This is a genomic window from Muriicola sp. E247 (assembly GCF_041358175.1).
Classification (GTDB): Bacteria; Bacteroidota; Bacteroidia; order Flavobacteriales; family Flavobacteriaceae; genus Muriicola.
In genome coordinates, this window is sequence record NZ_JBGKBE010000008.1 from 1 (window position 1) to 56,668 (window position 56,668).

Annotated in this window: 60 protein-coding genes (1 of these 60 cut by a window edge); 29 read left to right on the forward strand and 31 right to left on the reverse strand. The window is 42.2% G+C overall.

Translation table 11 applies throughout. From position 1 onward, the window contains the following. Nucleotides 1-84 precede the first annotated feature (84 nt). Entirely contained in the window at nt 85-225 is a 141-nt protein-coding gene (locus ACA086_RS11355) for a hypothetical protein (protein WP_371003429.1), read from the reverse strand. A 156-nt stretch (nt 226-381) separates the two neighbouring features. Between ACA086_RS11355 and ACA086_RS11360 the strand changes: the two genes are divergently transcribed. The 3 genes from ACA086_RS11360 to ACA086_RS11370 are packed head-to-tail and all read left to right on the forward strand — an operon-like array spanning nt 382 to nt 2,924. Next, nucleotides 382-1,164, forward strand: a complete 783-nt coding sequence (locus tag ACA086_RS11360) for an MlaE family ABC transporter permease (protein ID WP_371003430.1) — start codon at nt 382-384, stop codon at nt 1,162-1,164. Further along, nucleotides 1,164-1,946, forward strand: a complete 783-nt coding sequence (locus ACA086_RS11365) for an ABC transporter ATP-binding protein (RefSeq protein ID WP_371003431.1) — start codon at nt 1,164-1,166, stop codon at nt 1,944-1,946. Before ACA086_RS11360 ends, ACA086_RS11365 begins: the two co-directional genes overlap by 1 nt. Nucleotides 1,947-1,949: 3 nt before the next feature. Continuing rightward, on the forward strand, nt 1,950-2,924 hold the full coding sequence (locus ACA086_RS11370; RefSeq protein ID WP_371003432.1) for an MlaD family protein: 975 nt from the start codon (nt 1,950-1,952) through the stop codon (nt 2,922-2,924). A 63-nt stretch (nt 2,925-2,987) separates the two neighbouring features. Here the strand turns inward: ACA086_RS11370 and ACA086_RS11375 are convergent, their stop codons facing one another. The 4 genes from ACA086_RS11375 to ACA086_RS11390 all read right to left on the reverse strand — a co-directional run bounded on the left by ACA086_RS11375 (nt 2,988) and on the right by ACA086_RS11390 (nt 7,682). Then, nucleotides 2,988-3,242 (reverse strand): hypothetical protein, encoded by a 255-nt coding sequence (locus ACA086_RS11375; protein ID WP_369748637.1) that lies wholly within the window; start codon nt 3,240-3,242, stop codon nt 2,988-2,990. Between the two features lie 220 nt (nt 3,243-3,462). Beyond that, a complete protein-coding gene (locus ACA086_RS11380; RefSeq protein ID WP_371003433.1) occupies nt 3,463-3,837 on the reverse strand; it encodes a hypothetical protein in 375 nt (124 codons plus the stop codon). A 158-nt stretch (nt 3,838-3,995) separates the two neighbouring features. Continuing rightward, nucleotides 3,996-5,066 carry a response regulator gene (locus ACA086_RS11385; protein WP_371003434.1) on the reverse strand — a complete coding sequence of 357 codons (1,071 nt, stop codon included), beginning with the start codon at nt 5,064-5,066 and terminating at the stop codon, nt 3,996-3,998. 51 nt (nt 5,067-5,117) lie between these two features. Next, on the reverse strand, nt 5,118-7,682 hold the full coding sequence (locus ACA086_RS11390; protein WP_371003435.1) for a PAS domain S-box protein: 2,565 nt from the start codon (nt 7,680-7,682) through the stop codon (nt 5,118-5,120). Nucleotides 7,683-8,259: 577 nt separating this feature from the next. On the opposite strand from ACA086_RS11390, the gene ACA086_RS11395 reads away from it, so the two are divergent. The 8 genes from ACA086_RS11395 (at nt 8,260) to ACA086_RS11430 (ending at nt 20,254) form a co-directional block, all read left to right on the forward strand. Beyond that, nucleotides 8,260-8,673: a hypothetical protein gene (locus tag ACA086_RS11395; RefSeq protein ID WP_371003436.1), complete on the forward strand. Its 414-nt coding sequence runs from the start codon at nt 8,260-8,262 to the stop codon at nt 8,671-8,673. A gap of 107 nt (nt 8,674-8,780) precedes the next feature. Beyond that, complete coding sequence (locus tag ACA086_RS11400; RefSeq protein ID WP_371003437.1) at nt 8,781-12,608, forward strand: efflux RND transporter permease subunit; 3,828 nt, start codon at nt 8,781-8,783, stop codon at nt 12,606-12,608. Nucleotide 12,609: 1 nt separating this feature from the next. Beyond that, nucleotides 12,610-13,851, forward strand: a complete 1,242-nt coding sequence (locus ACA086_RS11405; protein ID WP_371003438.1) for a TolC family protein — start codon at nt 12,610-12,612, stop codon at nt 13,849-13,851. Between the two features lies 1 nt (nt 13,852). Next, nucleotides 13,853-15,637: an efflux RND transporter periplasmic adaptor subunit gene (locus ACA086_RS11410; RefSeq protein WP_371003439.1), complete on the forward strand. Its 1,785-nt coding sequence runs from the start codon at nt 13,853-13,855 to the stop codon at nt 15,635-15,637. A gap of 65 nt (nt 15,638-15,702) precedes the next feature. Beyond that, a complete protein-coding gene (locus tag ACA086_RS11415) occupies nt 15,703-16,242 on the forward strand; it encodes a hypothetical protein (RefSeq protein WP_371003440.1) in 540 nt (179 codons plus the stop codon). 3 nt (nt 16,243-16,245) lie between these two features. Continuing rightward, nucleotides 16,246-18,744 (forward strand): heavy metal translocating P-type ATPase, encoded by a 2,499-nt coding sequence (locus ACA086_RS11420; RefSeq protein ID WP_371003441.1) that lies wholly within the window; start codon nt 16,246-16,248, stop codon nt 18,742-18,744. Nucleotides 18,745-18,748: 4 nt separating this feature from the next. Continuing rightward, complete coding sequence (locus ACA086_RS11425) at nt 18,749-19,456, forward strand: PepSY domain-containing protein (protein ID WP_371003443.1); 708 nt, start codon at nt 18,749-18,751, stop codon at nt 19,454-19,456. 33 nt (nt 19,457-19,489) lie between these two features. Continuing rightward, on the forward strand, nt 19,490-20,254 hold the full coding sequence (locus ACA086_RS11430; RefSeq protein ID WP_371003445.1) for an exodeoxyribonuclease III: 765 nt from the start codon (nt 19,490-19,492) through the stop codon (nt 20,252-20,254). A 3-nt stretch (nt 20,255-20,257) separates the two neighbouring features. Here ACA086_RS11430 and ACA086_RS11435 read toward each other — a convergent pair whose 3' ends face one another. Then, a complete protein-coding gene (locus ACA086_RS11435) occupies nt 20,258-20,956 on the reverse strand; it encodes a hypothetical protein (protein WP_371003446.1) in 699 nt (232 codons plus the stop codon). A 284-nt stretch (nt 20,957-21,240) separates the two neighbouring features. Between ACA086_RS11435 and ACA086_RS11440 the strand changes: the two genes are divergently transcribed. Both ACA086_RS11440 and ACA086_RS11445 read left to right on the forward strand, forming a co-directional pair. After that, a complete protein-coding gene (locus ACA086_RS11440; RefSeq protein WP_371003447.1) occupies nt 21,241-22,563 on the forward strand; it encodes a Gfo/Idh/MocA family protein in 1,323 nt (440 codons plus the stop codon). Nucleotides 22,564-22,584: 21 nt separating this feature from the next. Further along, nucleotides 22,585-22,983, forward strand: a complete 399-nt coding sequence (locus ACA086_RS11445) for a TonB-dependent receptor plug domain-containing protein (protein ID WP_371003448.1) — start codon at nt 22,585-22,587, stop codon at nt 22,981-22,983. Nucleotides 22,984-23,023: 40 nt separating this feature from the next. Here ACA086_RS11445 and ACA086_RS11450 read toward each other — a convergent pair whose 3' ends face one another. From ACA086_RS11450 to ACA086_RS11465, 4 genes are all read right to left on the reverse strand, one after another. Beyond that, nucleotides 23,024-23,281, reverse strand: a complete 258-nt coding sequence (locus ACA086_RS11450) for a DUF6327 family protein (protein WP_371003449.1) — start codon at nt 23,279-23,281, stop codon at nt 23,024-23,026. Next, nucleotides 23,262-23,621, reverse strand: a complete 360-nt coding sequence (locus ACA086_RS11455; protein WP_371003450.1) for a hypothetical protein — start codon at nt 23,619-23,621, stop codon at nt 23,262-23,264. The genes ACA086_RS11450 and ACA086_RS11455 overlap by 20 nt, the downstream gene beginning before the upstream one ends. Before the next feature lie 6 nt (nt 23,622-23,627). After that, on the reverse strand, nt 23,628-23,957 hold the full coding sequence (locus ACA086_RS11460) for a YtxH domain-containing protein (RefSeq protein ID WP_371003452.1): 330 nt from the start codon (nt 23,955-23,957) through the stop codon (nt 23,628-23,630). Nucleotides 23,958-24,149: 192 nt separating this feature from the next. Beyond that, a complete protein-coding gene (locus ACA086_RS11465; protein ID WP_371003453.1) occupies nt 24,150-25,022 on the reverse strand; it encodes a universal stress protein in 873 nt (290 codons plus the stop codon). A gap of 173 nt (nt 25,023-25,195) precedes the next feature. Between ACA086_RS11465 and ACA086_RS11470 the strand changes: the two genes are divergently transcribed. Together ACA086_RS11470 and ACA086_RS11475 are read left to right on the forward strand one after the other, a co-directional pair. Beyond that, nucleotides 25,196-25,648, forward strand: coding sequence for a DUF2267 domain-containing protein (locus ACA086_RS11470; protein WP_371003455.1), 453 nt, complete (start codon nt 25,196-25,198; stop codon nt 25,646-25,648). A 184-nt stretch (nt 25,649-25,832) separates the two neighbouring features. Further along, nucleotides 25,833-26,303 carry an Hsp20/alpha crystallin family protein gene (locus ACA086_RS11475; protein ID WP_371003456.1) on the forward strand — a complete coding sequence of 157 codons (471 nt, stop codon included), beginning with the start codon at nt 25,833-25,835 and terminating at the stop codon, nt 26,301-26,303. A 119-nt stretch (nt 26,304-26,422) separates the two neighbouring features. On the opposite strand, the gene ACA086_RS11480 is transcribed toward ACA086_RS11475, so the two are convergent. The 6 genes from ACA086_RS11480 to ACA086_RS11505 all read right to left on the reverse strand — a co-directional run bounded on the left by ACA086_RS11480 (nt 26,423) and on the right by ACA086_RS11505 (nt 31,895). Beyond that, nucleotides 26,423-27,160 carry a slipin family protein gene (locus ACA086_RS11480; RefSeq protein WP_371003457.1) on the reverse strand — a complete coding sequence of 246 codons (738 nt, stop codon included), beginning with the start codon at nt 27,158-27,160 and terminating at the stop codon, nt 26,423-26,425. A 158-nt stretch (nt 27,161-27,318) separates the two neighbouring features. Next, nucleotides 27,319-28,020, reverse strand: coding sequence for a hypothetical protein (locus ACA086_RS11485; RefSeq protein ID WP_371003458.1), 702 nt, complete (start codon nt 28,018-28,020; stop codon nt 27,319-27,321). 55 nt (nt 28,021-28,075) lie between these two features. Then, nucleotides 28,076-29,095 (reverse strand): hypothetical protein, encoded by a 1,020-nt coding sequence (locus tag ACA086_RS11490; RefSeq protein ID WP_371003459.1) that lies wholly within the window; start codon nt 29,093-29,095, stop codon nt 28,076-28,078. 18 nt (nt 29,096-29,113) lie between these two features. Then, the gene (locus ACA086_RS11495; RefSeq protein WP_371003460.1) at nt 29,114-30,268 is read right to left on the reverse strand and encodes a M20 family metallopeptidase; all 1,155 of its coding nucleotides are present in this window, start codon (nt 30,266-30,268) and stop codon (nt 29,114-29,116) included. A gap of 4 nt (nt 30,269-30,272) precedes the next feature. After that, the gene (locus ACA086_RS11500) at nt 30,273-30,884 is read right to left on the reverse strand and encodes a flavin reductase (protein WP_371003461.1); all 612 of its coding nucleotides are present in this window, start codon (nt 30,882-30,884) and stop codon (nt 30,273-30,275) included. 159 nt (nt 30,885-31,043) lie between these two features. Next, the gene (locus ACA086_RS11505) at nt 31,044-31,895 is read right to left on the reverse strand and encodes a universal stress protein (RefSeq protein ID WP_371003462.1); all 852 of its coding nucleotides are present in this window, start codon (nt 31,893-31,895) and stop codon (nt 31,044-31,046) included. A 195-nt stretch (nt 31,896-32,090) separates the two neighbouring features. Between ACA086_RS11505 and ACA086_RS11510 the strand changes: the two genes are divergently transcribed. The 5 genes from ACA086_RS11510 (at nt 32,091) to ACA086_RS11530 (ending at nt 36,707) form a co-directional block, all read left to right on the forward strand. Next, a complete protein-coding gene (locus ACA086_RS11510) occupies nt 32,091-32,894 on the forward strand; it encodes a sulfite exporter TauE/SafE family protein (protein WP_371003463.1) in 804 nt (267 codons plus the stop codon). Nucleotides 32,895-33,032: 138 nt separating this feature from the next. Next, a complete protein-coding gene (locus ACA086_RS11515) occupies nt 33,033-34,448 on the forward strand; it encodes a rhodanese-like domain-containing protein (RefSeq protein WP_371003464.1) in 1,416 nt (471 codons plus the stop codon). Between the two features lie 85 nt (nt 34,449-34,533). Next, nucleotides 34,534-34,878: a rhodanese-like domain-containing protein gene (locus ACA086_RS11520; protein WP_371003465.1), complete on the forward strand. Its 345-nt coding sequence runs from the start codon at nt 34,534-34,536 to the stop codon at nt 34,876-34,878. Between the two features lie 55 nt (nt 34,879-34,933). Further along, nucleotides 34,934-35,959, forward strand: a complete 1,026-nt coding sequence (locus ACA086_RS11525) for a DUF3365 domain-containing protein (protein ID WP_371003466.1) — start codon at nt 34,934-34,936, stop codon at nt 35,957-35,959. A 61-nt stretch (nt 35,960-36,020) separates the two neighbouring features. Continuing rightward, entirely contained in the window at nt 36,021-36,707 is a 687-nt protein-coding gene (locus ACA086_RS11530; RefSeq protein WP_371003467.1) for an aspartate/glutamate racemase family protein, read from the forward strand. An 8-nt stretch (nt 36,708-36,715) separates the two neighbouring features. On the opposite strand, the gene ACA086_RS11535 is transcribed toward ACA086_RS11530, so the two are convergent. From ACA086_RS11535 to ACA086_RS11550, 4 genes are read right to left on the reverse strand one after another with little or no spacing between them, the layout of a single operon-like run. Continuing rightward, nucleotides 36,716-37,597 carry a sterol desaturase family protein gene (locus tag ACA086_RS11535; protein WP_371003468.1) on the reverse strand — a complete coding sequence of 294 codons (882 nt, stop codon included), beginning with the start codon at nt 37,595-37,597 and terminating at the stop codon, nt 36,716-36,718. Between the two features lie 3 nt (nt 37,598-37,600). Continuing rightward, entirely contained in the window at nt 37,601-38,548 is a 948-nt protein-coding gene (locus tag ACA086_RS11540) for a sulfurtransferase (protein WP_371003469.1), read from the reverse strand. After that, nucleotides 38,532-39,011 (reverse strand): monoheme cytochrome C, encoded by a 480-nt coding sequence (locus tag ACA086_RS11545; protein WP_371003470.1) that lies wholly within the window; start codon nt 39,009-39,011, stop codon nt 38,532-38,534. The genes ACA086_RS11540 and ACA086_RS11545 overlap by 17 nt, the downstream gene beginning before the upstream one ends. Further along, on the reverse strand, nt 39,012-40,232 hold the full coding sequence (locus ACA086_RS11550) for a sulfite oxidase (RefSeq protein ID WP_371003471.1): 1,221 nt from the start codon (nt 40,230-40,232) through the stop codon (nt 39,012-39,014). A gap of 249 nt (nt 40,233-40,481) precedes the next feature. Between ACA086_RS11550 and ACA086_RS11555 the strand changes: the two genes are divergently transcribed. The 3 genes from ACA086_RS11555 to trxB all read left to right on the forward strand — a co-directional run bounded on the left by ACA086_RS11555 (nt 40,482) and on the right by trxB (nt 43,618). Next, nucleotides 40,482-41,744: an FAD/NAD(P)-binding oxidoreductase gene (locus ACA086_RS11555; RefSeq protein WP_371003472.1), complete on the forward strand. Its 1,263-nt coding sequence runs from the start codon at nt 40,482-40,484 to the stop codon at nt 41,742-41,744. Nucleotides 41,745-41,855: 111 nt separating this feature from the next. Then, complete coding sequence (gene upp, locus ACA086_RS11560; protein ID WP_371003473.1) at nt 41,856-42,509, forward strand: uracil phosphoribosyltransferase; 654 nt, start codon at nt 41,856-41,858, stop codon at nt 42,507-42,509. Between the two features lie 140 nt (nt 42,510-42,649). Next, nucleotides 42,650-43,618 carry a thioredoxin-disulfide reductase gene (gene trxB, locus ACA086_RS11565; RefSeq protein ID WP_371003474.1) on the forward strand — a complete coding sequence of 323 codons (969 nt, stop codon included), beginning with the start codon at nt 42,650-42,652 and terminating at the stop codon, nt 43,616-43,618. 71 nt (nt 43,619-43,689) lie between these two features. On the opposite strand, the gene ACA086_RS11570 is transcribed toward trxB, so the two are convergent. The 8 genes from ACA086_RS11570 to ACA086_RS11605 form a co-directional block, all read right to left on the reverse strand. Further along, the gene (locus tag ACA086_RS11570; protein WP_371003475.1) at nt 43,690-44,133 is read right to left on the reverse strand and encodes a hypothetical protein; all 444 of its coding nucleotides are present in this window, start codon (nt 44,131-44,133) and stop codon (nt 43,690-43,692) included. A 106-nt stretch (nt 44,134-44,239) separates the two neighbouring features. Beyond that, nucleotides 44,240-45,295: an aminotransferase class I/II-fold pyridoxal phosphate-dependent enzyme gene (locus tag ACA086_RS11575; RefSeq protein ID WP_371003476.1), complete on the reverse strand. Its 1,056-nt coding sequence runs from the start codon at nt 45,293-45,295 to the stop codon at nt 44,240-44,242. Beyond that, nucleotides 45,292-46,305 carry a dipeptide epimerase gene (locus ACA086_RS11580; protein WP_371003477.1) on the reverse strand — a complete coding sequence of 338 codons (1,014 nt, stop codon included), beginning with the start codon at nt 46,303-46,305 and terminating at the stop codon, nt 45,292-45,294. Before ACA086_RS11580 ends, ACA086_RS11575 begins: the two co-directional genes overlap by 4 nt. A gap of 96 nt (nt 46,306-46,401) precedes the next feature. Further along, on the reverse strand, nt 46,402-47,124 hold the full coding sequence (locus ACA086_RS11585; RefSeq protein WP_371003478.1) for a head GIN domain-containing protein: 723 nt from the start codon (nt 47,122-47,124) through the stop codon (nt 46,402-46,404). Between the two features lie 133 nt (nt 47,125-47,257). After that, complete coding sequence (locus ACA086_RS11590; RefSeq protein WP_371003480.1) at nt 47,258-48,991, reverse strand: PspC domain-containing protein; 1,734 nt, start codon at nt 48,989-48,991, stop codon at nt 47,258-47,260. Then, nucleotides 48,988-49,329: a PadR family transcriptional regulator gene (locus tag ACA086_RS11595; protein WP_369748595.1), complete on the reverse strand. Its 342-nt coding sequence runs from the start codon at nt 49,327-49,329 to the stop codon at nt 48,988-48,990. Before ACA086_RS11595 ends, ACA086_RS11590 begins: the two co-directional genes overlap by 4 nt. A gap of 131 nt (nt 49,330-49,460) precedes the next feature. Further along, the gene (locus ACA086_RS11600) at nt 49,461-49,991 is read right to left on the reverse strand and encodes a nuclear transport factor 2 family protein (RefSeq protein WP_371003481.1); all 531 of its coding nucleotides are present in this window, start codon (nt 49,989-49,991) and stop codon (nt 49,461-49,463) included. Further along, a complete protein-coding gene (locus ACA086_RS11605; RefSeq protein ID WP_371003483.1) occupies nt 49,991-50,470 on the reverse strand; it encodes a DUF4870 domain-containing protein in 480 nt (159 codons plus the stop codon). The genes ACA086_RS11600 and ACA086_RS11605 overlap by 1 nt, the downstream gene beginning before the upstream one ends. 132 nt (nt 50,471-50,602) lie before the next feature. Here ACA086_RS11605 and ACA086_RS11610 point away from each other — a divergent pair, with 132 nt between their 5' ends. From ACA086_RS11610 to ACA086_RS11625, 4 genes are read left to right on the forward strand one after another with little or no spacing between them, the layout of a single operon-like run. Continuing rightward, the gene (locus tag ACA086_RS11610; protein ID WP_371003484.1) at nt 50,603-51,058 is read left to right on the forward strand and encodes a DUF4442 domain-containing protein; all 456 of its coding nucleotides are present in this window, start codon (nt 50,603-50,605) and stop codon (nt 51,056-51,058) included. Nucleotides 51,059-51,068: 10 nt separating this feature from the next. Continuing rightward, nucleotides 51,069-51,584, forward strand: a complete 516-nt coding sequence (locus ACA086_RS11615; RefSeq protein WP_371003485.1) for a hypothetical protein — start codon at nt 51,069-51,071, stop codon at nt 51,582-51,584. A gap of 47 nt (nt 51,585-51,631) precedes the next feature. Continuing rightward, nucleotides 51,632-52,432 carry a TIGR00266 family protein gene (locus ACA086_RS11620; RefSeq protein ID WP_371003486.1) on the forward strand — a complete coding sequence of 267 codons (801 nt, stop codon included), beginning with the start codon at nt 51,632-51,634 and terminating at the stop codon, nt 52,430-52,432. Nucleotides 52,433-52,474: 42 nt separating this feature from the next. Beyond that, nucleotides 52,475-53,128, forward strand: coding sequence for a DUF2461 domain-containing protein (locus ACA086_RS11625; protein WP_371003596.1), 654 nt, complete (start codon nt 52,475-52,477; stop codon nt 53,126-53,128). Nucleotides 53,129-53,207: 79 nt separating this feature from the next. On the opposite strand, the gene ACA086_RS11630 is transcribed toward ACA086_RS11625, so the two are convergent. Then, nucleotides 53,208-54,500 carry a D-alanyl-D-alanine carboxypeptidase/D-alanyl-D-alanine-endopeptidase gene (locus ACA086_RS11630; protein ID WP_371003487.1) on the reverse strand — a complete coding sequence of 431 codons (1,293 nt, stop codon included), beginning with the start codon at nt 54,498-54,500 and terminating at the stop codon, nt 53,208-53,210. A 126-nt stretch (nt 54,501-54,626) separates the two neighbouring features. Between ACA086_RS11630 and ACA086_RS11635 the strand changes: the two genes are divergently transcribed. Next, nucleotides 54,627-54,824, forward strand: a complete 198-nt coding sequence (locus ACA086_RS11635; RefSeq protein ID WP_371003488.1) for a hypothetical protein — start codon at nt 54,627-54,629, stop codon at nt 54,822-54,824. Nucleotides 54,825-54,874: 50 nt separating this feature from the next. On the opposite strand, the gene ACA086_RS11640 is transcribed toward ACA086_RS11635, so the two are convergent. Further along, a complete protein-coding gene (locus ACA086_RS11640) occupies nt 54,875-55,813 on the reverse strand; it encodes a LysR substrate-binding domain-containing protein (RefSeq protein WP_371003489.1) in 939 nt (312 codons plus the stop codon). Between the two features lie 97 nt (nt 55,814-55,910). Here ACA086_RS11640 and ACA086_RS11645 point away from each other — a divergent pair, with 97 nt between their 5' ends. Then, complete coding sequence (locus ACA086_RS11645; RefSeq protein WP_371003490.1) at nt 55,911-56,390, forward strand: Dps family protein; 480 nt, start codon at nt 55,911-55,913, stop codon at nt 56,388-56,390. 56 nt (nt 56,391-56,446) lie between these two features. On the opposite strand, the gene ACA086_RS11650 is transcribed toward ACA086_RS11645, so the two are convergent. Further along, nucleotides 56,447-56,668, reverse strand: partial view of a hypothetical protein gene (locus tag ACA086_RS11650; protein ID WP_371003491.1) — the end only. It continues 246 nt past the right edge of the window; only the last 222 of its 468 coding nucleotides appear in the window; the start codon falls outside the window, past its right edge; it ends in the stop codon at nt 56,447-56,449.

Sequence of the window (56,668 nt, forward strand, 5' to 3'; positions counted from 1 at the left end):
ATCCTGATACTTTTGAGAATGAAAGCGACTCAAACGCAGTTTGGGTAAGCGACTTTGGAATAAAAAAATAGAACGCGATAGCGTTTACTTTTTCACCTGCCTGCCGGCAGACAGGTTTACCAGGAGGGTTTTATAGGATTCTGAAAATCCTATGAATCCAACATGGATCACGCCCCAGGCGTAATCCAGGAATATACAAGCTTGCCTGCCTGAGGTAGGTACCAAATTTCAATTTCCATTAAGCTTACTTTTTAATACAGAACCTGAATACTCCCATTTAATATTATCTAATTTACTACAGCTGCTTTATGATACAGGTCATTCTGTACCCGGGCATTAAATTCTACTTTTGATAGTACCCTAATCTAACTAGCTGTAGTTATGACAAGTACATTTAAAGCAACAGCACAGTTACAGAACACTTTCAAGGAGATTGGAGAGCTATCGTATTTTGCCGCACGTTTTTTTAAAGTGTGTTTTCGGCCTCCGTTTGAGTTCAGGGAATTTCTCAGGCAGTGTTATAACATGGGAAACCGCTCCCTAGTGCTCGTTCTGGTCACTGGCTTTATAATTGGTTTGGTCCTTACCCTTCAATCAAGACCCACCCTGCTTGAATTTGGAGCGGTTTCATGGATGCCCAATATGGTAGGGATATCAATAGTGAGGGAATTGGGTCCTGTGATTACCGCCTTGGTTTGCGCCGGAAGGATCGCCTCCGGAATTGGGGCTGAACTGGGCTCTATGCGAGTGACTGAACAGATCGACGCAATGGAAGTATCGGGAACCAATCCCTTTAAATTCCTGGTAGTTACCCGAATTCTTGCCACCACGCTAATGCTACCTATTTTAGTAGTCCTGGGCGATGCAGTTGCCCTTTATGGCTCAGCCCTTGTTGAGAATTTTAAGGGCAATGTCTCCTTTCTGCTGTATTTTAATACCGTTTTTGATGCCCTGTCTTATGGCGATCTGATTCCTGCAACCATAAAATCCTTCTTCTTTGGTTTTGCCATTGGCCTTGTCGGCTGCTTTAAGGGTTATTACAGTAAAAAAGGAACTGCAGGAGTGGGCATGGCAGCGAATACCGCCGTGGTATTCACCTCAATGCTACTATTTGTCATCGATTTTGTTGCCGTATTTATATCAGACATATTTTATGAATTGTAATGATTAAAGAGAAAGAAATAAAGAAAGATTCAAGGTCTCATAGCGCCCAGAAAGTTATTATCGACATTCAGGGCCTTTATAAGAGCTTCGGAGACAATCACGTGCTCAATGGTTTTCATATGCGCCTCTATGAAGGAGAGAACCTGGTGGTCATGGGGAAATCCGGATCGGGCAAATCTGTAATGATCAAATGCCTGGTCGGGTTGATGACTCCCGATGCCGGTTCCATCCTGGTAATGGGGGAGGACATCAGCACATTAGATCAGGAATCCCTGGATGCCCTGCGCGCAAATATTGGATTCCTGTTTCAGGGAAGTGCCCTTTACGATTCTATGACAGTGCGGGAAAACCTGGAATTTCCCATGCGGAGGCATCGCAGGAAAATGGGAAAAATCACCGATACGACGCCTTATGTTTTAGAGGCCCTTGAAAGTGTGGGCCTGGAACACACCATGGACCTTATGCCGGCCGAACTATCAGGAGGAATGAAAAGGAGGGTGGCCCTTGCGCGTGCCATCATTCTAAGGCCTAAAATTATTTTTTACGATGAACCTACCAGCGGACTGGATCCTATCACCTCGAAAGAAATCATCGAACTCATGCGAAGTATTCAAAAAAAATACGGCACATCTTCACTGATTATTACCCATGATGTGGATTGTGCCAGGGTAATTTCTGAACGTATGATATTGCTCGTGGATGGTATTAATTACGCCGAGGGTTCGTATAATGAACTTACACAATTGGATGATCCAAATGTTCAGGCATTTTTTAAAAAATAGGAAATGGAAAAGTCAACAGTACAGAATATTAGATTAGGAGTCTTGGTGGTGCTTGGCACAGTGCTATTAGTAGTAGCCGCCTATCTAATCGGGAACAGACAAAATCTCTTTGGGAGTACCTTCCAGATAAACGCTGTTTTTAAGAACGTGAACGGACTGCAAAAAGGGAATAATGTGCGTTATTCAGGTATTGATATTGGTACCGTGAAGGACATAGAAATGACCAATGACACTACCATTGTTGTCTATATGATCATACAGGAGAAAATGCTCTCACATATCAGGAAGAACGCTATTGCCAGTATAGGTTCAGACGGACTCGTAGGAAGTATGATCGTCAATATCGTACCGGGTAGGGAAGCAGGGCCTCCCATCTCATCGGGGGATCAAATTGCCTCCTACAGTAAAATCGGAGCTGAAGATATGCTGAGCACCCTCAATGTAACCAATGAAAATGCGGCTATTTTAACGGCCGACCTGTTACAGGTAACGGAAGCCTTGAAAAATGGTAAAGGAACCTTTGGAAGATTGCTCAATGATACCATAATGTCTGATAACTTATTGCAGACCTCTGCCAATCTTAAAGAATTAAGCACTCAGGCGAACATAATGCTTAAACAGCTCAATGAAATTGTAGCGAATATTGAATATGAAAACAGTGTGGCAGATGTCCTGACCAACGATTCTGTTTCAGGCCAACAGATGAAAAATATTCTTACCAACTTAGAATTGTCAAGTGTACAAATGGTTTCTGTTTCCCGCACTTTAGACAGTCTTTCAACACGTATTTACGAAGGAAAAGGCACAATAAATTATCTGGCTACCGACACTGTTTTTGTCAATCAATTACAACATACCATGCAAAACATTGAAGAGGGGACATTACGTTTCAATGAAAACATGGAAGCGCTGAAACACAACTTCCTATTCAGACGTTATTTTAAAAAACTTGAAAAAGAGAAAGGGGGGAAGGAATAAGAGAATGGGTTTAACGGTTTTTCTTTGCGCTCCGTGCATAAGATAGAATAAGACATAATTCTGTTAAAGCATGGAAGATCCGTTCTTTAAATGACCTCCTAACATTTTGTCACTCTGGTGCCTTTCCAGCTGATGCTCTAATAATAATCTCAGACTATCGAGATAGTCTTGCATAGTTTCCCTATCTATACTTGCCTGTTCAGATATGGGGATGGTCATCGGATTCTCATCCAAGAATCTATATAATTCGGGGAATTCCGTTTCGATATAATTGGTGAGCAGAATGATTTCGCCCAACAATTCCTGCATTGTTTTCATTGTAAAAAGCTTTTCATGAACAGAGTTCACTTCAACCAGTTTCGACGAAATATAATTCTAAAAAAAATGTATGTAAGCGACTTTGTTTTATAATCAACTTTGCTAAAATAATCTACACGGTATGAATTCTAAATGATTAAAATCAATTGACCTTAGATTTTAGAAGGCCCAACTATATTCGAATTAACATGTTATTTATCAGGAGTTTAGTATTTGCCTTCTAATTTCTTCTTCTCCTGGAGTCCAAATTGCTTCGCCCTCTGTTTGCGTTGTTCTGTTCATCGTACCGTTTGATATCATCATCGTGGTAATTTCGAATTCTTTCATACCGCGATCTTCCTAAATCGTAGTTGCGATACCTTGGTGGTAAGGTATTTCGCCTGACCCAAATGCCCCCATCGAGATAAATATAAGTCCGTGCAGACAAGTCATAATAAATACGGATATCGGGGAAATATACATATCTCACCAGTTCCAGCCTGTTGGGATAAAACCATGGAGGGGGTGGATTTCCAATTCGATGAGACACGATAACCGGGCCACAACTGCTCAAGCCCAGAAATACAAGAAGGAGTATTGCATATAACTTTTTCATTACATCTGATTTTATACTTCAAATAAACGAAATGATAATGCAGATGTAAATGATCTGTATCATTCTGAGACCGTGCAAATAATAATTATAATCGCTTTTATAGAGTGATGATAATAGGAAAAGGTATGGCCCGTTAACGGAGAATTGAGCTGCGCATTTTATCCGAAATCGGCAATAAGTTTTAAGCCTTCTTTATTTAGTACAACCAGTTTTTTCTTTTCTCCTATTCCTATGAGGCCTTTACCTCTGAATTCAGATAGCGCCCGTATGGCTGTTTCAGTAGCAGTGCCAATTATTCCCGCAAAATCTTCCCTTGGAATATTGATGCCCCTATGTTCTTTATCTTCGATGATTCCCTTATCATTAAGTTCGAGTAGTGCTTTTGCCGCTCGTTGTTTTACGGAAGAAAAGGCCATGTCTACCAATTGTTCCTGCAATTGTTCCAGATCGTTTGATATAAGATTTATAAACTTCCTGGAAACCACTTTGTTGCTGTACACCAGTTTGGTAAAATCTTCTTTGGGGATACTCAGTAATTCTGCATTTTCAATAGCAGAAGCCGTTTCAATATAGGTGCCGTGGTTATTCAGAATGGAGAGTTGCCCGATAAAGTCTCCCTTTCCGTAGATGCCAGAAACCATCTCTTTGCCAGTTTCCGTTACTCGATATGTTTTTGCGTTTCCTTTTTGAATAAAATACAAATGATTTGCCGCCTCACCTTCCCTGTATATTTCCTCCTTGTCGCCAAACGTCTGCGTTTCCCGGTTTGCCGAGAGAAGTTCCATCCCCAGAAATTCCGAAACACCCTCAAAGAATGTATTAATACCTACCGCATTTTTCGTAAACTTCTTTTTTAAAAAATCATTCTTCCTTAGCCTTAAATCTATTGCCTCCAATAATTCCTTTTCCTTTACAGGTTTGACGAGATAGTCATCAGCCCCATAGGACATCCCCGTTCTCATATCCGTGATCTCACTTTTTGCCGTCAAAAAAATAAATGGGATACCTGCCGTTTTATCATCCTGGTTCAAAGTTTCAAGTACGGCATACCCATCTACTTCAGGCATCATGATATCACATATAATAATGTCGGGGCTATTTTCTTTGGCTTGGATAATACCGTCGGCCCCACCGTCAGCAGTAAAAACTTTATAGTCTGCAAACTCGAGTAAGGCGGCCGTATTCTCAAGAACATCCCTGTTGTCTTCGATTAACAGTACTTTTCTCATCAGATTAACTTTTTTCTGGTTTTACTATTCCTCCCCAAGGAGGTTTTGGACTTAATTTTTATTCGATATAGGGAAAGTAACCCGGAAAATGCTGCCTTCTCCTTCTTCACTTGACACCCTGATGTTACCCCCCATTAGTTCTGTATATTGTTTAACGATGTGCAACCCAAGGCCGGTACCGTGAATGTTCAAACTGTTTTTAGCTCTGAAAAACCTCTGAAATAGGTTTTGCTGTTCTTCCTTTGGAATCCCAATTCCCTGATCAATAATTTCAACGATTACACTTTCCCGATCTTTTTCTAGTCTGAGGGTTACATGCTGATTTTCATCAGAATATTTAACGGCATTACTCAACAAATTATTAAGGATATGTCGCATCAGTTTGGGATCGAGGCAGACTTGAATTTCCTGAGTAGAAGAAATAATTTCCAGGGTTTGTCCAACTTTTTTATTGACCTCCATCTCCGCAAGTATCGCTTCTGATAATATAAGTAGGTCAAACCACTGATAACCAGGCGTAATGGCTCCTTCTTCGAGTTTGCCAAGGGAGAGAAAATCATTGAGGATGACTACTAAATTCTGGACATTGGATTTTATACGGTTGGTGTGTTTTAATCGGGCTTCTTCTTTCCCGGCCTCATTCTGTCTCTCAATTAGCGTAGCCGAGGAGAGGATAACACTCAAAGGTGTTCTGAATTCGTGCGAAGCCGTTGAAATGAAGCGGGATTTTAAATCGTTGAGCTCCTGTTCCTTTTTCAGAGCTGTACGGATATTTTGCTCTGCCTTTTTATGCTCAGAAATATCATGGAAAACCATGAGGGCATGTGTAATTCCATTTCCCCGGTCTCTCAGGGGAGTTGAATTTACCATATAACTCCTCCTTCTGTAGATAATTTCAAAACTCAAATGCGTTCCCTCCAGGGTGGCTCTCACATGGTCTTTTATTATGGTTTTACGCTTTTTAGAAAATTTATCTAGGTCGTCAATACGAATCCTCTCAAATGGTTTTTTTTGCTTTCTAATATGCATTAAGGCGGTACCTTCGATATAGACAATTTCCATCTCCTTATTGATAAGAATAATTGCCCCTTTTGGAAAGTTTTGAGCAATAAGCGAAAAGATAGCCTCACTGGTTTTTGCCCTTTCTTCTGCTATTTTACGCTCTTGTATCTGGGTTTCCAGATCGGTGTTTAAAGCTTCAAGTCTTGTGACTGTCGAACTGAGATCCGCAGTGCGTTTTTCAACCGTTTTTTCCAATTCCTGCGCATAGAACTTCAATTGGTCCCGGCTATTATGTAATGCTGTCCTAACATTATTTTGTTCAATTGCCAGACTCGCCAGTTGGGCTGCCTCCTTAATCAGCATTTTTTCTTCCGAACTGGGTGTTTTTACTTTTTTGCAATAAACGGATAGGGCGCCCAGATTTTCATGGCTGTGGGTGAGCATAGGAAAAGACCAGCATGCCTTTAGATCAGCACGAAAAGGAAATGCCTTGTGTTCTCGCCAGGAATTTTCCTTTGCCATGTCGGCCACCAGTATTTCTTTTTTCACATATGCCGCAATACCACAGGAACAGGATTTTGGATCAATGACAATTCCATTCAGGGCGCTTACAAAATCTGAAGGGAGTTTGGGGGCGGCCAGGATCTTTAAGTTCCGCATTTCTTCCTCAGCCATTAAAATAGCAACATAGGAGTCATTTAGACTATTTTCTAATAATTCTACAATTTTTAATGCGATGTCTTCCAAAGGCTCATGTGCAACGATCATCTCCAGAATTGAATTCTTACTATCTTTAAACCACTCCTGTTTTTTACGCTCAGTAATGTCATTTTGAACGGCAATAAAATGAGTTAGTTCACCATTATCATTTCTTACGGGGGTTATGGACAGTTCGTTCCAGAAAAGGGTACCGTCTTTTTTATAATTGCGGACTACTACCTTACAAGCTTCGCCATTTCTCAATGCAGCACGAACGATTTTAATTCCCTGCTGCTTCTTATCACCATTCTGTAGAAAATCACAGTTTTTACCAAATACTTCCTGCCTACTATACCCGGTGATCCTTTCAAATGCTTCATTGACATAGACAATTGGAAATCGTTCCATCTTGGCATCAGATATTACGATGCCTTTTTCAGCAACATTAAGTGCCCTGTTCCTGCTCTTCAGTACCTCTTCAACCTCTTTTTGCCTTGTGACGTCTTCTATAAATCCTTCCATACGGGTGATGGGACCACTTTTATCTGTAATCCCCATTCCGTGTTCACTTACCCATCTGATATTGCCTTCTGCATCAACAATTCTGTAATTCAGATGAAATTGCTGTTTTTCAGACAACGCTAGTTGTAATTTAGCGTAAACCTTTTCTTTATCATCCTGATGAATAATATCTGCCCATTTGATGGGATCAGGTTCATAGAATTGATCCGATTTATACCCGCTAAGTTCAAAACATCCCTCACTGATAAATTCAATAGTCCGCTTAGAATCATTAAGGCAGCGGTACACCACCCCTGGAAGATTACTGACAAGTGTGCGGAGTTTCCGATTACTTTCAATAAGGGCCTTTTTTCCGTTTTGAGCTCCGGTATGTTGTAAATCGGAGTCTTTCATTGAAGGTATTAATTAGGGTTCGCAGGTATTCATTCAGAGATGAAACAGATGATTTTGACATGACAGCCATCACCTGATCATTCTATTAAACTAAAAGGTCTTTTCCTCAAAGGAGCCTGAGCAATTTCCTTCCAGTTAAGATAGAAAGAACTTACAGCATGCACTTCTATCAAAGATATGCCGTATTGTCCTACACAAAGCTGATATTTATCATATATGTCGATATGTGTGAATGCGTTATACAGCTGCGTAAACTACAGGAAATCAATACTGGAATGGGTGGGAAAAACTAAAAGCAAAAGGTATTGGGAATTTCCACAAAACAAAACACCCCCAAATCAAATCGACACTGAAAAACAGTACGTCAAACCTTGATAAGAGGGGCTGGCAATAGTGGGGATGATAAACTTACTCTAGTCTGTTTCAATGACTTTTTGTTTTTGTTATTTCGCTTCCGGAATTCATTACATTGAGTACCCTTTAACTAATTGAAAATAAGAGAGTTTACAGTAATTCGCCTGGTAAACTTTTGTTAATCAGGACAATAAAACCATTAATTTTGTAGTTTTGTAGGGAAATGGATTCACGTCGACATAAAATAGGAGCTCTAACATTGGCCTTTATGGTCTTGTTCTCTACCATGTCCTTTTCGATGGATATGCATTTTTGTGGAGATTCCCTCGTTGATTTTAAGCTCTTCCAACAGGCAGATGACTGTGGCATGGCAATGGACGGTGCAACTTCAGATGATATGATGGGTGCTGAAAACCACTGTTGTTCTGACGTGGAAGTTGTAGTTTCCGGGCAGGATGATCTGCATTCCATAGCCTCAGATATTTCTTTTGAACAGCAAAATCTGATCATTTCCTTTTTGTTGGTTTGCACTCATTTTTTCAATGAGGTTGATAAACAATCCATCCCTTTTAAGGAATATTCCCCCCCTCTTCTCATACGGGACGTCCAGCTAATGGACCAGACATTTCTCATTTAAAGACATAATTTAAGTATATACCATCCCAACTAGTTGGGCATGGTACGCGGCATTTTATGCCCGCGTTATTGAAGTTTCACTGGAGATTCAATACCCACACTTAAATTATGTTGAATAGAACTATAAAATACTTTTTAGAGAACAAACTGGTAACTGTTCTTTTGCTGATTACCCTTACCACATGGGGTATCATCACCTCACCCTTTAACTGGGATACGGGATTTTTACCTGAAGACCCTGTACCTGTTGATGCCATTCCCGATATTGGCGAGAATCAGCAAATTGTCCTTACACAGTGGCCCGGAAGATCACCTCAGGATATTGAGGATCAGATTTCCTACCCAATGACCACTTATTTACTTGGAATCCCCGGGGTAAAGACCATCCGAAGTTCTTCCATGTTCGGGTTTTCAAGTATATACATCATTTTTGACGAAGACACCGAGTTTTACTGGTCGCGCTCACGAATCCTTGAAAAATTAAATGCGCTGCCGGCAGGTATCCTTCCCGAGGGTGTCACTCCTGTATTAGGTCCGGATGCCACCGCTCTGGGTCAGGTTTACTGGTATACCCTGGAAGGACGTGACAAGGATAACAATCCCACAGGCGGATGGGATCTCCAGGAAATCAGAAGCGTACAGGATTTCTATGTAAAATATGGCCTTAGTGCTGTAGAAGGAGTATCAGAAGTAGCTTCAATAGGTGGTTTTGTACAGGAATATCAGATCGATGTAAATCCCGATGCACTTAAGGCGTATAATATTCCCCTGTACCGTGTGATGCAGGCGGTAAAAAACTCCAACAAAGATGTAGGTGCAAAGACTATCGAGATCAATCAGGCCGAATATCTGGTAAGGGGACTGGGGTATATCAAAAACACATCCGATATAGAAAAGGCGGTCGTAGCCGTACAGAATAACGTCCCTGTGCGTATCAGGGACATCGGAGTGGTTAGCCTGGGACCTTCTACCCGCAGAGGGGTGCTCGATAAAGGAGGGGCCGAAGTTGCAGGTGGTGTAGTAGTTGCCCGTTATGGTTCTAACCCTTTGGCCGTTATCAATAATGTCAAGGAAAAAATTAAGGAAATCGCTCCCGGCCTGCCTAAAAAAACACTGGCAAACGGTGTTGAAAGTCAATTGACCATTGTTCCCTTTTATGATCGGACACAACTCATCCAGGAAACGATTGGTACACTGGAGAATGCACTGTCTCATGAAATTTTGATCAGTATCATCGTTGTGCTTGTCCTGGTTCTTAATTTAAGGGCTTCGCTTATCATTTCCGGACTTCTGCCTATAGGCGTACTGATGACATTTATCGTCATGCGATACTCCGGTGTAGATGCCAACGTCGTAGCACTTTCAGGTATTGCCATTGCCATTGGGGTGATGGTAGATGTCGGTATTGTCTTTGTGGAAAACATCATCCGTCATCTGGAGATGCCTGAAAATGAAGGTGTGAAAGGAAAAGAGTTGATGCAGCTCATTTACAAGGCCACCGTAGAGGTTGCCTCAGCAATTACCACGGCCCTTGCGACTACAGTAGTTAGTTTTATCCCTGTTTTTGCCATGGAATCAGCAGAAGGAAAGCTCTTTAAGCCCCTGGCATTCACAAAAACCTTTGCCCTGCTCAGTGCTTTTATCCTGGGGATTGTAGTACTGCCGGCCCTGGCGCATTTTATTTTTGGAATCAACTACAACAAACAGAGAGTAAGACGATTCTGGTCTGTTCTGCTCATAGTGTCGGGAATCCTTTTTTCGATCTACTTTTCCATGTTTCTGCCCATTGCCCTTACATTGATTGGCATTAATAACCTTCTCGAACCCAGGTGGCCCGAGAAGTATAAGGCCTATCCCACCTATATCAATCTGGGTCTTACCATTTTTATAGCTTCCTTTTTCCTGTCTGAAGAATGGTTGCCACTTGGACCTCAGAATGGAACGATCATCAACTTCATCTTTGTGTTGTTCCTCATTGGGATCATCCTGGCTGCCCTGCTCGCGATCGTACATTTCTACGAAACCGTTTTAAAGTGGTGCCTGGAGAATAAAGGGAAGTTTATGCTTATTCCGGCAGTCACTCTTTTCTTTGGCTTGCTGGTCTGGCTTGGCTTTAATTCCACCTTTGGTTTTATGGCCAACGGACTGGAATCAATCGGCTGGAAAAATGTGCGACAGACTTCTGGCTGGACAGCAGCTTCAGAACTGTTTCCCGGCATCGGATCTGAATTTATGCCTTCCCTCGACGAGGGCAGTTACCTGCTCATGCCTACTTCCATGCCTCATTCTGGGATAGAATACAACCGGAAGGTAGTTGGGCAAATCGATATGCTGGTGGGGAATATTCCCGAGGTAGATATGGTAGTTGGCAAGCTGGGGCGCGCTGAGACTGCATTGGATCCGGCTCCTATCTCCATGTTTGAGAATATCATCAATTACAAACCCGAATTTATCCTGAATGAAGAGGGGAGACGGGTTAGGTTTAAAGTAGACAGGAAAGATCGGTTTATTACCGTAAATCAGGACAGCCTTACTAACGAAGAAGCTCTCGCTAAAGGTATTTCTCGGGAGGATCTGCTTGCAGATGAGAATGGTAAATTCTACAGGAACTGGCGACCTCATATTAAATCACCAGACGATATCTGGGATGAGATCGTAAAGGTTACCAGGATACCAGGAGTGACGTCAGCTCCTAAATTGCAGCCCATTGAAACCCGACTGGTTATGTTGCAGACGGGGATGCGCGCTCCGATGGGAATTAAAGTGTACGGCCCTGACCTGAAGTCCATAGAGGCCTTCGGGATGCAGCTCGAATCCATTTTAAAGGAAGTGCCCTCCGTAAAAAAGGAAGCAGTTTTTGCCGATCGCATCGTAGGTAAGCCTTATCTGCATTTAAATATCAATCGGGATGAAATATCCAGGTACGGCCTTACTATCGAAGATGTGCAGCAAAGTATTGAAACGGCTATTGGCGGGATGAAAATCACATCCACGGTTGAAGGAAGGGAAAGATTCCCGGTACGGGTGAGATATCCAAGGGAGCTCAGGGATAACCCTGAAGCCCTGCGTAAAATATTGATACCGACTCCGGTTGGCGCCCAGATTCCGCTTTCTCAGCTGGTTGAATTTGAATATGTGAGGGGGCCACAGGCGATCAAAAGCGAAAACACCTTTTTGGTGGGATATGTACTGTTTGATAAAAAGGACGGTTTTGCCGAAGTCACTGTAGTAGAGGATGCCCAAAAAACTATTCAACAAAAAATTGATACTGGAGAGTTAATGGTACCGGCCGGGATCAGCTATAAGTTTTCTGGGAGTTATGAAAATCAGATCCGGGCTGTGAGCAGACTGGCCATTGTCATTCCGATCAGTCTGATTATTATTTTCCTACTCCTCTTCTTCCAGTTTAAAACCGTGATTGCCTCCTCCATCCATTTTTCAGGAGTTTTTGTAGCCTTTGCCGGCGGGTTTATTATGTTGTGGTTATACGGACAGGACTGGTTCCTCAATTTCTCAGTATCGGGAGTGAATATGAGAGATTTGTTTCAAATGCAGACCATCAACCTGAGTGTGGCTGTATGGGTTGGATTTATTGCCCTGTTTGGAATTGCCACTGATGATGGTGTAATCATGGGAACCTATATTCATCAGGTCTTTGAAGAAAAAGATCCAAAAACGATACCAGCCGTAAGGGCTGCTGTACTTGAAGCCGGAAAGAAAAGGGTTCGGCCCGCTATGATGACGGCCGCGGTGGCTATAATAGCCTTACTCCCGGTGCTTACTTCAACGGGCAAGGGAGCCGATATTATGATCCCTATGGCGATACCCACTTTTGGGGGAATGGCCATTCAGATTATGACCATGTTTGTTGTACCCGTACTTCAGGCGTTCTGGAGGGAGACCGTGATTAAAAATCAAACTAAAAAAATAGCATAAAATGAAGCAGGTTATCATCGTATTCTTCATCTTGTTCGCTACCGGCCTGAAGGCGCAGACCCTGGACGATTATTTTAAAATCGCCTCAGAGAACAATCCGGGCCTGTTAGCTCAGCACAGGGAATTTGAAGCTGCATTACAGCAGGTAACTCAGATTAGCAGCCTGCCTGATCCCTCGCTTTCAGTTAGTGCCTTCGGGCAAATGGTGGAAACCCGTGTGGGGCCTCAGCAGGCCCGCTTTTCACTATCACAGATGTTTCCGTGGTTTGGTACGCTGAAAGCCCAGGGCGATGCCGCCAGTCTGATGGCGGAATCAAAATACCAAGATTATCTGAACTCAAAGAACAGACTGTACTATGAACTTTCTAAGGTTTATTACCCCTTGTATGAACTCCGGGAATTAAGTAAGCTGGAGGAAAGGAATGTAGAAATCCTTGAATCATTTAAGACGGTATCCAATTCCAAATTTAAAAATGGAAATGGGACCCTGGTGGATGTTCTGCGGGTCGACATCATGTTAAAAGAGGCAAAGACCAAGCTGGGCATTCTCAGAAAAAAAGAAAAACCATTACAGGAAAGCTTCAACGCCTTGTTGAACCGCAATGAAAAAGACCCAATTATAATAGTCGATTCTCTGTCTCTTGAACCCTTACCTATAGATTCCTTACACGATTCTATAAACCCGGTACATCCACTGGTATATGCAGAGGAATTGAGGGTCAAAGCAGGGGAGGCATCAGAACAGGCGGCCCTAAAGAAAGGTCTGCCTAATCTGGGTATTGGTCTGGATTATATCATGGTTGGAAACCGTACCGATTTGCCTGCTGGTGCCGTTGTTCCCCCAGATAACGGTAAGGATGCCATCATGCCCATGGTGACTGTAAGCCTTCCAATTTTCAGGGGGAAATACAAAGCAGCGGTTAAAGAAGCGCAATTAATGCAGGAGAGCTATGCGTATAGAAAGGTGGAAGTTATAAATACCCTTCAAGCCGAATACGAACAGGTTTTATATGAGATCAGTGAACAGACTGATCTGATCAACCTTTATGAGGAACAGCGCAATGAATCGGAACAGATACTCAACCTGCTCCTCTCATCCTATGGCAACTCGGGAAAGGATTTTGAAGAAGTTCTTAGGATGCAGCAGCAAATTTTAAATTTTGATAAATCAAAAGTCAGCGCTTTAACTCAATACACTATTGCGAAGGCAAAACTGGAATACATTACAGCTAAAAGATTTTAAGATGAAAACTGAAACAAAAAAAATAATAGGCATCGCAGCGATAACTCTCATTATCGGACTGGCACTGGGAGCTGTTTTCTTCGGAGGCTCTGAGAAAGGTATGGCAGAGGAACATCTCCATGAAGGTGAGATGGCAGAAGAAACAATATGGACTTGCTCCATGCATCCTCAGATAAGACAAAATGAAGCGGGAAATTGCCCGATCTGCGGAATGGAACTGATTCCCGTTGAAAACGGCGATGGAATCGAATCCGATCCCGCAGCAATACGTATGTCGCAGACAGCTATGCAGATCGCCAGTGTTTCTACTGAAATTGTCGGGAAGGCCAAACCGGTAAAGCTTTTACGTATCAATGGGAAAGTACAACCCGATGAACGCCAGGTTTATTCTCAATCGTCACATATTCCCGGCCGTATCGAGAGACTGGCAGTTAATTTTACAGGGGAATATGTCAACCAGGGCCAGGTACTGGCAACTGTTTATTCCCCTGAACTTGTCAATGCACAGGAAGAGCTCTTTGAGGCCAGAAAAATTGCCGGAACCCAGCCTATACTTTTTGAATCAGCCAAGGAAAAACTCAGAAACTGGAAACTTTCAGAGAGACAAGTTGAACAAATACTCGAATCAGGGAAAATACGTGATGAATTGCCCATACTCGCCGATATTTCGGGTTATGTAACTGAGAAAAATGTCAACCTTGGTGATTATGTAAACAGGGGACAGGTTATCTATCAAATTGCCAATCTTAAAAAAGTATGGATTTTACTGGATATTTACGAATCAGACATGGCCTGGGTAAAGAAAGGCGATGAGGTTTCTCTATCTGTTCAATCCCTTCCGGGAGAGAACTTTACAGGTAGGATTTCTTTTATCGATCCCGTGCTGGATCCTATGACACGGGTTGCAAAAGCTAGAGTTGAGGTTGATAATAGCGACCTGAGGTTGAAACCTGAAATGTTTGTGTCTGCTGAGCTAAAAGCAAAGTTACCTGTACAATCAGATGCGGTAGTCATCCCTAAATCGGCAGTAATGTGGACCGGGGAACGTTCGGTTGTGTATGTTAAGAACAAAACTTCAGACGGGGTGGATTTTAAAATGAGGATCGTGACTCTTGGTCCTGCTCTGGGGAATGGTTTTGTTATAAAAGACGGACTTCAGGCTGGAGAGGAAATAGCCGTTAATGGCACCTTCAGCATTGATGCTGCTGCCCAATTAGCCGGAAAACCCAGTATGATGAATCCCGAAGGCGGTCCTGCAATGACAGGCCACAACCATGGCGGTACGGGTATACAAAATGATTTACAATCTTCAATCACAAACGAAATAGAGTCCTATGCTATAGGTCAGGAGGCCAAGGCAGCCCTTGTTACCATTTTTGGGGATTACCTGGCGATAAAAGATGCGTTGGTGAACGATGATCTTGAAAAAGCTAAAAATACCGGTTCGAGATTTATCAAAAATATAGAAAGTATAAAAATGTCATTATTTACGGGAGAAGCTCAGCAAGTCTGGTTAAATCAGAGCGGTGAAATTAAAAAAGCCCTGGAACATATTCCACATATGAAGACGCTCGATGAGATCAGAAAGTCTTTCGAAAAGGTGTCAATCCATATGATATACATCGAAAGGGTATTTAATGCCAATTCAGAAGCTCTATATATACTTCATTGCCCCATGGCTAATAACAACAAGGGTGCAGATTGGCTGAGTTCTTCTAGGGAGATAAGAAACCCTTATTACGGAGAGGTCATGCTCACTTGTGGGAGTGTGAGTGGAGAATTATAAGAAAGCATAATAATCTAATAAATGTCAACAAATATTTTAAGTCTAATCTTTAATAATTAATCGATATGAAAACACTAAAGAAAACGAATATGTTAGCCTTTGTACTTACAGTGCTGGTATTTTCATGTAAAGAAAATAAAACATCAAATGTTGATAATAGCAGTGAAAAGGAAAGGATGAAGGTATTTGCAAAGGAGGATTCCAAAATCACTTTCAACAGTTCAGATGCCGGGGATATTTTTGAGAGATATATCGAACTACGGAATGCTTTGATCGAATCTGATGCTGATAAAGCCTCAAAAGTGGCCATGGAGTTTGATTCAATTGAGGGAGGAGATTACGGAAAAATTAATGAGGTTGCTTTATTGATCGGTGCTTCTGATGAATTGGAATCACAGCGCCTCCTCTTTTCGGAGCTTACAACACTCCTTGAGCCTGTTATAAAGGACCAGCTGGTGGGTGGAGCTGTATACAAACAGTATTGTCCAATGGCGTTTAACAATGATGGCGCATCCTGGTTATCCTCAGAATCTGTGATCAGGAATCCTTATTTTGGATCTAAAATGCTTAACTGTGGTAAGATCACAGAAACTTATACCCAGTAAGAAATGAAACACACCTATCACGTACAGGGAATGACCTGCAATGGTTGCAGGAAGCATGTGGAGGAAATACTCTCAGAGGTTGAAGGAGTTGATAAGGCAAATGTGGATCTGGAAAAAGCTACCACGACCCTGGAAATGGAGGCCCATGTTCCATTCGAAAAACTTCAACATGCCCTTGAAGAAGACGGTGGCCGATACAGCATTCATCAACACAAATCAGATGCCCCGGTCGCGAAAGAAGAAAAAAGTCCCCAGGGTAAAGGAACAGGTTCATTCTACTGCCCCATGCATTGTGAGGGGGATAAAACCTATGATACCCCCGGAGATTGCCCTGTTTGTGGGATGGCCCTTGTAGAGGAACAGAGTATATCGACCACATCCGGAACTACATACACCTGCCCTATGCATCCTGAGGTCGTAAGTGATGAACCCGGAAGTTGTCCGATCTGTGGAATGGACCTGGTAGCTGTAGAACCTGATCTTTCTGCGGAGGAAAAATCATATAAGGCCTTGCTGGGGAAATTCTGGATCTCCGTTTTGTTTACGCTGCCAATTTTTCTGATTGCTATGTCAGAAATGATTGAAAACAATCCCCTGTATAGCATTCTATCACAGAATAATTGGAACTGGATTCAGTTTGCGCTTTCGCTGCCGGTGGTTTTTTATACCACATGGATGTTTTTTGAACGGGCATACCGCAGTATTAAGACAATGAACCTCAATATGTTTACCCTCATTGGTATTGGTGCGGGGGTCGCGTGGTTGCTCAGTGTGTTTGGCCTGTTTTTTCCTGATTTTTTCCCCTCCCAGTTTAAGACTGAGAACGGAAGTGTTCATGTGTATTTTGAGGCTGCTACCGTTATTCTCACCCTGGTTTTATTGGGGCAGGTACTGGAAGCCAGGGCACATAGTAAAACGAATTCTGCCGTAAAGGAGTTGCTAAAACTGGCACCCAATAAGGCAATTCGTGTTAAAGATGGAAAAGAAGAGGAAGTAGCTATAGATAAAATTCAATTGGGTGATATCCTGAGAGTGAAACCAGGTGGGAAGATTCCGGTTGATGGTGTCGTTACTGAAGGCGAAACCTCTGTTGACGAATCTATGATAACCGGGGAACCTATTCCTGTTAGTAAGAGCGCAGGTGAGAAGGTGACAAGCGGGACAATAAACGGGAATCAGTCTTTTCTGATGAAGGCTGAAAAAATTGGTTCAGACACCCTTCTGTCCCAGATTATACAAATGGTAAATGAAGCGAGCAGGAGTAAGGCTCCGATCCAAAATCTGGCCGACAGGGTATCCGGATATTTTGTGCCCATCGTAGTACTTATATCGATAATTACTTATGTAGTATGGGCCATTTGGGGTCCTGAACCCGCTCAGGTTTATGCTCTGATAAATGCAATCGCGGTCCTTATTATCGCCTGTCCCTGTGCCCTGGGCCTGGCTACTCCCATGTCGGTTATGGTAGGGGTTGGTAAAGGCGCCCAGAACGGCATCCTGATTAAGAATGCTGAAGCTCTGGAGAAAATGAACAAGGTGAATACTCTTATCGTTGATAAAACCGGCACAATTACGGAAGGTAAGCCTTCGGTAGAATCCTTTAACGCGACCAGTTCTTTGTTTTCTGAGCAGGATATTATGCAATACATAGTTTCTTTGAATAATTTAAGTGAGCATCCTTTAGCAGAGGCCACGGTATCTTTTGGCAAAGAGAAAGGCGTTGAATTACTAAAAGTAGACGGATTTAATGCTGTTACCGGGAAAGGGGTTGAAGGAAAAGTAGAAGAGAAAGAACTTGCCCTGGGAAATGAGAAAATGATAGAAATGTCCGGAGGTAAAATTACTCCGGCAATAAAGGACAAGGCTGGTAGCTTTCAAAAACAGGGTAAGACCGTTTCTTATTTATCGATTAATTCTGAGGTCGTTGGCTTTGTAGTCATCGGAGATAAGATTAAGGCGAGCAGTAAGAAAGCAATTAAATCATTACAACGGCAGGGAGTAGATGTGATTATGCTCACCGGGGATAACCAGGCAACTGCCAGAGCGGTAGCCGATGAACTCGAACTAGCCAATTTTAAAGCCGGCATGCTCCCGGAAGATAAACTCAGGGAAGTTGAAAAACTACAACAAGAAGGAAAAGTGGTGGCTATGGCAGGCGATGGGATCAATGATGCCCCTGCACTCGCGAAAAGCGATGTGGGAATTGCTATGGGAACGGGTACAGACGTGGCTATTGAAAGTGCAGCCATTACCCTGGTAAAAGGTGATCTGCAGGGAATCGCCAGGGCTAAAAACTTAAGTCGGACAGTGATGAAAAACATCAAACAGAACTTATTCTTTGCCATGGTGTATAATACCATCGGGGTACCTGTGGCTGCCGGAGTACTGTTCCCGTTTTTTGGAATACTTTTATCCCCGATGATTGCGGCTGCCGCTATGAGTTTTAGTTCTGTTTCGGTGATAGCCAATGCGCTCCGTCTGCGGACCGCCAAAATAAACTGAGAAGATGGTGAAAAGAAAAACAACGCGAAAATTCAGGAAGTTACATCGATACCTGGGAATTATTCTGGGAATTCAATTCTTTATGTGGACGGTGAGCGGGATCTACTTTAGCTGGACAGATATCGACGAGATACACGGGGATCATTTCCGGAAGGAGAATCATACTCCCATGGCTTTTGAACAGCTGGTAAATCCCGTTTCTCCAGGCGACATAAAAGGAATCTCTTCCCTTGAATTGAGGGAAATAGCGGGCAGGCCTTATTACTGGATCAACGATTCCTATTTGATGGATGCGGAAACAGGTAATAGAAAGGGAAAGGTAACACAAGAGGAGGCTTTGCAGATAGCAGGGAATTATATGTTGCCAGAATTGGAGGTCAGGAGTATTGAGCTACTTGAGGAAGCTGGCAGCCATCATGAATACAGGGGTAAGCCCCTTCCCGCCTTTGTCATAACCTATGATACCCCAAAAAATGTACGGGCTTACGTCTCCATTGCCGACGGGTCCTTTCAGACCGTAAGGTACAGGGATTGGCGCTGGTTCGATTTTCTTTGGATGATGCACACTATGGACTACGAAGGCAGGGATGATTTCAACACACTCCTGCTCCGTGTATTTTCTCTTTTCGGCCTTGTTACTATTTTGAGCGGGTTTACTTTGTTTTACCTTACTTCTCCCACCCTTCAAAAAAGGGAAAGGAAGAAAAATTAATACCGATATTTAACGACTTAATCCCAATTTTCTATGAAGATTGTTAGCTGGAACGTAAATGGCATCAGGGCCATCGTCAAAAAGAATTTCTTTGAATCTATAAATGAATTCGATGCTGATCTTGTCTGCCTTCAGGAAACAAAGGCCCAGGAAGAGGAAGTGTCAAAAGCATTGAAGCCACTGGAGAATTACGCCAAATTTAGTAATGCAGCCGAGAAAAAAGGATATTCCGGCACCACCATCCTCACCAGAGAAAAGCCTGAAGAAGTATTAACAGATATGGGGGTGGCTGAACACGATCAGGAAGGGAGGATCCTTTGTGCGGAATACGACAAATTCTTTCTGATCAATGTTTATGTGCCAAATGCGGGACAACAGTTAGACCGACTTGATTACCGTCAGCAGTGGGATGCCGACTTTCTGCAGTATATCCGGGAAAAAGAAAAGACCAAACCGGTGATTGTCTGCGGGGATTTTAATGTGGCCCACAGGGCAATCGACCTGAAAAATGACAAATCGAATTACAACAAGACTGCAGGCTATACTCAGGTGGAAATCGATGGGATGGATGCCTTTATCAATTCAGGATTGGTTGATGCTTACAGACATTACCACCCGGATACCGAAGCCTATACCTATTGGAGTTATCGGTTTAAGGCGAGGGAGCGCAATGTGGGCTGGCGTATAGATTACTTTCTGCTCAGTTCATCGCTGATCGACAAGGTAAAAACCGTTGAGATCCTCAATGAACACCAAGGATCAGATCATTGTCCTGTACTCCTGGAAATCGATTTATAACATTTATACTCTTTTAAATCGCTCTGTAATCATTTTGAGAACCCTCCTGATCTTCTCCTCTTCTGTGTCCATGATCAGGGAAATTTCAGGAGCTGATTGATTGCCAAAGACCTGGAGTTCAAAAATGGTCTTACTTATTTGAGGTATCGTACTGTACAGATAACCAAAGAACGCCCGGCGACGCGCTGAAAGCTGAAAAGCGTCGTCTAATTTCAATTTTTCAAGGATGGGATTCTCTACTATTTCGTCCATATAGATATCATGGCGATAACGTTTTTCCTGTTTATAGGAAATATCATCGAGCTCCGTATTTAAGATCAGGTCGCCATCCCCATCCGTGGTGAAATCTTCTTTTAGTCGGCTCAATTCCTCATTTAGTAAATCACCAGTACTCACCGGTGTAGAAACCGTGGCTTCGAGAACCTTTTTTTCGTCTAACTTATCTACAGCTATTTTTAGGAGATAATACCTCAGGGCTTTTTCATCCCATTCAGAATCGAATTCGGAAAAAACTGCGAGATATACTTCATCTAAAATACCTTGCGGATCATAGTATCCACGATCTAATTTACCTTCGTTTTCAGCAGCTTTTAAGCTCCTTGAGATAAATTCGCGTACCTCAGGCACGTGGGTTTCTATTTTCTTGTAGAAGGCGTAAAAATCTTCCTTTTGTTTATGGGCTTTTAATAATTTGATGATCATGACCTTGGGTATAAAATGAATAATTCAATAAAATAACTGCTTTAAAAGCTATTTTTAAATGTAGGCTGATCTACAGAAGAATAAAATGATTTTGGTCAGCCTTTCTACTTATTTATAACCTCACTGATCCTCAAGAATTGATAAGTTGATGTCAGGGATAAATATCATAGAAATGTACATTAGCTGATTGTACTAGTATTCTACTTTTAAAAATTAGATAGAACCTCCTGAAATTGAGGCAGAAGTGGTAAAAATTAATTACTTTATGCTAAAATCATTTTTTTATGCATGATCGCAGATCTTTCATTAAGAATCTCGGGGCAGCTACCCTGGCAACCGGGATACCCCTTACTCAGCTAAATGCAAATCGAAACCCAACTGCTGATGTCAATGTAAGGGTAGGATTAATTGGCGTGAGAGGAATGGGATGGGCCAATCTGAGTTCATTTCTGAAGATTCCCGGAACAAGCTGTATTGCTTTATGTGATGTAGATTCCTCTTTATTGGAAAGAAGGGCACTGGAATTGGAATCGTCCTTTGGAAAACGGCCTAAGACCTTTAATGATCACAGGGAATTTCTTAAAGCAAAAGGACTAGATGCTGTGATAATTGGTACTCCTGATCACTGGCATTGTATTCAGATAACAGATGCCTGTGCGGCAGGAAAAGATGTGTATGTTGAAAAACCCATCGCCAACAGCATAACTGAAGCTAATCTGATGGTAGAAGCAACCCGAAAATACAATAGGGTAGTACAGGTAGGGCAATGGCAGCGGAGTGATCCCCATTGGATTGAAGCAATTAGCTATTTAAAAACTGGTGTATTGGGTAGAATCCGACAAGTGAGAGCCTGGGCTACGGTCAACTATGGGAAGGGATTTGATGTGGTCCCGGATAGTCCGACGCCCCCGGGAGTAGACTACGACCGATGGCTGGGTCCTGCTCCGGCTCGTCCCTTTAACCAGAATCGTTTCCACGGCTCCTTCAGGTATTTCTGGGATTATGCAGGCGGTTTAATGACCGACTGGGGGGTGCATATGCTCGATATGGTCCTGGCGGGAATGGAAGTTAGTTCACCTAATTCAGTCATGGCAATTGGAGGCAAAATGGCCTTCCCGGATAATGCTGCAGAGACTCCGGATACGCTCACCACAGTCTACGATTTTGATAATTTTAGTTTGGTTTGGGATCAATACATGGCCATGGGTACTTCTCCTTACCTAGAAGAATCAGGGGAGCCCGGGGTAGCTTTTATTGGAGAAAATGGCATCCTCGCAATAAATAGGGTAAGCTGGAAGGTATTACCTTTTCAGGAAGACGGCAAATACCTGGTTGAGGCGTTGCCTCCCAGAAAGAGTTCTGTGAATCCCCTGGATGAACATACCAAAAATTTTTATGACTGTATTCTGAGTAGAAAAGACCCTAATTGTACAATTGAGATGGGCAGGGACGCGGCTTTGGTTGCACACCTGGGCAATATTGCTTATCGCAGTGGGAAACGGCTCGAATGGGATCCCGCTAAGGGAATTATCTCGAATCATTCTAAAGTGAATTCCTATCTAACACCAAGCTACAGACAACCCTGGAAGCTATGGAATGGCTCTTAATGAATATTAAATATCAGACTTATGATTAAGAAAATAATATTATTGGTAACAGCGGGCATACTAACATATGGCTGCACCAGCAAAAGAGTAACTACGATTTCAGGCGAACCTGATTCATATAATGTGAGATCGGTAAAGGCTCAAAAGGGGGAGATCAGTATACTGAATATGTTGCAAAGGGCTCCCGGTGTTACGGTCAGGGGGAATGTGGTACGGGTTTTTGGCCCGAATTCATTTTCTAATACGAGTGAGCCTTTATTTCTGATTAACGGAGCGGTCTATAGCGGCGGGTTATCTGGTATTTTAGGAAGTATTAACCCGGATGACGTAAAATCTATCGAAGTGTACAAAACACCTTCAGAATTGGGCTTATATGGTGCCCGTGGGGCGAATGGAGTTATTAATATTATACTGAGGTAGTTAAAATATCAGCTTTCTATTAGTTAGAATTATCTAAGGATCAGGCAGCAGAGGCGATTTCCTTGTGTTTTCTTCGACTTCTTATTTGAACTATTTTTTTTAAGGCAAAGCCAAGAATGGCCTGTAGGAAAACATTCTCTATTTTTTTGCTAAAATTGGTTGGTGAGAGAGTTTGTTTTACGGCCTGAGTGTTTAGTTTTATATGTTCCCAATCCAGTTTGCGCTGCAACTCGAGAATTTTAAGCTGCTGGTCTATCTCTTCAAATGAACTGTATCTCTTATTCATGGTTGTCTTCATCAAAAAAGTGATTAGAAAATATTCGAAGTATAGGTCTGTTGATACTATTGCGGAATAGGTAGAAAACTATTCCGAGAAGGAGATATACAGAACCGACAATCAGAAAACCATATACCGTATTATTTAATATGGTTCCTAATGCCAGGGAAAATGCCAGGCTTAAGAGCATTAAAGCAAGCAGTCCAAATATTCCGAGTAGAAATAATTTGGCAAAGTAGGTCACAATGACCATGGATAGTTTAAAGCTCTTAAGCTTGGCGTATTCAACAGTTTCCTTCACATACGAATTTGTATGCTCATCTAATTCGGAGATGTTATATTTTAGGTCGTTCAGAGCCATACGAACTTATTTTTGAAGTGCGGCATTTTTCTTCTTAAGGTCATCCAATTTGCGCTCAAGGGTCGCAATTATATCATCTGCCTTGTAGCTCATGTTGGAAACAGCTTCTTCAAGTTTATGTTCAAAATGCTCTTTCTTTTCATCTACGGTTTTAGTGAGTTCATCTTTCGCGTGGGTCAATCGTTCAGTGATATCATGCTTGGCATCCTTCACTTTTGTTTTAATTTTTTTCCGCGTCTTTTTTCCTTCGTCGGGCGCGTACAAAATTCCAATTCCTGCTCCTATTGCAGCTCCTGTTACAAGTGCTAATAAGACATTTCCTGTGTTGTTTGTCATGACTAATGATTTAAAGAATTAATAAATGGTTTTTACTTAATAGTTCTAAGTTAAATAGGACATTCATCATGCGAAATGATCCTGGTCATTTTGAAGTTTTTAAATTGCTTTTTTATGGGCAACAATATTGTTTTTTAATGGGAGGTTTTTCTGTTAATATTAAGTGCCTTTCCACCACAGAAAGTGAGGGAGTTAAGCTGAGGTAGTTTCAGCTTTGTGAACACTTGCTGTATCTCGGACTACTAAAAAAGGTATTTTGATATGATAGCCCAGCTGATCAACATTTTGCCTGTCGAGAATTCGTTCCAGCAGATTGTGTTTTTTGTTCATCATCGCCAGGAGTCCGAAGGATTCATTCTCGAGATATGACAAGACCGCATAGGGCATAAGGTCTTCCTGCAGTTCAACAAACTCATGTTCGTACTTTCTTAGAAGATAGCTGAGGTGTTCCCTGTGTTTTAATTGCTCCTTTGCCAAATCCTGGGTTTCCTTTACATGGAGTACGGTTATGGAAGCATTGAACCTGGCGGCTATACCGAGTATTTTTTGAAACTCCGACGCTCTGTATTCAGATTGGTAATCTGTGGGAAATAGTATTTTATTTATAGGTGCAAAAACCGTATTTGAAGGGATAACCAGGACGGGGGCTATGGCTTTTCTTAAAACATAGACGGTATTGCTACCTATAAATATTTCCCGCGCTCCAGTTGCACCCTTGGTACCCATTACTACCAGGTCGATTTTTTTACTCTCTGAGATATCATTTATTTCATGACTCAGAATATTAAAGGCCGAAATAACCTCAAACCGGTGATCGGGATTTCCTGATATACCTTTCATTTCAGTTATCGTCTTTTCAAGTCCGTCCAGAGAACGGTTGACCTCCGCATCGGGGACGGCACTGAAGGCAGGCCCGCCCAGCGCATAGTCGATTCGATAAAAAGGCGGGGTATAGGTATGAAGAACGTAGAATGTACAGGATTCCTCTGCAAATAAGGCTAGCGCATAATTAATAGCATTCCTTGCAGTATCAGAGAAATCGGTAGGTAAAAGGATCCTTTTCATCTTTTTCTTTTGTTTATCTAAAAGTAGACTGCCAGAAAATAAAAAGGAATGATCTCTATCAGCTATCCGTACTTATACCGCACTATTGAATTCAAATCAGGAACATGACCAGAATCATTTGAAATATTAAGGGTAAGAATGATATTTAAAGAATAACCGTAAAACGTACTATCATGGCACTTAATTTTAACGAATATGCAAAAGAAGGAAACCGTTTTTTAAAGGACTACGCCAAAGAAATGAATCTGGGAGAAAGCACTGAAAAGGCCGGGAGGATATTTTCATCAATTATGCATGCCCTGAGGGATATTATTTCGCCTCAGGAATCACTTCAGTTCATCGCTCAGTTACCCATGTTTCTCAAAGCCGTATATGTAAATGGCTGGAATATGAAAAGGCCAAAGCCAAGGGTAAAAAAAATGGCAGAATTTATAGAACTCGTACGAAAACACGATGGAGTAGCAGCTGTTAATGATTTTGAATACAATGATGAATTGGCCGAACGCTATATCGATACCACTTTTATATACTTGAGAAAGTATATTTCCCTGGGTGAGATGGAAGATATCCGGGATGGCCTGCCCAAGGACCTCAAAAGCATGATTTACAGCAATTTGATGTTCTAGGTTTACAAGTAGTGATCTGTAATTTTCATAAATACTTACTCTCGAAGAGGGTCCGGGGAAGACAGGAAAAATTTGTAATGGATTCAGTTGTGGTACCTGATATAAATCATAGGAAATAAGAAGGCCTAGTAATACCTTGCTTTCTGACCATTTAACGGATTGTTTAACCTAAATTTTCAAGATCATGACACTTGTTAGATTTAAAAATCGGAATCGCCCCTTCTCCAATTTGATTACCTCCGATTTCTTCGACATGGAAGATTTCTTCGATAATCGATTTTGGAAAAAAGGGTTAGTAAATGAAAATTTCTGGAATGGACGTTCAGGAGAACCCGCTCTTAATATCAGGGAGGAAGATCGTCATTTCGAAATAGAACTTGCCGCTCCGGGATTCGAAAAAAAGGACTTCGATGTATCTATTGAAAACGGTTATTTGACTATCAAGGCCGAAAAAGAAGATACTGAGGAAACCAAAAAAGAGAATTATACAAGGAAAGAGTTTTCCTATAATTCTTTTGAAAGATCACTATTGTTACCGGAAAATGTATTGGAAGACAAAATTAAAGCCAAGTACAATGACGGTATTCTAAGCTTTAAAGTCCTTAAAAAGGAAGAAGCTAAGAAATTAAAACCCAAAAAAGTGGAAATTGCATGACACTATCCCCACTTTAAAGGTTGCCCTCCTGCTCTTGATGATTGCTTATATTAAAAAAGCCCCCGCAGGAGGGCATTTTTATTGAGTATTCCTTTAATTTCTTTACATTAAAAAGACCTTTATTCCTTTGATTTTCTGGGCAAAACTTCTTCAGGGAATGGGAACAGAATGGTTGAATTCTTTTCTGCGGCGATATTGGAAAGGGTTTGATACAAACGCAGTTTGATTGCAGAAGGTGACTGATCAATCTTTTTCCCTGCCTGCAAAAGCATATCTGCGGCCTGTTCTTCAGCCTGGGCCAAAATAATACGGGCTCTTCTCGATCTTTCGGCCTCAGCCTGGTTGGCCATCATCCTTCGCATGTTTTCAGGTAACTGTATATCCTTGATCTTTACATCGATGATCTCTATACCCCATTGATGCGTTTCACTTTCAACAATGGCCTTGATATTCTTTCCCATTTCTTCTCTTTTAGATAAAATGGTATCCAGCTCTACCTTTCCACAAACGTCCCTCAGGGCAGCCTGAGATAGTTGTGTAATAGCAAAGGAAAATTCTTCCACTTCGAGCACGGCTTTTTCCGGATCTCTTATTTGAAAAAAGACCACCCCGTCAATGCTACAGGGCACATTGTCTTCTGTCATAACTTCCTGGGAAATGATATTGATGGTGATCACCCTTATGTCTACCACCTGAATAGTCTCCACTATAGGGATGATCCACCGAAAGCCGGGATTCAGAGTCTTCACGTACTTCCCAAAACGGAATTTAAGAGCGCGTTTATATTCAAAAATAATTCGAATCCCCGCAAGTAGGAATAAGAAAAGAATTAACAGGAAAAACATCATGGGATTCATAACGAAGCTATTTAAAATTAAAATTCAGTGTATATATCTACGCCCCGTATTACGGGGGAATAAGCCCTCTTTTAAAGATACGAAAAAAGGAGAAGGCAACATCATCCAAATCGCACTAAAAATTAACCCAGCCCAGTCCTTTGAAATCCTGTGTGTGATTACCTTATCGAATCAGGATTCTTTCGGTGAACGTTATTTTTCAATCTTTTCATCAGGCAGTAGTTCAGCCCGAAAAACCATATCAGACAAGAGACAAATGTGATTTTTTGTATCAGGGGCAACAGAATGATATTTATACCTGTCTCGTAAATGTAGTAATTGACCGCAAAAATGAGAAGACAAAACAGTCCGAGCAGGCCTAAACGATAATACCCGGTTCTGAGAAGTTCCCTGGAGCAGCTAATAAAGGCAATAAATCCAAAAGCCCCGGCAATCCTAACGATCAGGTCATGTGAATTCCCGGCCATAAAAAAGACGACAAGGAATGCCAGTAATCCTGAAAACCACATTATATATTGATTGAGGGTCTTTCGCTCAAAAAGCTTGGGTAAATAGAACCAGAGGAGCATCAGACTGGTACAAAGTACTCCTAATGCCAATCTTGCATAAAGGCGGGCGGTATTTAGACTGCCATTGATCGCAAATTCATCGAGCAGATCACAGAGATAATTATTCCAAAAACTAAAACCTATCTGCTGAGGATTCATAGCCGAGCCACCTGGATATACTATAGCTGCAATGAGATAGAGAATTACAAAACAAGCCATACCCAAAAAAGGGATCAACAAGGTGTACTGCCCTGGAGATTTGAGCTGCCCCAGGATATAGTAATTTGAATGTGACCTCTCATTGTCAGGCATAAATTAAAGATAAGTAATGGAAATCAGGTTGTTACAGGTTGAAATTAATTTTTTATTACAACGTCAGGCCTGTTTTATCTGAGAGTATTTTCTTCAGTGCCGGAGTAGTGCTCGAATCGATGAGATTGAGGGCCTGAACATCGCATAACTCCCTAACCATATGAGATCCGGCAAGGGTATTTGTAGTGATGCCCGAAACGATATCCGGTCTCAGTTTAAAAGCCTTCATCAAACCGTATACGGCATAAGGATCTGTTGCACTCAGGATGATACATTTAATATTCTTACCCAGGGCCTTAATAGCCAGGTCACCGTTATAAGGTTCGAGGGGAGAAGCCCCTACTTCCACAATGGCGACATCTGCATGCTGATGTGCCATACAACTTAAAAGCAACTCAATTTTTTCTTCATAAACTTCAGATGGACATATTGTAGATGGTAAGCCTACATCGACAAAGTCAAAAATAGCATCTGCCCCAACATCTTTAAGGGCGAGTATGTCCTTGTATCGACCGGCTCCGCTAAGTTTAGCCCCAATAACTTTATATCCGGCCGACTTAAACACATTTGTTACGATTCTGGCTGAAGTTGTTTTTCCGGCAGACATTGAGGTGCCTACGAAAAGGACAACCGGAGTGTTAAAGGCCATAGGCTCTACTTCAGGAAGAAATTGATCCATTGTGATCTTCTTTCCTTCCCTACTCACATGTCCTTTATAGGAAACTTTCATCAAATTTGGCAGAAATGCCGATTTTGAAGTTAGTTTACCGAGGATTCCTCCTCCGGTTAAAACACTCATTTCTCCGTCTTCACCTACTTTTTGCCAGGTACCTGTAGCTTCCAGGGTTGCGAAGCGTTTACCTAAAACACCTACGATGTACTCACCCCCGATAATCCCTCTCATCCTTCCATTGGGAAGTTCCAGAAGGAGGGATGTGCCTCCGGGATCTTTAATTTTTCCTACCACGTAGTCTCCGGTGGCCCAAAGCGATCTGTCGAGAAATTTCAAATCAAACTTTTTTTTATCCAGGTCTGATATTCTTGTAAGAGAGGTGAAGATAAAATTTGAAGGCATAACAATTCATTTTTTACATTAATCGTCTGGAGTAGCAAGCATTAAAAGAGTTAATAAAGCAGTTCTTTCAGGAAGCTTGTCATAAAAAATAAACTCGTGATTGGCGTGCGCACCATCTCCCGGGGTACCCAGACCGTCAAGGGTAGCCGTATAGGTGCTGGTGGTGTTGCCATCTGATCCGCCCCCGGCCATGCCCTGGGAAAGTTCTAAACCTAAAAGCAAGGCTTTTGTTTGTGCCAGTTCCCATAGTTTTTGATTACGTTCATTTGCTTCCATAGGAGGTCGTCCTATGCCTCCTTCAATGACCAATTTTATGTTGGGAAGATGTGGCTTTAAATTGTATATTTTTTCACTGATAAAGTCCCCGTCTTTAATATTTTCCACTCTCACATCTATAACGGCTTTACTTTCCGGGGCTACAACATTTGGGGAAACGCCTCCCTGTATGGTGCCTATATTGACCGTGATCCCCTTTTCAAAATCATTCATCGCATGGAGTTCCTGGATCTGATGCGATAGTTCTACAATCGCATTGATCCCTTTGCCGGGATCCAGGCCGGCATGGGCTGCTTTCCCATGAACGGTAATCGTAAATCTTCCAAGGCCTTTTCGGGCAGTCTTCAACTTTCCATTGAGTCCCAGGGGTGGCTCCATGACATAGGCCCGGTCTGCAATCTTTGCCAGTTTTTTTATAGTTGAGGTTGACTCGATACTGCCTATTTCTTCATCAGAATTGATGAGAACTACCGGGGTCATTGGTGCCTCCAAGTTATTTTCCCTGATTGCTTTTAAGGCATATATGATTTGAGTGATACCGGCTTTCATGTCATATACCCCGGGACCTCGCATTTTATCTTCCCTTTTTACAACAGGCATCTCTTTTAGGGTTGTGGTTTTCCAGACAGTGTCACAATGGCCAAGTAGCAGTTGAATAGCATTATTTTTTATCCTTTTTTCGGGACGGGCATAGAGGTACCCTCCTGTTTTATTTCCAGGCATTAAGAAAGTGTAATAATCGAGCTTCTGAAATTCGGTTTCCAGGCGGTGCAGAATAGTTAATTGGGCCTCAGCACTACTGGATGGAGTTTCTATGCTTACTAATTCCTTTAAAAAAGCTTGCATTTCATTTGCCTCAGCCCTTAAATACTCTAATATGGAAGCGGCTTCTTTCAAGAGATCAGTTTTTAAAATCCTTTGGAAACGGAAAATTGAAGGTTTCAGATATGTGGGCAAATCTGCCCTGGGCAATATAGGCGAGCAATGGATTCCTTCTAAGTTGGTCTCTTTCATCGTACTCCGAGATCCTTAAATAATCTTTATCAACATGGGCTGCTTTTATCACGCCGGTAATCATACTGAAATCATCAAACCCATCTATAATCTTAAAGAGTTCACATTCCAGATAAAAGTAGGCTCCGGCTATCATGGGAGCTTCCATTGTAGTTGCTTTGACAACAGAGAGAGAATCTAAAATATCATCCGACTTACTAATACATTGAGATCTGGGAGTAGCACTTAGAGATGTATGTACTACCTGTTCAGGTTTTGGGAAACTAACGGTAAAATTACGTGTCTGTATAATATTCTGATACGTACTATGCCGGGGAGTACAAACAAATCCAAAGTAATTTCCAAAACCCAGGGGAGTAACCATATGTTTTGGTGCCAGATCGTACTTATTCCCTTCGATCGTACCAATCACTACAAGGGGAGCAATAGTGAATACGCGCTCCCATATGGGACTGGATAAATCCAGGGTTTGAATATTTTGCTGTTTGATAGTTTCCATAAAAAAGGGATATCCTTAAATGTAAATCTGAATGCTGAAATAATAAATGATATTAGTCAGGTATTGGTATGTTCCGGAGGTGCATATTACTCAGAACATGACCAAAAAAAACGTGCTGAAATAACCGGGATAAATGCTTCTTGACTGGCCCTTGTGCCACTATTTCTCCATCAGGTTATTTTTATGAAAACTCAGAAGAGGCCTGTCGAGCTGTAACTTCATCCTTTTAACAGTGTCCTGGTGCCATATGCCTTTAAAGAGGCCAGGACTTTCACGTTCAAGCATGGCAATTATACTTGCATCTTCCTCTTTGAAATAATTATATAAGGTATTGAATACGTCATCCGAAAAACGCAGATCACAACTAATTTTCTTGTACGCTACCTTGTGTTCTAACATTTCCCTGAACCATGCCATCTGATCTTCCCCCGCATATTCGTTCTTAGTTGAAACATGAACGAGTTTTATTTCGGCATCAAAGGGTTTGGCAAATTCTACCAGCCTTCTTACTGCCAGGATATCTGCTTCTTCAAAAGCTGTGGCATAGACAATTTTTTCTATTGGTTTACTCTGATGCTCATTGGGTATCGCCAGAACAGGGATATAGGAATTTTTAATCAGGGAGCTTGCCGTACTGCCCATGATCAAATCTTTTAAAAGGCTACTTCCTTTAGTACCTAGAAGTATCAAATCAGCATTCAATGCTTCTACCTTATCGAGAATACCCACCGAACTAATACCGTGTTCATGAACTATCAGATCCAAATAGTCGGGGAGCTCCGGGCCATAGTTTTTTTTACAAAAATCCTCTAGTTTTTCAAGCTGCTCTTTATACATTACTTCTTCCCGCTTTCCATAGGTAAGGCTTACAGTGCTGATAAAGGTCGCTTTCATATCATAAACATGGAGTACATGTAATTTAGCCTTGAGTCGTTCACTTAGCATCATGGCAAAATGGAAGGCCGGGACCGAATTTTCAGAAAAATCAGTGGCGTAGAGTAGGTTTTTCATAAGAACAGACTTTGAAATATGCTTCAAGCTAGAAAATCCTCTTTTTATATAAAATGATGATTGTCATGTTCTCCTTTAATAGACCAATGGCATTTCTATTTCAGCACAAAAGATTCATCGATACTGTCTGTCTGTAACCTGAGTTACGACCGGCGCAACTATTGCCCCGTACTTTTGGGGGCATAATTATATACTTTGGAAATAACATCGATACTGGGATATATTGGCGCCCTGATCATAGGAGTTGTATTGGGTCTTATCGGAGGAGGAGGATCTATCCTCACCGTGCCTATTTTTGTTTATTTACTGGGCATTAATCCTGTCGTTGCCACAGCTTACTCCCTCTTTGTGGTAGGCGTATCCTCCCTTACAGGAGCCTTGCAGAATATAAGAAAGAAGCTGGTCGACTTTAAGACGGCTATTGTTTTTGCCATTCCTGCCTTTATAGCTGTTTATCTCACAAGGCGATTCCTCGTCCCTGCTATTCCGGAATTCCTGTTTCAGGTAGGGTCGTTTACAGTAACGCGTGATATTGGGATCATGGTATTTTTTGCCATTATTATGCTGTTGGCTTCCTATTCTATGATCAGGGGAAAGTGTAAGAATTGTGACGATGAAGATGCCGTTGTTCAGTATAACTACCCTATGATCGTTCTCGAAGGATTGGTTGTAGGAGTTATAACAGGGATTGTTGGAGCAGGAGGAGGCTTTCTGATCATTCCGGCCCTTGTTATGCTGGCGAAACTGCCTATGAAAAAGGCCGTTGCGACTTCCTTACTGATTATTGCCATTAAGTCGCTGATCGGTTTTATAGGGGATGTGGAAACCATGGAAATCGATTGGATATTCTTATTGAGTTTTACTGCATTTTCCCTGGTCGGAATCATATTGGGAGTATGGCTGAACAAATTCATTGAAGGGAGTAAGCTTAAAAAATCCTTTGGCTGGTTTGTCCTGATTATGGGAATTTATATTCTGGTAAAAGAACTTTGGACCTGATCAGTTTTGAGTACTGACAAATATCATAGGACGGAGTTTCCCGTTTTGACACTTTTGTAACTTAAGTCACGATTCTTACCAGACGATATGCCTAATTTTAAGGGAGTTAAGAAAAAGATTAATAAATATTAAAACAGGATGAAAGTAGAACAAATTTATACAGGATGTTTAGCCCACGCAGCTTACTACCTCGAAAGTAAAGGGGAAGCAGCGATCTTTGATCCCCTGAGGGAAGTAGGGCCGTATATTGAAAGAGCAAAAAAAGATAAAGCGGAGATTAAATACGTTTTTGAAACGCATTTTCATGCCGATTTTGTAAGCGGACATTTAGATCTTAAGAAGAAAACAGGAGCGGAAATTGTTTTCGGGCCAACTGCCAAACCAGGGTATAAAGCCACCGTGGCTGAAGATGGACAGATTTTTAAAGTAGGAGATTACCAGGTAAAAGTAATTCATACCCCGGGTCATACCATGGAAAGTACTACTTATCTCCTTATTGATGATAAAGGCAAGGAACACGGAATCATTACCGGAGACACTTTGTTTATCGGTGACGTAGGAAGACCAGACCTGGCACAGCACGTTATTTCTGACCTTACAGAAGAGAAACTGGCAGGACATCTGTTCGATTCTCTCAGAAATAAAATCATGCCCCTCTCGGATGACCTGATCGTATATCCGAACCACGGAGCAGGATCTGCCTGTGGAAAGATGATGAGCAAAGAAACCACAGATACCCTCGGACATCAGAAGAAAGTAAATTACGCCCTCAGGGCCGATATGACCAAGGAAGAATTCATCAAAGAACTATTGACAGGATTGACTACCCCTCCAGGGTACTTTCCACAAAACGTCCTGATGAATATTAAAGGGTACGAAAGTCTTGACAAAGTAATACAGAGGGGAGAAACACCTATGACCCCTGAAGCATTTGAGGCCGCTGCCAATGAAACTGATGCCCTGATGCTCGATACCAGGGATGCTGAGGATTTTGCAAAAGGACATGTGCCTAACAGTATCAATATTGCGCTGGATGGAAGTTTTGCCATGTGGGTAGGGGAGATGATCCCTGATGTAAAACAACAAATCCTGTTGATTACATATCCCGAGAAAGAAGAAGAGGCAATTACCCGTCTATCGAGAGTGGGATACGATCATACTATCGGATTCTTAAAAGGAGGTTTTGAAACCTGGAAAAAGAAGGGAAAAGAGTATGAAACTATAGCCCGTATGACATCTAAAGAATTGGAGAAGGAGTACAAATCCTCAGAACCTCTTATTATCGATGTAAGGAAAAAGAGTGAATTCGATTCGGAGCATGTGATAGGCGCTATAAATGTTCCCCTGAATGAGATTAACAGCCATCTGGCTCAGTTTCCGAAAGACAAACCGTTTATCCTTCATTGTGGAAGTGGATATCGCAGTATGATTGCCGCATCCATCCTGCAACAAAGGGGCTGGGAAAACTTCAGGGACGTTTCCGATGGATTTGACGGTATACTAGAAACAGAGATCGAAAGATCAGAATATATATGCCCCACCACCTTATTATAGAATTAGTTTTTTTGGTTGGATTGTTGAGGGGGTAGTCTTCTAGCTAAGGCTGCCCCCATTTTTCCAAAATTCAAAAACAAAGACCATGTCAGTCTTCAGTAAAATTTTAAATTCAAAAAATGACTTCTCCTCAAAAATAGAGGTTCTTGAAGTTGATGTGTATAAAAAAGCCGTTAACAACAATGATGTTCAATTAGTTGACGTAAGAACCCCCAGGGAGTTTAAAGGTGGCCATATTGCAAGAGCTTTGAACATTGATTATTTCAATTCCTGGGCTTTTAGGGAAGGCTTTGAAAAACTCGATAAATCGAAACCTGTTTACCTGTATTGCAGGTCGGGAAACAGGAGTTTGAAAGCGGCAAAGAAATTAGTAAAAATGGGTTTTGAAAAGGTATATGACCTCAAGGGAGGTATTCTGAAATGGAAATGATTTCAGGATCATCTTTTGGTCCCTGACCCCATTTAAGGCCCGAGATAAATAAATTATGCGATTACTGATAATAGGTCTGGTTACACTTCTTTTCTTTTCCTGCAAAGATGCCAAAAAGGGCTATCAGAAAATGGAAGGTGATGCGGCAGAATTAACAATGGATGCATCACTGATTCCCGGGAAGGAGATTGTAGAAAACGAGTGCTATATCTGCCATAGTCCGGTTGCTTCCGAAGAAAACATGATTGCCCCACCCATGGTAGCGGTTAAGTGGCATTATATTGAGGAGCAGACAAGCAAGGAAGAATTTACCGAAGCCCTCCTCAGCTGGCTGAACGACCCTCAGCCTGAAAAGGTGAAGATGCACGGGGCAGTGAGAAAATTTGGGATAATGCCTTTTCAACCCTATACCGAAAAGGAGGTTAAAGATATCGCTTCCTATCTCTATGAAACAGACATCCCACAACCCGAATGGTATGAGGCCCACAGACAAAACCGGCATCGACAGGGTAAAGGTATGGGGAAAGGTAAAGGAAAAGGGAAAAATGCAAGCGTAAGTGAGGAGGAAGAATTCTTTTTTCCGAGAGCAGAGTTCTACCTTGAAAATGGAGCCAGCATAAGTGCAGCGGCACAGGGGGCACTGGGAAAAAAGCTCATAAATGCCATTCAGGAGAAAGGACTCGAAGGGGCGATTTCATTTTGCAAGGCCAATGCCTCAGGGATTACAGATAGTGTTGCGATCATGAATAATGTGAGGATCAATCGTGTTTCTGATAAACCCAGAAATCAGGATAATAAAGCTTCAGATGAGGAACAAGGTTATATCATAGCCTTTAAAAGGCAGCTGGAGAATCAGGTAGAGATAAGACCCATCCTGAAGGAAATGGCAAACGACGAAGTATACTACTACAGTCCGATTACCACTAATACCATGTGCCTTCAATGTCACGGTACACCTGATAAAGAAATACAGCAGCCCGTACAGTTGGCATTAAAAACCTACTATCCGGAAGACAAAGCCATAGGTTATGTTGAGGGTGAAGTAAGGGGGATGTGGAAGATCCAGTTCGTAAAAGAATAACAGATCATATTCTGGGGATCAGAAGTCGCCGGGGAATTAAATCACCTTAATAATTGAAATTATGAAGACTATAGGGCTTATTGGGGGTACTTCATGGCATTCAACCATTGTGTACTATAAACTCATTAACGAAATGGTTGGTGAAACTATCGGTACCCAGGGGAACCCAGAATTGCTGATTTACAGTATCAATATCGAAATCATGCGGGCCCAGGATGCAGAAAAGATCAATAATAAATATCTTGAGGCGTCCCTCAAGTTACAGGAATCTGGAGCGGAAGCCTTGGTAATATGTGCAAATACTCCACATATGGCCTACAAATTTGTTCAACCCAGAATAGACATTCCTATCCTCCACATTGCCGATGCCACAGGGAAAGAAGCTATAAGATTGGGCGTGGGCAAAGTCGGTTTGCTGGGGAACAAACCCACTATGACCAAAGGGTTTATCCCTGAATTATTAAAAGACAACTACGGAATAGAGACGATTATTCCCCAAGGGGAAGCTCTTGAAAAGTCTCATTTCTATGTTTCCAGAGAATTAACCCAGGGCCGGTTTACAGATGAGGCGCGGACATTTTTCCTGGATCAGATCAGCCAGTTAAAAGCGAGAGGGGCAGAGGCCGTAGTTCTTGGTTGTACCGAATTGCCAATCTTGATCTCCCCTGAAAGTTCAGATATCCCATTGCTCGCCACTACTGACCTTCATGCCAGGATGGCTGCTGATTTTATCCTGGGGAACTCCTGATTAAAGCTTTATCCCTTTTTCTTATCCTTGCCAAAACCATAGATATTCTGATGCAGGAAGTCCTGCGGAAAATCCTTGTCTCCGGGAAAGCCTAATTCTACAGTTCCGCTGTCTTCGGGAATATAGTTCGTTTTAAAAATATAGTCCCACAGGCTCAGGCTGATACCAAAATTTACTCCGTAAGATCCTTTAGGCAGGGTATAGGCGTGGTGGTACAGGTGCATCACCGGATTGTTGAAAATATATCTCAGCGGTCCCCAGGTGATCTTGATATTGGAGTGATTAAAATGACCTATGGCAATGGCTGCGAAGTGTACGATATATGCCTGACTGGGTTCAAAACCTCCCAGGATCATCACCCCGAAAACTTTCAGAGGTTTATACAGGACATTTTCCATCCAGTGATATCGAAGGTGAGCCGCAAAGCCCATTTCCTTTACGGAGTGGTGGACTTTATGGAAATTCCACAGGATTCGATACCTGTGCAACATAATATGAGTAACCCATTGTACAAAATCGAGCACAATAAAAAACACTAAAAGCTGCAACCACATAGGGAAGGCTGAAATATCAATTATCGCCAGGCTTTTTGCTGTAATTCCAACGTCTTTGAACAATACTTCGAGCATTTTGTAGAAACCACTGATAGCAATGGAAAACATAAAGAAGTTAAAGAACATATAAAAGGCATCCAGCCAGAAGTCTCTCCTGAAAATGGACTGATCCTTCCGCCATGGAAAGAGGATTTCGAGTATCCAGACAAAGAGTGAGATCGCGATAAGGCCCCAGAAATAGTTGGTATACCAGGGTACTTCAAAAATAATGGACTTCCATGTCCATTGAACACTGCCATTAAAGGCATTTAAAAAGGCGTTTAAATAATTTTCCATAGTTTAATTTTTTTCAACGTAAATCGAATCTGTTTCATAGGGGAGGAGATCGTCATAACTCCACTCCACCCAGGAGCCGTCGTAATTCATAACATTCTTATAATTCAATAGTTGCGTCAGGACAAAAGTAGTGTGAGAAGAACGTACACCGCTATGGCAATAGACGATGATGGTATCTTCTTTTGTGGCGCCTAGTCTACTGTAAATCTTTTCTAATTCTCCAACTGGTTTAAAAGTAAAAGTATTGCCGTAGTCAACAGCTTCCGCCCAGTCGATATTCACACTGCCCGGAATTCTGCCTGCTTTTTTGGCCCCATCTTTTTGCTGATTCCCCTTGTATTCGTCTACACTTCTCGTGTCTAAAATGATTGCATTGGAGGCGTCTGATTTGATCAACTTTAATAATTCATCCTTCTCGATCAGGATTAAATGATCAGGTTTATCAATAAAATGAAAAGTACTATGCTTCTCTGCATTCTCTTCCAGGCTTAGTTTACCTCCCATCCGTTCCCAATGCCCAATTCCACCATCTAAAATATGGACATTGTCAAAATTATAAAGTCGTAATAACCACCATAATCGGGAAGCGTCAGAAGATCCTTTATCATCGTATACAACCAGGGTATGTTTCTCTGTGATTCCTGATTTTCCCAGGCGTTCAGCCAACTTTTCCTTGCTTATGCGTATACCTTTATAGGGCAAAGTAGTATCCTGAATATCATCCCGGTACAGGTTGACTGCTCCAGGCAAATGTCCTGCTTTATAAGAATCCTTTTTCCTGAAGTCGATAATGGCAATGGAAGGGTCATCATAATCGAGTAACGGACTGTTGTAGGGTATCAGATGTTTATTTAAAACGACCTCCCTGTCTGTCGTCTTCGTTGCATTCTCTTTGCAAGAAAGGACAGAGGCCCCAATAACCAACAGGAAAAGACTACTCTTTAAGTTCATACCAATCAATATTGCTAAGAATTTCCCGTCTCCCCTTTTTCTTTGGCGGATAGTTCGAAACCAGGTAATTCACAATGATTTCTTCATTTTTTCCCAGGTCCCAGAGATTTTGTGTTTCCTGCATCCAGCGGATAGTCGCTATCCATCTTTCTTCATTCATACGATTTTGGATGACCAGTTGGGCAGAATGGCAATTCGTACAGTTGTTGACTACGGTCATCAGGCCTTCTGCATCTTTAAATCCGGTGCGGACATGAATACCGTTTTCTATTTTGTCAAAATCATCTTCTGTTTCAATCTGTACATATTCTTCCGTGGTTTCCACCCCTTTGAAAAAAGAGAGAGTAGGATCATTAATCAGGTAAATTATCCCCAAGGCAGTGATGACAAAAAGAACCATCAAAGTGCTTAACAGGCGATAAATACTCCTGATACCTGATTTAAATTTATCGTGATCTTCCATTTACGTAACCTTGATCGCTATTCTATGGCAGGCATTGTTGAGGTAACCCTTCGGATTCCATCCGGGTAACAACATGGGCTGACTATTCCCTCTGGCATCAGTGGCGCGGGCCCATACTTCATAATATCCCTTCTTAGGAAAGGAAACTGAAGCATTGAAATGCTGCCAGGCAAGTCTGTTTTTTGGCCGCTCAACCTGACAGCTTAGCCAGGTAGAACCAAAATCGATTGAATACTCCATCTTCGATACTTCTAATTCTCCAGCCCAGGCATGCCCCCTGATATTTAATTTCTGCCCCGATTTGATCATTGCTCCCGACTTAGGATAGGTTATAAGGGATTTTACGGGCATGGATTCGATAATGCACATATCCTCCTCCTTTACTTTTTCGCCGGGGGCGACAGGATTACAGGGCACCCTGTAAGCATCGCCAGTCATTTTGGTTCCATCGTGTACCCTGTCCCGAATACTGATTCGCTGTATCCATTTACCGGAAACGGAGGCCGGCCATCCCCCCGCAACCAAACGCAGTGGGTAGCCATGTGCCAACGGGATATCCTTTCCATTCATCTGGAATGCCAGCAGCGTTTCATCCTGCAAGGCTTTCGCCATTGGCGCACCTCTGGAAATGGGTTCTTTTTCCGGATCCCGACTCAGATGAACGTCTGCAGCATGGTAACCGATGTAAACAGCCTTATTGGTATACCCGGTGTCCTCCAGTACATCTTTGAGACGTACCCCCGTCCATTCGGCACAGGAAACGGCCCCAACCGTCCATTGATTTCCCTTGGCTGGAGGGTCAAATTCACTACGCCCGTTTCCTCCACATTCCAGGGTTAACTGGTAGGTGTAAGTTTTAAAGTTTGATTTTAACTCGGAAAGGGTATACGTTTTGGTCTCTTCAGCAGCCTCTCCATCGATGGTCAGGGTCCAGTTACCGGCATCAATATCCTCGGGGATTAGTCCATTGTTTCTAATAAACATAAACTTATTCGGCGTGATTTTATCGTCCAGCAGATGGGCTCTGGCTTCAATATTCCAGGGCTTGTCATTTAAGACGACCATTTCCTTGTCTTTGCTGAAAAGAGCAAAGGGATCTGGATCCTGCAGGGCCAAAAGTTCATAACCTTCGGGAAGTAGCGATCCAAAGACAATATCGGTACCCACAGCAGCTACCAAAGAACTCAGGGCGGTATTTTTAATAAAATTTCGTCTTTTCATACGTGTAAGAATGACTCAATTAGGTCTGCACTAAAGTTAGAAATATACCTGCTTTTGGCAGCATGACTTCCAGGAAATAAAATTTTATTCCCGGTATAAATTATCAATCTGCGGAATGAAGGTGATTTATACTTTGTTTTTAATAATGGTTTAAGTTACTCATGTCATCCTAATAGATATGTTACCTGTGTTACAAAGTACTATCTCTAATAGCAGTAACTTGTATAGATTAAAGTAATGAAACTAAAAATGAAAAAGCACTATCAAATTCTTGTTATTGGTGGAGGCACCGGAGGGATCATGACAGCGGCCCAACTATTGAAAAAGGACAAACAGCTGGAAATAGGAATTATAGAGCCTGCCGATACACACTACTACCAGCCAGCCTGGACATTAGTGGGCGCGGGAACTTATGATTATAAGAAAACTGCAAGACCTATGGCATCCGTAATGCCTAAGGGAGCAGATTGGATCAAGGATTATGCAACTAGCCTGCAACCAGAGAAAAATACTGTTGCAACAGCAAAATCAGGAGACATTACCTATGATTTTCTTGTTGTGGCAACCGGTCTCGTCAATGATACGTCACTGATTGAGGGATTAACCGAGGCCATTGATAAGGGTGTTGTCTGTAGCAATTATACAGATCCGGAACATACATGGAAGGTGCTTCAGAACTTTAAAGGTGGCAATGCAGTATTTACACAACCCACAACACCCATAAAGTGCGGGGGAGCCCCTCAAAAAATAGCCTACCTATCGGCCGATTATTTCAGGAAAAAAGGAATCCTCAAGGATACGAACGTGATTTTTGCGACTCCCGGCACGGTAATTTTTGGGGTTCAAAAGGTGAAAGAAACCCTGCTGAAGGTGATCGACAGATATGGGATGCATTTCAGACCGTATTACGCCCCCTTTAAGATCGACGCAGATAAACAGATCATTTATTTTAAGTACACGGCTCCTGATGACAAACGGGTTGAGATTAAAGCAGGAAATAAGATAAAGGAGGAGATTAACAAAGAAGATGTTATCAGTATGCCTTTTGATATGCTGCATTTGGCTCCGCCTGAAACGGCTCCTAAATTTGTACAGGAATCTGTACTGGCCAATGAGGCTGGCTGGCTGGATGTGGATCATGGATCCATGCAACATGTCAAATTCCCCAATGTATTCGGATTGGGCGATGTGGCTGCACTACCTACGGCCAAAACAGGAGCTGCGATTCGAAAACAGGCACCAATCGTTGTTGATAATATAATAAAGATGCTCAAGAACCAGGAAGCCAGTAATAAGTCGTATAACGGCTATTCTTCCTGTCCACTTGTCACGGGATATGGTAAGATGGTATTGGCCGAATTTGATTATCAGAACAATTTTACCCCTGATCCCAAATTAAAGCAGATGCTGATTTTCGATAGTTCAAAAGAGCACTGGCGTCTGTGGATGCTGAAAAAGTATATGCTCCCTTATCTGTACTGGAACAAAATGATGAAGGGTAAAAAGGTTTAGTTTCATCTATTTTAATATGTGGATGTTGAAAGCAGGAGGTATTGTACCTTCTGCTTTCTCTTTGCCCTGAAATGAATGGGATATGCTACCTTAGTGGAAAACGAATAATTTATGATTATCCACCATCTTGAGAAGGAAAACTCACTGCTTAATCAATTCATTGCCGAAATACGGGATAAGGAGGTGCAGCGGGATAGTATGCGATTCAGGAGGAACATTGAACGCATTGGTGAGATTCTGGGTTATGAATTGAGTAAATCCCTGGCCTACCAACAGACCGAAGTGGAAACTCCTCTGGGAAAGGCTTCGGTAAGAAAAACAAAAGATCAGTTGGTTTTATGTTCAGTCTTAAGGGCCGGATTGCCATTGCACCAGGGATTGTTAAATTATTATGATCATGCTGAAAATGCTTTTATCTCGGCCTACCGGCATCACAAGGGTGATAGGGAGGAATTTGAGGTTATTGTAAAATATTTTGCCGCTCCGGATTTAAACGAAAAAGTCCTTATCCTTACCGATCCTATGCTGGCTACGGGGAAAACACTGGAAAATGTAAACAAGGCGCTGCTGGGGCATGGTACTCCCAGACAAATTCACATTATCTCTGTGATTGGGTCCTTGCCAGGGGTATCCTATATTAAGAATGTTTTTCCCGAAAACACCCACCTGTGGATTGCGGCTATTGATAAGGAACTCACCCGGGAAGGCTACATTGTTCCGGGATTGGGCGACGCAGGAGATCTTGCCTTTGGAGTCAAACTTTAGTAACTTTACGGTATGACCACAGGGTCAATTTGACGGCTTATACCTGCTATGTAACTATAATAACTTTTGATAACTTTGCCGTATTCTTATTCCGTGAATGCGGTATTTTTACACATTAATTTTATACCAGAAAATAAATTATGGCAGAATCTATAGAAAGAATAAAAACCCTGATTTTAGGTTCCGGTCCCGCTGGGTATACTGCGGCAATTTATGCGGCTCGCGCAGATCTGAAACCTGTGATGTATACCGGAATGGAACCCGGAGGACAGCTGACAACCACAACCGAGGTAGACAACTTTCCCGGGTATCCGGAAGGAATAGACGGACCTACTATGATGGTACAACTGCAGCAACAGGCCGAACGCTTTGGTACAGAAGTGCGCATTGGTATGGCTACAGCTGTAGAATTCAGCAACCAGGTGGGGGGAATACATAAGGTTACCATTGACGATTCTAAAGTAGTTGAAGCGGAAACCGTAATCATTTCCACGGGAGCAACGGCAAAATACCTGAACATACCCAGTGAACAACGATTGCGTGGAGGGGGAGTTTCTGCCTGTGCGGTTTGTGATGGATTCTTTTACAAAGGACAGGAAGTTGCTATTGTTGGAGGAGGAGATACCGCGGCAGAAGAAGCCTCTTACCTGGCTAATATCTGTAAAAAAGTGACCATGTTGATTCGAAAAGGAGAAATGCGGGCTTCCAAAGCCATGCAGCACAGGGTGAACAGCCTCCCTAATATCGATATACGCTATTTTACGGAGGTGGATGAAATTCTGGGGGATCAGGTCGTTGAAGGACTCAGAATGGTCAATAACCAAACCGGCGAAAAGGAAGAAATTCCCATCACCGGATTCTTTGTAGCTATTGGTCACAAACCCAACACAGATATTTTTAAGGGTCAATTGGAAATGGATAATACCGGTTACTTAATCACCAAAGGGAAATCTACCAAAACCTCCAAACCCGGCGTATTTGCCAGTGGAGATGTACAGGATAAGGAATACAGACAAGCCGTAACAGCAGCCGGGACTGGATGTATGGCCGCATTGGACGCCGAGCGGTATCTCGCCAGTGTAGAGACTCCTGCAGAAATAAATTCATGATTCATTAAGATTTAGGAATAGAAAAACCCCGGAAACCCGGGGTTTTATTATACTATGTCAAAATACTTCAGTTAGTCTATACGCACGTAATTCTCGGAAAAAGTAGGATTCCCTTCTCCATCTAAGGTGATCTGACTGTAGGTATCGTCTTTTAAATCGAGCTCAAAAGTAAAAACCCGCATGGTATCCAGGGCTTGCATCATTTCATAATCCCCATATTCTATTGTTTCCTGTAGCTCCGTATCCGTGATTTTGTACGAACCATACCCAAATCTTCCCTGCTTGTCTCCGGGTACCCATCGGGACCACATGATCTTACCATTGTAATAGATTTTTACCTGCCGATATCCGGGGGCTTTATCAACCGTGTCGATGGCCTCACCGTTCCAATTAGAAAAACTCTGCAACTCCCAAACCCCCTGCATCGAATGCATGGTATTTGGTTTAGAAGATAGCATCGCGGTAGCCACTACCAATATAATTGCAAGCCCGGCGATCTTTATATATTTTCTCATAGTCAAATAGTTTAGTGTCCTGTAAAACTTCAATTAAGATACAATTTTTTTGCGAAAAGCTTTAACATTCAGGCATAATTTGCCTCCTGATGTAGTCCTGGCCTCATCAAGGCATTTTTATTAAAGAATTTAATGCTTTTGCCAGCGCGTTTATATCTTCTTCTGTATGAGCGGCAGTGAGAACAATTCGATTCGTGGCATAGGAATCTTCAGTGGGATACCTGAAGTCGGTAACCAGAATATATCGTTCCCGGAGGCCTTCAGTCACATGATGATCAGAATACCCAAAAACCGGATATTGCGGCATGGAATTCAGAATGTTGAGGTCTTTTGTCAGATTGAGAAATAAGGAGATATTCTTCTGTAGTTTTTTTCTTTTTAGCTTGTAAATTTCTTCAGCCTCTATGAATTGCCTAAGGTAAAATGGCGCAGCAGGACTTGCCCCATTAAAGAAATCTGAAGCTTTCAATTTCTCAATTCTCAATCGTTCACCTGCAATGACCCCGGCCTGAATTCCGGTTGCCTTTCCGAGGGAAGCACATACCAGGAGTTCTCTGCAGGGTAGGGACTTTAGTGTGCGGAATACTCCGGCCCCATTTTCTCCTACAACCCCTATTCCATGAGAATCGTCCACGACGAGAATACAAGAATCCAGTGGAAGGGATTTTAAAATTTCAAAATCGGGATAATTGCAGCCGGAAAAATCTATGGAATCGAGGAAAACAACAGGTACGGCCCTCTCTTTTTTGTCGAGGTGCTCCCGCAAAGCAATGTTGAGGCTGGTATAGGTGGTGTAGGGCTTGGTATTGCTTGTATACAAGGCAGAGTGACTATTTGGGGCATAGAATAATCTATGCTCACCCAACTTAAAATGTTGTGCGATGAGTTGCCCTGCAAGATATCCCGATGACATCGTCAGGCTGGCTTCACTTCCAATCCACCCGGCGAGATAGGTCTCAGCCTGTTCGTAAATTTCTAACTGAATATTCGACCTTCTGGAGGCACCGTAATTAGTGCCGTATCGCTTTATCATTTCCAGGGCGATGGCTGTGAATTCGGGTTCGAGTTGAATTCCCAGATAGGAGGTGCCTCCGAAATAATGATATTTATCTCCCTTATATTCAAGGGTGGTTCCCGGATATGTCTGTACCCTTACTTTCATGAAACCAGGCTTATACCACTGCCTCCGAGCCTTGGAAAGGTGATTGTTGCATCTTCATTGATCTGTATACCCGTGGCAATGTCATTGCTCAGTAGCATCGGACCATCCATATCCACATAATCCAATTGGGGTAATAATTGCCCAATGGCTGAAATCCCAACGGTCGACTCCGTCATACAGCCCACCATAATTTTCAACCCCAGAGCCCTGCCTTTTGCAATCATACGAAGAGCAGGCGTTAGTCCGCCACATTTGGTGAGTTTGATATTGATCCCGTTAAAATGTAGGGCACATTGTTCTACGTCCTCTTCAACCAGACAACTCTCATCCGCAATCACAGGCAGGACCGAATGGTGGGCAACTTCTTCCATACCCGACCAGTCATCGGCCCTGAGCGGTTGTTCGATAAATTCAACTCCGAGCTTTTTGAGCTCGGGGGCTATTGCGATGGTCTGGGCTGCCGTCCATGCCCCGTTGGCATCAATTCTGAAAACGGCATCGCTGTGCTTTCTCAATTCCCTTACAATATCTAAATCCTCAGAAGTACCTAATTTTATTTTGTATATGGGCCATGGCTTTTCCTTCATTTTGGTAACCATATTTTCAATGGAATCAATGCCAATGGTATAATTAGTCAAAGGATATTTCTCAATAGAAGTACCCCAGAGCTCGTAGAGGGGCGAGTTCTGCATCTTACCGTAAAGATCGTGGGCGGCCAGATCCAGGGCACAGAGGGCAAAGCTGGATAGTTTTTTTTCCTTTAACCATTTATGGAATTCTTCAGGTTTAGAAAAAGGATAGTTTTCAATTTCAGGACTTACACTTTCTATCTCCTCGCTCAGCTTTTTGATAGTGTGACCGTAGTAGGGGTTTGAAGTGGTTTCCCCATATCCTGTTTTTCCATCCTGACTCAGGTGTACTATTAAAGTATCCTGTGTCTGGTGCGACTCCCTTGAAATAGTAAAAGGGTGTTTGAGATGAAGCGTATGTTGGGACAGCCGAACTTGCATATGTTTAATTTATACCTAAGATAAACAAAGCAAAGAGTGAATTAAAAAACCCCGAAAAAAAATTCGAGGTTTTTATGGTTGGTCTGGATGCAATACTTAATCTCTATGGACGCTGCCGGAATAAGATTTGTTCTTTTCAACGGTTGGATTTCCAGAGTAGGAGATGTCGGCACCACTGGTAGCTTCGGCTACAAGAGATTCAGAAACATTAAGATCGATATCGGCACCACTGCTCGCATCGGCGTAGCAAACCCTTACTTCAAAATTTTTGGCTCTGATTCCTGAGCCACTACTCGCATCAGCGCGTAGCATCTGGGCCTCTCCTTCAAGCCTGATATCTGCCCCACTACTGGTGTCAGCTTCTACTTCTTCAGCAACCACGGCCGCTTTTATATCGGCTCCGCTGCTGGCATCCAGGGCTATCTTGTTGGCACGGATCACATTTTGTGTGACCAGGTCAGATCCGCTGGAGGCGTAAAGTCCGGTTACCTCAGGAAGGGTGACATGGATTCTTTTGGTAGCCCTGCCAATATTTTCGATGGCGTGGATTCTCAATTTTCCATTTTTAATGTCGGTGCCTATTAATTCCATGATATTTTCATCGGCCTCAACTTCAATGGAGAAATTATCGGCCTGAGTGACAAAAACATCAAGACCTTCGGAGGCCGAAACTTCAGTGAAGTCTTCATAAACTTCTCTTGTTTCCTTGGCGACGATGCCATTACCTTTTTTTCCCTGTCCGAAATTCATGTCAAAGGCACAAGAGGACAAGAAAAGTGCCATAAGTACGGCGATTGCAATTCTAGCTAGTGTTGTCATGTTATTGTTTTTTATCCGGTGATTGATTACCGGGGGGTTGTTAGTAATTAAGATCAAATCAAAAGTATCTTACTAGTTGTTAAGCGTATAGTTTCATTGACTGAGTTGTTGAATCATAAGGATGAAATGTCAATTAAAAATTGTCATCATCGGCTTTGATCTCAACTCCGCGCTCATCTATTTTTAATTTAAACGATTCACCTCCATCTTTTACATTAATATCTATTCCATCTTCATCGATGATAATCCTGCCTTCATCATCACTCCATTCGAGTCTCCCGTTCATGTTTTCCGGGCAGTCCTGGCATTCTAATTCCCCGTTCGACTTCATCAGCCAGAGGTAGTCTACCAAATCTCCGCGGTAAATGTCTTTGTCGTATCGGGTTAACCTACCTATGTACCTGCGCATCCCGGGTTCAAATCGGACCAGTGTTCCTTCGGGAACAGATAGTGTAACCCGTACTTCCTGGTCGCGGACTTTATTTTCAAGAGCTGTAGTGAGGTAATTGTTTAAAGACAGTGTATTTCCTTCCAGCGTATAAGAATAAAGAATATTAGATGCCCTTTCCCTGGCATCCGTAAGGGAGCTACCATCGGCATTCCTGCGTATTTTAAGGTAAGCCAGAGTGTCTGCGGATTTCGTAATGTCGAAGCGGATGTCATCGGAAAACAACAACCTTTCCCCTTCTTCATTATAGGTAAGGGTCATATGATTAAAGCCGATATTTTCCTGATTGTCGAACAATTCACTACTCATAGGCCGTACCACAAGGGTATCCTGCCCAGCAGGCAATATCAGTTCTTCCTTAACTGTTGTACTGCCAGAATAGGCGTGAGCAGCTGCTTCCTGAATTCCTAAAACCACAAGGCCGATGATGGAAATCAACCAGAGGCCCAGGAGGGAGAATTTTACAATATTCCCTATGGATTTCAGATTGTTGATCAGGATTTTGAGGCCCAGGTACAGAACAAAAAAGAAGGGAATTCCAACGGCAAAGAATGACAGCAGTGAAACCAGCCAAACGGGTGTGCCGGAGGCGTTGAACATATCGTAAAAGTCGAGCCCCGGGATATGTATAATATCCAATGTCCCTACAGTGAATAATCCGATAAACAGCCCTATCAGGGTTGATGCTCCTATGATGATTAAAATGACACCAATAAATTTGGCAATAACTTTAAACAGGAACAGTATCACATTACCCAGGGCGTCGAAAAAAGTCCGGCCACTGCTTTTTACTTTGTTTCCGACTTTCTCATAATCGACCCCTTTTACCTTTTCCGCGACATCTTCGTAGCCTTCTTTAATTTTTTTTTCGATGTTGGAAATATTCACAGGTTCACCCCGCATATCCAGTTTTTGGGAGGTGGTGACCGCTTCGGGTACCAGGATCCAAAGGAGGATATAAGCGATAAAGCCAAAGCCGGTAGAAAGTGCCAGCAAGATAAAGATCAGGCGGATCCAAAGACTGTCTATTCCTAAATAGTGTTCGAGGCCTGAACAGACTCCTCCGATGTATTTGTTATCTACATCCCGGTAGAGTTTCTTTGTTTTCGGAGCCTTGCGTTCTTCGGTCTTGGGGGCATCTTCAAAGATGTCTTCATCCACCCTGTAGTCTTCGGGTTGTCCCATGACCTGTATAACGGCATCTACCTCCTTCATGGTGATCACTTGTCGATCGTTCTCCATCCTTTCCTGGAAGAGTTCGGCTATACGTGCTTCGATATCTGAGATAATTTCATCACTCCCTGTTGTACCGGAAAATGACCGTTTTATGGCCTCCAGATACCGTTTCAGCTTATTAAAAGCTTCCTCATCGATGTGGAAAAGGACGTTGGCAAGATTTATATTGACTGTCTTATTCATTTTTTTACTTTTTTAGCGTTGGTGACCAAATTCACGGCATTTCTGAGTTCGTCCCAGGTGGTATCGAGTTCTTTGAGGAACATTTTTCCTGTTTCTGTTAGCCCGTAGTACTTCCTGGGTGGTCCGGAGGTAGATTCTTCCCATCGGTAATTGAGTAATCCGGCGTTTTTCAGCCTGGTAAGTAATGGGTAGATAGTACCTTCTACGACCAGCATTTTAGCGTTTTTAAGGGTGTCGAGAATCTCAGAAGTATACTTGTCTTCCTCCTGAAGAATCGACAGGATGCAGTATTCCAGCACTCCCTTACGCATTTGCGCTTTTGTGTTTTCTATGTTCATAATTTTTTTCTTCTGTTACATGCTGTCCGGTGATGAGTCGGATCTTCATTCAGCATAGGGTTAACTGTTCGTTTTTTGTGGTTTCATGGGATTTTGATTGATGAATAAACTCATATTTTGATGAATGTAAATTAATTTTCTATTTGATAGCTCGAAGCTGGCTGATGATCATAGCTCAGTTCGCGTTTTATTTTCCAATGACCGGATTCCAGTACCCAGAGATGGGTAAAGCGGGCGATGTCTCCTTTTTGATATTCTTTGTTTTTATTCAAAAACTCAAATCGATGTATCCCGTGCTGTATGGCGCCGTAAAGGACTCCGTCTTTTCGCAAAGGGTAAACGCTTAGGCTGTTTTCCACAAGAATTCGTTTTGAGGGTTGTATCCAGTCTTCTGTTTTTTGGGAACAGTTCTTAAACATGGGAGCTAAAAAAGTCTCCCTGCCCAGGGTGGTTCCCCCTTTGTCATGATAGAATTCAAAATCTTCGGTGAAGAGCAAAGCCATGGTCTCGGGATCACAATTATTAAAGGCAGCATGGAATAGCACACTGTCTTTTTCCCTGAGGATTTGGTATAAATCAGCGTCCTCGGCGAGCTGTGCCTGAACTGGAGATATTCCATTAAGCATCAGAATGGCAAATACTATGTTCAGTGCTCTTTTCATTATTTGATAAAATTAATCGTGATGGGATATTTAAATTCCTGTCCCTCGTTAGTCCTTAGGGTCGCAAGAATTGTATATACTACATTGATCAGGAATATGGCTACAGGCACTAGTCCGGCCATACCCAGGGGCCAGATTCTCCCGAAAGGAAAATCGTCCCAGTCTACAAAGAGATTAATACCATTAAAGGGATCATGATTTCCCCATTGTATGATCCCATGATCAAACAAATCCGGGATAAGGCCAAAAAAGAAGGGAATGGATATAGCTCCTAAAACAACGGAATACAGGAGCAGGCTGATTTGAAAATTCAGGGCTTGTTTTCCATTGTAGTCAACGAATGCAGAATCCTTTTTGTTAGCCAGCCATAAAACCAGGGGAAGCAGGATATTACCAAAAGGAATAAAGAACCTGCTAAAGGTAGAAGCATGGATGGCAGCAGACAAATTTCTCTCGTGTTTGGACAATGTTTCTGTCATGGCATATTAGTTTCTTATGCAAATATATATCTAAAAGAAGGTATTATGCAAAACATAGTACTAAATATTAACATAATATTAACAAATTTGGATTCAGGGAATTGTGGTATTTTTGAGGCTAAATCCTTTTATATGGCCACCTCCGTGAGTAAGTTCAACACCTTTCTTTTCTTTAAATTACCTGCTGCCTGGTGGACGGGAGTTCGCCTGCGTGAACTACACAGAGAAAAGGCCGTAGTTACAGTAACCCATAAATGGATCAACCAGAATCCTTTTAAATCCATGTTCTGGGCAGTACAGGGTATGGCCGCCGAATTGACTACCGGAGCCCTCGTTATGTCTCAAATCAGGGAGAGTGGAAAGAAGGTTTCCATGCTAGTAGCAAACAACAAGGCAACTTTTTCTAAAAAGGCTACTGGAAAAATTACCTTTAGTTGTGAAGATGGCTACAAAATTAGTAATGCGCTGCAAAAAGCTATAGAAACAGGGGAAGGGGTCACCTGCTGGATGACCTCTACCGGGGTAAATGAACAGGGTGTTGTTGTCTCTGTATTCGATTTCGAATGGACACTGAAAGTAAAGAGTTAACTCAATCTGCATGGCCAAACCTATTTACCAAAGTCCAATACACAATGTTCTCTTTAAAGAAGAACAGCGTTTTACACAGTGGTATATCTGGCTTTTGCTCTTTGTTATCCTATTAATTCCGGGATACGGTATTATACAGCAAATTATGCTGGAAGTACCTTTTGGAGATAACCCAATGTCTGACTTTGGACTTGTAATTTTCCTGATAGGTATGCTCCTGCTGTGCTTTTTCTTCTGGAAATTAAAAATGCGTACCATCATCACCAAAGATCATCTTCATATCAAATTCAAGCCCCTGGCTAATAAAAGGATCCGCTGGAAAGATGTGGCGTCGGCTGAGATTGTAAAATACAGCCCGATGATTGGCTATGGTTTGAGATTCTCACCCCTCTATGGCACAGTTTACAATGTAAAGGGCAGGAAAGGCCTGGCCCTGAAACTAAAAAATGGCAAGAAGCTTATGATCGGTACTCAGCGTTATCGCGAAATTGAAGATGTGGTTTTGGGTGTATTGCGAAGAATGTAACATCAGACAAACAAAGTATACATATAGGTAAAAGTAAAACCAACAACATGAATGCACACGAAATAGACTATCACATCTTTGGGGAGGAAATGCAATATGTAGAAATTGAGCTCGATCCCCAGGAAGCCGTAGTGGCAGAAGCAGGAAGTTTTATGATGATGGATACCGATATACAGATGGATACCATCTTTGGCGACGGATCTAATCAGAATAAAGGAGTTCTGGGAAGTCTGCTATCGGCCGGGAAACGAATTCTTACGGGAGAAGGCCTCTTTATGACCTCCTTCCTCAATGCCTCAAATAACAAACGCAGGCTGAGCTTTGCTTCACCATATCCGGGGAAAATACTCCCAATCGATCTCACTGAAAAACAGGGAAAATTTATTTGCCAGAAAGATGCCTTTTTATGTGCCGCCAAAGGCGTATCGGTTGGTATTGAATTCTCCAAAAAACTGGGTAGAGGCCTCTTTGGAGGGGAAGGATTTATCATGCAGAAATTAGAAGGGGATGGGATGGCATTTGTACATGCAGGAGGTACCCTGGCCAAAAAGGAATTAGGTCCGGGCGAAATCATCAAAGTAGATACGGGCTGCATCGTCGGATTTACCAAGGACGTAGACTACGATGTTGAGTTTGTTGGTGGAATTAAAAACACCCTCTTTGGCGGTGAGGGACTATTTTTTGCCACGCTCCGCGGACCTGGCACGGTATACGTTCAGTCTTTGCCCTTCAGCAGGCTGGCCAAAAGAGTTTGGGCTTCTGCTCCGCAAGGAGGCGGAAAAGATAAAGGAGAAGGCAGTATTTTAGGTGGATTAGGGGATATTCTGGATGGGGATAACCGATTCTGATACGAATACGAATTTTGTCAACTGATAAATTTGAATAAGACCATCAACTTTAAAGAATTACTCGAATTTCTACGTCAGTTAGATCAGAATAACTCCAAAGAATGGATGGACAGGCATCGCAGGACCTACCATCAGCTGAGGGATTCTTTTATTCAATGGCTGGACGGACTCGACACCCGTTTGGCACAAATAGACCCGGAATACTATCCAACGCCCGGAAAAGCCGGGATCAACAGGATCAATAACAATCTGATGTTCCACCCGAACAAACCTGTGTACAAGGATCACTTTGGGGCCGGATTAGACAAGGCTCCGAAAACAGCCGATTTCTATATTCAGATCGGCATCAGGGAATCCCTACTTGCAGGGGGGTTATGGAGGCCTGATCCAAATAGACTCAGAAGTGTCAGAGATGCGATCGACTACGATGGAGATGCATTTTTAAAGATCTTAAACAAGCCTTCCTTTAAAAAGGTTTTCGGCAATTTGTATGACGATCAAAAACTGACAACTTCCCCAAAAGGCTTTTCAAAAGACCATCCGCATATCGACCTGATACGGAATAAGACCTTCGCTGTGGTGCATCCGCTGACAGAAGAAATTATCCTCAGGCCTGATTTTGACGAATATATCATAGCCGTGTACAGGGAAATGTTGCCCTTCAGGCGATTCCTCAATAAGGCAATCACAGTGTAATCCAATCAAATAACCAGAAGACGCCAAGTCTATCATGCTTTTGTAGTACGCAAAGCTTCAGCAATTTTTTAGATCTCCTTCAATAGGAATCCCTGATAAGTTCGAGTAATTTTTCAATTTTTGGTTTTATCCGGGAGCTGCTTTCCATAAAATGGTTATTCATAAAACTAAATAGCAGGAATTTCCCTGATTTCGTGATCAGATATCCACTGAGGCAATAGGTGTTTCCAAGCGTCCCACTTTTGGCGTAGAGATAAGGTTTGTCCGGACTGCCATACCAGTCTTTCAGTGTCCCCTCCTTACCTCCTGTAGGGAAGATGGACAAAATGCGTTCTTTCCCGAATTCGGTGTAGAGTTTTTCGAGCACAAACACCATGGAGGCCGGAGTAAATAAATTATATCTTGAGAGGCCCGAGCCATCAACCCATCTGGGATGATCCTTAAGATCAGCCAGATAAGTGTCTAATACAAACTCCCTTATAAAGCTGGAAGAAATAGTGTCGGTAAGAGCGGCAGAGGAAGCCAGAAGTAATTGCTCAGCGACAAAATTATCACTCTCTTCCATAAGTAATTTGTACAGGCTATCAGAATGGGTTTCTCCGTAAAGAAGCATAGATTCCCCTTCCGGAAATACCTCTCTTTTAATGACGGGTTTTCCTGTGGCCCTTTCCAGCAAATCTACAGTGAGCTTATTCCCGCTTTTAAATGGGATTTTCAGGCTGTCTCTGTTTGTTGCGGCTATATAAAAAAGGTTCTTGTGCTCTAACCTTTTTCCTGATAGTTCAGTTTCGCTTATACTATCCCCGAAATATTCCGGAATAACTCTTAGGTTATTAGTCCGATAAATAGTTAGTACATTTCCGTAGAGGGGAAAGGAGGATCTTTCAGGGGCAAAGGCACTTTCATAATCTTCCCATGCCCAGCCGGGGCCAAACCTTCCTTCTGAAAATGCTGCAGGAATATAAATCAGATTCTCAAAGTTCTGCAGAAAGCTAACAATACTGCTGTCCTTTAGCTCGGGATGTAAACTTCCCGGGTGCCCCGTTCCCTGAAAATATAGAGTGTCACTACTTATTTTATATCGCAGGGACGGAATGGAGTCACCGAGAATTTTAAGAGCCGTATAAAGCGTAAATATCTTGGTGTTGCTGGCCGGAGTGAAGTATTTATGTTTATTTACTGAGAAAAGCGTGTCCCCGGTTTCAGGTGCATAGATGAACAGGCCGGTGAAATGATCCTCAAAACCACTCAGCGCAAGCTTCTCAGACAGGTCTTTCTCAATTTTTCGATTTTTAAGGGAGGAGCAAGCTGATAACATGCAGGCTATCAGAAAGATAAGAATTACATTAACTGTGGATATATGGATTTTCATTTATCGGACTATTGTGCCATTCATCGATTAATGGGTGAAATTATCTAATATTTAACCAATCACACACAATAAGGAACACCTTTTTTTGTTAATTTCGTTTAAACAGTCTAACTAAAATACACATGTATGGCTAGAGCTATGTTGGAGTATTACAAAACGGTACTTCAAAAAGTTAGTTTCGATGCAAAGTTATTCAGCAAGGAACTAAAAAAAGCAATTTCAAAGCTGTTACCTTATGAAATTGAAGAGCTAAAACACTGGTTGCTAGGATTTATTACCGACAAACCAGAGCTAAGAGAAAGTTTAATTTATATAAAAGCATAAAAAAGCTGCCCCCGGGCAGCTTTTTTTTTGATACTCTTCAGGCGCTGATTTCAATTTTTAGAAAGCGGACTTACGATTTTTACGTCCTGAAATTTTATAGCCCCCCTTATTACAGAAGCGATAACCTCCCTTAAGGCATTGGTGATATGGAGTTTTAATTCTTTTTTGTGGTAGATCAGACTTATCTCACGGGCAGGAGAGGGTTCCTGAAAATATTTAAGATTAGATTTCTTTCGCTCATCCAGGTCAACAGCATTGAGATAGGGCAGGAGCGTCATTCCTAATCCTTCGTTAGCAAGATTTACCAGGGTTTCAAAACTGCCGCTTTGCAAATGGAAGTGATCTTCAAAGTTTTTCGATGCCTTACACAAATTAACCACCCCTTCCCTAAAACAATGCCCGTCTTCTAAAAGCAGTATATCCCGTATATCCAGTAATTCGGGATTAAGCTTGTCTTCCTTGCTCAGTCTGTGGCTCTTGGGTACATACCCTACAAAGGGTTCATAATACAAAGGGCGTTCTGTAATAAACTCTATATCCAGCGGAGTTGCGGCAATTCCCGCATCGAGGTGCCCATCCTGAAGGTTGCGTATTAGGCTTTCCGTATTCTGTTCCCGTATGACCAGATTCACCTTGGGATACTTATTGATAAACGTCTTCAGAAACATGGGTAACAATGTGGGCATAACCGTAGGAATAATTCCCAGCGTAAATTCTCCCCCGATAAAGCCCTTTTCCTGGTCGACTATATCTTTGATTCGTTTCGCTTCATTCACAATATTCTTGGCTTGTGCCACGATTTTCCTTCCTGCCTCTGTGATGGAAATAGGCTTTTTACTACGGTCGAAAATCCTGACATCCAGCTCGTCTTCTAACTTTTGGACCTGCATACTCAGGGTAGGCTGAGTCACAAAACTCTTCTCCGCAGCCAGGGTAAAATTCTGATATTCGGCCACAGCTAAAACATATTGTAATTGGGTAATCGTCATAGTATAATGTTACGCAATAAATTTATAAAAACTATCGATAAAACCTATGAGATTTGCTGTTATTTATGTGATAAATTTATGCTAAAATCAGATAACAATGGAATTAAACAGTATCGGACTGGACGCAAAACAGTCACGTGAATTAGGAAAAGAACTCAATGTTTTATTGGCGAATTTTCAACGCTACTATATGAATCTCAGGGGGATCCACTGGAATATAAAAGGGAAGCGATTCTTTGATCTCCATGTTAAGTTCGAGGAGCTATACGATGATGCTAACCTGAAAGTAGATATGGTAGCGGAGAGGATCCTTACCCTGGGAGAAGTGCCCCTGCATACCTTTGAGGATTACATTGCGATTGCGAAAGTACCTCAGGGAAAAAATGTTAGCGTTGATGAGAAGGCTATCCGACTTATTGTCGATTCTCTGAAAGAACTCCTTAAAATAGAAAGGCGCATCCTCGATGCTTCTGATGAAGCGAATGATGAGGGGACAAATTCGATGATGAGTGATTTCATCACAGAACAGGAAAAGACCGTCTGGATGATGAAAGCCTGGCTGGCGGAAGAAATTTAATAAAAAAAGCCCTGTACGGTTATCCATACAGGGCTTAAATAGATCTGTTAGTTAATCTAGTTCCCTTCACTTAGGGAGAAACTTCCATCTCCATTAAAGTCAATTAAAATTATAGTAACGGTCCAAATCCCTGATGAACCGGAAGAAGTGACGCCATCAATGGAATCCGGCTCTGATCCTCCTTGTATCGTCCTGTCTAAAACAACTGCTCCCTGAGAATCCTCGACAATCATTTGAAAGCTGCCGGCAGAAGTTGCTGTGATATCTGCATTGTAATC

What these genes read in the sequence shown, in the direction of transcription:
- ACA086_RS11555 (WP_371003472.1), top strand. Translation starts at nt 40,482, where the DNA reads ATGAAAAAGCACTATCAAATTCTTGTTATTGGTGGAGGCACCGGAGGG.
- ACA086_RS11505 (WP_371003462.1), bottom strand. Translation starts at nt 31,895, where the DNA reads ATGAAAAACCTACTCTACGCCACTGATTTTTCTGAAAATTCGGTCCCG.
- ACA086_RS11530 (WP_371003467.1), top strand. Translation starts at nt 36,021, where the DNA reads ATGAAGACTATAGGGCTTATTGGGGGTACTTCATGGCATTCAACCATT.
- ACA086_RS11370 (WP_371003432.1), top strand. Translation starts at nt 1,950, where the DNA reads ATGGAAAAGTCAACAGTACAGAATATTAGATTAGGAGTCTTGGTGGTG.
- ACA086_RS11405 (WP_371003438.1), top strand. Translation starts at nt 12,610, where the DNA reads ATGAAGCAGGTTATCATCGTATTCTTCATCTTGTTCGCTACCGGCCTG.
- ACA086_RS11635 (WP_371003488.1), top strand. Translation starts at nt 54,627, where the DNA reads ATGGCTAGAGCTATGTTGGAGTATTACAAAACGGTACTTCAAAAAGTT.
- ACA086_RS11420 (WP_371003441.1), top strand. Translation starts at nt 16,246, where the DNA reads ATGAAACACACCTATCACGTACAGGGAATGACCTGCAATGGTTGCAGG.
- ACA086_RS11620 (WP_371003486.1), top strand. Translation starts at nt 51,632, where the DNA reads ATGAATGCACACGAAATAGACTATCACATCTTTGGGGAGGAAATGCAA.
- ACA086_RS11395 (WP_371003436.1), top strand. Translation starts at nt 8,260, where the DNA reads ATGGATTCACGTCGACATAAAATAGGAGCTCTAACATTGGCCTTTATG.
- upp (WP_371003473.1), top strand. Translation starts at nt 41,856, where the DNA reads ATGATTATCCACCATCTTGAGAAGGAAAACTCACTGCTTAATCAATTC.
- ACA086_RS11385 (WP_371003434.1), bottom strand. Translation starts at nt 5,066, where the DNA reads ATGAGAAAAGTACTGTTAATCGAAGACAACAGGGATGTTCTTGAGAAT.
- ACA086_RS11365 (WP_371003431.1), top strand. Translation starts at nt 1,164, where the DNA reads ATGATTAAAGAGAAAGAAATAAAGAAAGATTCAAGGTCTCATAGCGCC.
- ACA086_RS11390 (WP_371003435.1), bottom strand. Translation starts at nt 7,682, where the DNA reads ATGAAAGACTCCGATTTACAACATACCGGAGCTCAAAACGGAAAAAAG.
- ACA086_RS11485 (WP_371003458.1), bottom strand. Translation starts at nt 28,020, where the DNA reads ATGCCTGACAATGAGAGGTCACATTCAAATTACTATATCCTGGGGCAG.
- ACA086_RS11435 (WP_371003446.1), bottom strand. Translation starts at nt 20,956, where the DNA reads ATGATCATCAAATTATTAAAAGCCCATAAACAAAAGGAAGATTTTTAC.
- ACA086_RS11460 (WP_371003452.1), bottom strand. Translation starts at nt 23,957, where the DNA reads ATGACAAACAACACAGGAAATGTCTTATTAGCACTTGTAACAGGAGCT.
- ACA086_RS11375 (WP_369748637.1), bottom strand. Translation starts at nt 3,242, where the DNA reads ATGAAAACAATGCAGGAATTGTTGGGCGAAATCATTCTGCTCACCAAT.
- ACA086_RS11360 (WP_371003430.1), top strand. Translation starts at nt 382, where the DNA reads ATGACAAGTACATTTAAAGCAACAGCACAGTTACAGAACACTTTCAAG.
- ACA086_RS11590 (WP_371003480.1), bottom strand. Translation starts at nt 48,991, where the DNA reads ATGAATAAGACAGTCAATATAAATCTTGCCAACGTCCTTTTCCACATC.
- ACA086_RS11415 (WP_371003440.1), top strand. Translation starts at nt 15,703, where the DNA reads ATGAAAACACTAAAGAAAACGAATATGTTAGCCTTTGTACTTACAGTG.
- ACA086_RS11595 (WP_369748595.1), bottom strand. Translation starts at nt 49,329, where the DNA reads ATGAACATAGAAAACACAAAAGCGCAAATGCGTAAGGGAGTGCTGGAA.
- ACA086_RS11475 (WP_371003456.1), top strand. Translation starts at nt 25,833, where the DNA reads ATGACACTTGTTAGATTTAAAAATCGGAATCGCCCCTTCTCCAATTTG.
- ACA086_RS11450 (WP_371003449.1), bottom strand. Translation starts at nt 23,281, where the DNA reads ATGAAGACAACCATGAATAAGAGATACAGTTCATTTGAAGAGATAGAC.
- ACA086_RS11470 (WP_371003455.1), top strand. Translation starts at nt 25,196, where the DNA reads ATGGCACTTAATTTTAACGAATATGCAAAAGAAGGAAACCGTTTTTTA.
- ACA086_RS11535 (WP_371003468.1), bottom strand. Translation starts at nt 37,597, where the DNA reads ATGGAAAATTATTTAAACGCCTTTTTAAATGCCTTTAATGGCAGTGTT.
- ACA086_RS11410 (WP_371003439.1), top strand. Translation starts at nt 13,853, where the DNA reads ATGAAAACTGAAACAAAAAAAATAATAGGCATCGCAGCGATAACTCTC.
- ACA086_RS11515 (WP_371003464.1), top strand. Translation starts at nt 33,033, where the DNA reads ATGAAAGTAGAACAAATTTATACAGGATGTTTAGCCCACGCAGCTTAC.
- ACA086_RS11540 (WP_371003469.1), bottom strand. Translation starts at nt 38,548, where the DNA reads ATGAACTTAAAGAGTAGTCTTTTCCTGTTGGTTATTGGGGCCTCTGTC.
- ACA086_RS11550 (WP_371003471.1), bottom strand. Translation starts at nt 40,232, where the DNA reads ATGAAAAGACGAAATTTTATTAAAAATACCGCCCTGAGTTCTTTGGTA.
- ACA086_RS11545 (WP_371003470.1), bottom strand. Translation starts at nt 39,011, where the DNA reads ATGGAAGATCACGATAAATTTAAATCAGGTATCAGGAGTATTTATCGC.
- ACA086_RS11465 (WP_371003453.1), bottom strand. Translation starts at nt 25,022, where the DNA reads ATGAAAAGGATCCTTTTACCTACCGATTTCTCTGATACTGCAAGGAAT.
- ACA086_RS11645 (WP_371003490.1), top strand. Translation starts at nt 55,911, where the DNA reads ATGGAATTAAACAGTATCGGACTGGACGCAAAACAGTCACGTGAATTA.
- ACA086_RS11525 (WP_371003466.1), top strand. Translation starts at nt 34,934, where the DNA reads ATGCGATTACTGATAATAGGTCTGGTTACACTTCTTTTCTTTTCCTGC.
- ACA086_RS11455 (WP_371003450.1), bottom strand. Translation starts at nt 23,621, where the DNA reads ATGGCTCTGAACGACCTAAAATATAACATCTCCGAATTAGATGAGCAT.
- ACA086_RS11445 (WP_371003448.1), top strand. Translation starts at nt 22,585, where the DNA reads ATGATTAAGAAAATAATATTATTGGTAACAGCGGGCATACTAACATAT.
- ACA086_RS11610 (WP_371003484.1), top strand. Translation starts at nt 50,603, where the DNA reads ATGGCCACCTCCGTGAGTAAGTTCAACACCTTTCTTTTCTTTAAATTA.
- ACA086_RS11615 (WP_371003485.1), top strand. Translation starts at nt 51,069, where the DNA reads ATGGCCAAACCTATTTACCAAAGTCCAATACACAATGTTCTCTTTAAA.
- ACA086_RS11490 (WP_371003459.1), bottom strand. Translation starts at nt 29,095, where the DNA reads ATGCCTTCAAATTTTATCTTCACCTCTCTTACAAGAATATCAGACCTG.
- ACA086_RS11430 (WP_371003445.1), top strand. Translation starts at nt 19,490, where the DNA reads ATGAAGATTGTTAGCTGGAACGTAAATGGCATCAGGGCCATCGTCAAA.
- ACA086_RS11570 (WP_371003475.1), bottom strand. Translation starts at nt 44,133, where the DNA reads ATGAGAAAATATATAAAGATCGCCGGGCTTGCAATTATATTGGTAGTG.
- ACA086_RS11580 (WP_371003477.1), bottom strand. Translation starts at nt 46,305, where the DNA reads ATGCAAGTTCGGCTGTCCCAACATACGCTTCATCTCAAACACCCTTTT.
- ACA086_RS11575 (WP_371003476.1), bottom strand. Translation starts at nt 45,295, where the DNA reads ATGAAAGTAAGGGTACAGACATATCCGGGAACCACCCTTGAATATAAG.
- ACA086_RS11425 (WP_371003443.1), top strand. Translation starts at nt 18,749, where the DNA reads ATGGTGAAAAGAAAAACAACGCGAAAATTCAGGAAGTTACATCGATAC.
- ACA086_RS11605 (WP_371003483.1), bottom strand. Translation starts at nt 50,470, where the DNA reads ATGACAGAAACATTGTCCAAACACGAGAGAAATTTGTCTGCTGCCATC.
- ACA086_RS11600 (WP_371003481.1), bottom strand. Translation starts at nt 49,991, where the DNA reads ATGAAAAGAGCACTGAACATAGTATTTGCCATTCTGATGCTTAATGGA.
- ACA086_RS11400 (WP_371003437.1), top strand. Translation starts at nt 8,781, where the DNA reads ATGTTGAATAGAACTATAAAATACTTTTTAGAGAACAAACTGGTAACT.
- ACA086_RS11640 (WP_371003489.1), bottom strand. Translation starts at nt 55,813, where the DNA reads ATGACGATTACCCAATTACAATATGTTTTAGCTGTGGCCGAATATCAG.
- ACA086_RS11520 (WP_371003465.1), top strand. Translation starts at nt 34,534, where the DNA reads ATGTCAGTCTTCAGTAAAATTTTAAATTCAAAAAATGACTTCTCCTCA.
- ACA086_RS11440 (WP_371003447.1), top strand. Translation starts at nt 21,241, where the DNA reads ATGCATGATCGCAGATCTTTCATTAAGAATCTCGGGGCAGCTACCCTG.
- ACA086_RS11585 (WP_371003478.1), bottom strand. Translation starts at nt 47,124, where the DNA reads ATGACAACACTAGCTAGAATTGCAATCGCCGTACTTATGGCACTTTTC.
- ACA086_RS11630 (WP_371003487.1), bottom strand. Translation starts at nt 54,500, where the DNA reads ATGAAAATCCATATATCCACAGTTAATGTAATTCTTATCTTTCTGATA.
- trxB (WP_371003474.1), top strand. Translation starts at nt 42,650, where the DNA reads ATGGCAGAATCTATAGAAAGAATAAAAACCCTGATTTTAGGTTCCGGT.
- ACA086_RS11480 (WP_371003457.1), bottom strand. Translation starts at nt 27,160, where the DNA reads ATGAATCCCATGATGTTTTTCCTGTTAATTCTTTTCTTATTCCTACTT.
- ACA086_RS11500 (WP_371003461.1), bottom strand. Translation starts at nt 30,884, where the DNA reads ATGGAAACTATCAAACAGCAAAATATTCAAACCCTGGATTTATCCAGT.
- ACA086_RS11380 (WP_371003433.1), bottom strand. Translation starts at nt 3,837, where the DNA reads ATGAAAAAGTTATATGCAATACTCCTTCTTGTATTTCTGGGCTTGAGC.